This window comes from Curtobacterium sp. RM9 (genome assembly GCF_054956955.1).
In genome coordinates, this window is sequence record NZ_CM143271.1 from 619341 (window position 1) to 674861 (window position 55521).

Sequence of the window (55521 nt, forward strand, 5' to 3'; positions counted from 1 at the left end):
GGCGCAACGTGCCGAAGCACGGGCCCGTCATCCTCGCGAGCAACCACCGGTCCTTCATCGACTCGCCCGCGATCACGCTCATGGCGCCGCGGAAGGTGTCGTTCCTGGCGAAGCAGGAGTACTTCACCGGGACCGGAGTCAAGGGTGCGCTGTCGCGGGCGTTCTTCGGCGGCATCGGCGCGATCGGCGTCGAGCGTGGTGCCGGCTCCGCTGCACAACACGCCCTCGACCTCGGACTCGAGCGGCTCGAGGCCGGCGAGGCGTTCGCGATCTACCCCGAGGGCACCCGCTCCCTCGACGGCCGCCTGTACAAGGGCCGGACCGGGGTGGCCTGGCTGGCGCTGACGAGCGGCGCTCCCGTGGTGCCCGTCGCGCTCATCGGGACCGAGGACGTGCAGCCCGTCGGCTCACGCGTCCCGAAGCTCGCGAAGGTGACGATCGAGTTCGGCGAGCCGATGGACCTCTCCTCGTTCGGCGAGGCGTCCTCCGGCCGTGCGCGACGGCACGCCACCGATGCCGTGATGGCCGCGATCCAGCAGCTCAGCGGGCAGGAACCCGCGAACGCGTACAACAACCCGCCGTCGAGCATCGTCGAGCGGGTGCGGCAGGTGCTGCACCGGGACGACCCGACCGAGGCCGTCGAGCCCGACTGAGTCCCACTCGGGGGAACTATTGCACATATGGAATATCAGTGGTTGAATGAAGTCGTTCCTACGGGGACACGACCAGAACGACGGGCAGCCCGGAAGCGTCCGTCCCGCCACTGACCGGAAGGCAAGCAGCATGTCCTCCACGCCGCTCTTCGACTCCATCGCCTGCCGCGCCGAACAGCCCGCGGCACAGCCCTGCTCGCAGGTGCGACGGTCCGCTCCCGTGCAGCGCCCCGCGGCTGCTCGCATCCCGGTCGCCCCCGCGCCGACCTCCCCGCTCGCCGGAGCGGTCGCCGCCCACGACGCGGCGCTCGTGCCGGCCGCCCTCGTGGCCGCGATCGACGAGATCCCAGCCCGCATCGGTGGTGCGCTCGCGACGGAACACGCCGTGTGTGCCGAACAGCTCGTCCTGGTCGAAGCGGTGGCCGATGCCCTGACCCGCGCGGTCGTCGATGCCGTCGTGCACGAGCTCGACCGCATCGCCCGCGACGGCGTGGTCCGCGCCTGACCGGCGTCGCCGGCCGCTCCCCGTCTCCACGATGGCCACGACGCCCGAAGCGCTGCTGAAGCGCCCACGCGGGTCCGCCCGGCGTGCAGCACCGTCCGTGCCGACGCCCGTCCCGGGTGTGCGGTTCCGCACCACCTGGCGGTCACAAGCCACCGGGGCGGCAGTGTCTCCTCCTGCCGTCCCGGTCTCCACCTGCGTCGCAGCCGATGCTCGACCTCCGCTCCGTCGACCGCGTCCCGCTCGCTCCCGTCGGACCGGACGCTCGGCGATGCACACCCGCCACCCGGGTCGTCTGGACCTCCGCGGTCTCTCCGGCCTCCTCGACCTCCGCCGAGCGACCGCCGTCGGTCAGCGGCTCCCGGCGACGGCTGCAGCGGTCGTGATGTGCCTCGTCGTGACCGTCGCGACGCCCCAGTCGGCCGTCGCTGCCCCGACCGCGACGTCACGGGTCACCGGCATCGGGCAGCACTACACGGCCGCTGACGGCGTCGTCGTGTCCGTCGAACGGGACGGCTTCGGCATCGGCTCGATCGTGCCGCCGGGCGTCGTCGTGGGTGCTGCTCCGTCGGGCGCGCGGTCCGCCGGCGCCGTCCGACCCGTGGCGGGGACGATCCCGACCGCGGGCGGCTTCGGCGGTCGATCGGTGAGCGGGTGCTCCGCATGCTCGACCAGCCACCTGGGCCTCGACTTCGCGGCCGGCTACGGGTCGCCCGTCCTGGCAGCGCTCCCCGGACGTGTCGTCTCCGCCGGGGTGTTCGGCGGGTACGGCAACCAGGTCCTGCTGCAGCACCCGGACGGGACGCAGACCCGGTACGGGCACCTGTCCCGGATCGGTGCCGCCGTCGGGCAGACCGTCGTGGCCGGGCAGGTCATCGGGGCGGTCGGCAGCACCGGCGTGTCGACCGGACCGCACCTGCACTTCGAGGTGATCCTCGGCGGCACGCCCGTCGATCCCGCTCCGTGGTTGGCGGCCCGCGGCCTGCTCTGACCGCCGTTCGCGCAGGTCCCGCCCCGCTGGCGCCGCCCCGAGTCTCGCCCCCAGCGACCGTTCACGGGCTCGGTGCCGCGTGCCGTGTCGCTCAGGCCGAGACTCGCGCGTGCAGGAGCCGCGCGGGCCGCGCAGGCCGGGCCGTGCGGCACGTGAGAGCGTCAGGATGCGGGCGCGTACCGTCGGCGTCGCGGCGGCACCGTGCCCCCGCGGGAACGGAGACGCACGTGCGCGTGACGGTGCTGGGGACGGGGACGATGGGAGCAGGGGTCGCTCGGTCACTCCTGCGCGAGGGACACGAGGTGACGGTGTGGAACCGGAGCGCCGACAGGGCAGCGCCGCTCGCTGACGCAGGCGCCACGGTCGCCCGGGACGCAGGCGCCGCGGTCGCCGAGGCAGAGGTCGTGCTGCTGACGCTGTTCGACACGGACGCGGTCGTCGACGTGCTCGAGGACGCAGCCGGCGAGGCTCCCGAGGGCGCCGTGTGGGTGCAGGCGTCGACGGTCGGTGTCGACGGCACCGAGACGGTCGTGCAGCTCGCGGGGAAGTACGGCATCACCCTCGTCGAGGCGATGATGCTCGGCACGAAGGGCCCCGCCGAGCAGGGCACGCTCACGATGCTCGCCGCGGGGCCGGCGGACGTGCTCGACCGCGTCGACCCGGTCCTCGACGCGATCGGGGCGAAGACCGTCCGCGCGGGCGAGTCGGTCGGCGCCGGCACCGCGCTGAAGCTCGCGGCGAACGCCTGGATCGCGTCGATCACGGCGGCGACCGCGCAGTCGCTCGCGATCGCCCGGTCGCAGGGCCTCGACCCGTCGCTCTTCCTCGACGCGATCGACGGCACCGCCAGTGACTCGCCGTACGCCCACACCAAGGGCGAGGCCATGATCGCGGGGGAGTTCCCCGCACAGTTCGCGCTCGACGGGCTCCGGAAGGACATCGGCTTGATCACCGACGCGGCGAAGGCAGCCGGGGTGTCCACGGTGCTGCTCGAGGCACTCGGGCGGGTCTACGCCGATGCGAGTGCGGCCGGCCACGGCGGGGACGACATCGCGGCGGTGACCACCGCGTTCTGACGGCGGCGGCGCGGGCAGACGGCGCAGGCGCGAACCGAGTCTCGCGCTCAGCGACGGTTCTCGGGCAGATCGGCACGAGCGATGTCGCGCAGGCCGAGACTCGGCCCGCGGGAGCGCCGCGCGGCCCGCGGGAGCGCCGAGCAGCCCGCGGGAGCGCCGGCCGCCGGGCTACCCGCGGCGGAAGAACCGCCGGAGTGCGCCGGACAACCGCCCGACGGCCTCGTCGTTCATCGTGTTCGCGAGGTCGAACGCCTCGCGCGCGGGATCCGCGCCCGCCCGGATCCGCCGCAGTGCCGCATCCGCTCGGGCCCGTGCGTCGAGCTCCGCGAGTGGCATGTCGTCCTCGGGGTCCCGCGGGAACGCAGCCGGCTCCACGCCGCCGTCCGGCGACGGCACGGTCGCGCGCACGTCATCGGTCCCGGGGTCGTCCATGCGAGCAGGCTACGCGCTGCGCTCGACGCTGACCTCGGCGTCGGCGTCGGCGTCGTCCACCACCCGGGCCATCTGCTCGAGGAACGCCACGACGGTCGACATGTCGTCCGGTGCGAGGTGTTCGACGGCCTCGATCGCGCGGTTGTCGAGCTGGTCGAGCACCTGCAGTACCTGGCGCATCGACCGCCCGGACGCGGTGAGGATCACGCCGCGCCGGTCGGACGGGTCGGCGTGCCGTTCGACGTGACCGCTGCGGACGAGTCGGTCGACGAGGGCGGAGGTCGACGCCGCGGTGATGCCGAGTTCTTCGGCGAGGAACTTCGCGTTCATCGACCGGCCGGACTCCTCGGCGTCGATGAGCAGCCGGAGTGCCTGGAGGGCGTTCTCGCCCATGCCCAGGGCCTCGCGGGTTCGTCGCTGTGCGGCGCTCTCGGCCGTGCGGTATCGACGGAGCGCGTTCAGCACGTCCACCGCGTCGACCCTGGATGCATCGTCGTACCAGAATCCCGCGGTGGTGGTCACCTCGGAAGTCATGGTCCAATGCTAGACGCTCTAGTTAGATTGTCTAGCGACGTGCGGTGATCGACCTGCCGCAACACCCGTGACGCGGCTCGGAAACACCCCGGCAACGACGGGTCAGTAGGTTCGGCGCATGCAGGAGCCGACGTGTTGAGCCGACTCGCGGGGAGCGTGTTCCACGTCGGCAACGCCGTCGAACGCACGGACGTGGTCGCCCGCATGCTCGACGTCTACGTCGCTCGCGGGGAACCCGCCGACCGGGCTCGGGACCGGACGGTCGCCGCCGAACTCCGGGCGGTCGTCGGCGCAGCGGGCCCCGCGCACGACCCGGACCGGGCCGCGACCATCGAGTCGATCGCGCTGGACCGACACGAGCCGGCGTCGATCGCCACGGCCGTCGCCTCCGCGCGCGACGACGCCCGCCGTGCCCGCGAGGTCGTGCCGACCGAGCTCTGGGAGTGCCTCAACACCACCCGGTCGCGCATGCCGCGCAAGGTCGCCGCGGACCGTGCACACGAGTTCCTCGGCTGGGTGCGGGAGCGCAGTGCCCTGGCGGTCGGGATCGTCGAGGGCGATGCGAGCCGCGACGAGGTGTGGGAGTTCTTCACCCTCGGCCGGTCGCTGCAACGGTGCGCCGCGACCGCTCGACTCCTCGCCTCCGACCTGCTCGACCCGACGTCCGGGTCCTCGTGGGCGACGGCGCTCCGGGCGTGCGGTGCGGCCGAGGCGTTCCAGCGGGGCCGCGACCACCACGGGCCCGGGCCGGAGGACGCCGCGGCCTTCCTGCTGCTCGACGCGCACAGTCCGCGGTCGATGCGGTTCCTCGCGCGGCGGGCGGAGGAGTGCCTCCGCGATGTCGCCCCCTCGTGTGTCGCGGAGGAGGTGGAGGCCTTCGGCGCGACCGTCGCCGAGCTCGAGTCGGTCCCGGCAGACGCGGTGGTGCTCGCCGCGCGGGAGGCCGGCCGCCGGCTCGCCGCCGCGGCGGACCGGGTGGCGACGGCGCTCGACGAGCGCGTCTTCGTCGCGAGCGCGCCGGTCGCCTGACGGCGCCCCGCCCGACGGCTCCGCCGGAGCGACAGATCGCGCCGGACGGTCGGGACCGATCTGTCGCTTCCGCGGGAGGAGGCAGCCGGGAGGCGCGTGGCGGGGCTGCCCCGCGCCTCCAGACGGCGGGTGGTCGCGTCAGACCGCGCTGGAGCGGTCTGCGACCACCTCGTCGTGTTCCAGGTCGCGCCGCAGCGCGCTGCGCGCTGCCCGCGAGCCGACCACCGGCACGGCGTGTGTGATCGCGAGGTGGAGGCGGGAGTCCGCGTCGTAGCGGAGCCGGAAGCGCTCCCATCGGAGCAGCCACACGAGGGCGATCGCGAGCGCGACGAAACCGGAGGCGGCGCCGACGACGATCGCCCACCGTGGACCCCATGCGTCCGCGACGGCGCCGACGACGGGCGCGCCGATCGGGGTGCCACCGGCGAAGATCGCCATGTAGAGCGCCATCACGCGGCCGCGCATCGCGGGCTTCGTGGTGGTCTGCACGAGGGCGTTCGCGGTCGTCATGAACGTCAGCGATGCGAGGCCGACGAAGACCAGGACGATCGCGAACGTCCAGTAGGTCGGGGCGACGGCCGCGGCGGTGCAGGCGATCCCGAAGCCGGCCGAGGCGATGACGAGCGTCCGCATCCGCGGGCGGTCCCGGCGGGCGGAGAGCAGTGCACCCGCCACCGACCCGATCGCCATCACGGAGTTGAGCAGTCCGAACTCGCCGGCGCCCTTGCCGAACTCGACACGCGCCATGGTCGAGGTGAAGATCGGGAAGTTCACCCCGAAGGTGCCGACGACGAAGATCATGCAGAGCACCACGACGATGTCCGGGCGGGTCCGGACGTACTGGAAGCCGGCGATGATCTGACCCTTGCCGCGTTTCGGTCGGATGCGCTCGGCGAGCTGCGCGGGGTCGACGAACCGCAGCGCGACGAGGACGGCGAGGAACGACCCGGCGTTGATGACGAACACCCAGCCGGAGCCGATCGCCGCGATGAGCACGCCGGCGACCGCGGGGCCGATGAGCCGCGCGGCGTTGAACGACGCGGAGTTCAACGCGACGGCGTTCGCCACGTGCTCGCCCTGCACGACGTCGGAGACGAAGGCCTGGCGGATCGGGGTGTCGAACGCGGCGACGATGCCGAGTGCGAGGGCGAACCCGTAGAGCGACCAGAGTGTTGCCGTTTCGGTGAGGACCATGATCCCGAGGCCGAGCCCGAGTGCGCCCATGAGGCCCTGCGTGAGCATGAGCATCTTCCGCCGGTCGAAGCGGTCCGCGGCGAGGCCGGTCAACGGCAGCAGGAGCAGCTGCGGACCGAACTGCAGGGCCATCGTGATGCCGACGGCGATCGCGTCGTTGTCGGACAGCTTGGTGAGGACGATCCAGTCCTGGGCGGTGCGCTGCATCCAGGTGCCGACGTTCGACACGAGGGCCCCGGCGAACCAGATGCGGTAGTTGCGGGCGGACAGGGAGCGGAACATGGCGGTCACTGCTGGGCCAGCCTCCTCATGATCTCGGTGGCCTCGGCCAGGGTGGCGCGCTCGGCCGGGGTGAGCTCGGCGAGGCGCGGGGTGAGCCAGTCGTCCCGACGCTGCCGGGTCTCCTCGACGAAGGCGGAGCCGGCGGGGGTGGCGCAGAGGAGGACCTTGCGCCGGTCGTCTCCGTGGTCGTCCTTCGAGACGAGGCCGCGGCCGACGAGCACCGCGATCGTCTTCGTCATGCTCGGTGGGGTGACACCGTCCTGACGGCTGAGGTCGGCGAGCGACATGGCGCCGTCGCGGTGCAGTCGGGCGAGGGCGGAGAACTGCGCGTCGGTGACGGACGTGTCGGCCTTCTGGGCGCGGAGCGTCCGGGACAGCCGGTTCACGGCGATGCGGAGGTCGGTTGCGTCGGTCACGGGTCGTTAGCCTAGCTCATTAGTTCAGTGAACGAACTGGTTGTCCGGGTGTACGCTGACACGTAGACAACAGGTGTTGCCGAGAGAGAAGGAGAACATGTCCGAGTTCGAGGGCAAGGTGGCCGTCGTCACCGGTGGCGGCAGCGGCATCGGTGAGGCGATCGCGAAGGAACTGGCCGCGGCCGGGGCGAAGGTCGTCGTCACCGACATCAAGGCCGACGCAGCGCAGCGGGTCGCGTCGGAGATCGAGGGTGCGGGCGGCACGGCCAGCGCGTTCGAGGCGAACTCCGCCGTCGCGGCCGACAACGAGCGCATGGTGCAGCACGCGGTCGACACGTACGGCGCACTGCACCTCGCCGTGAACAACGCCGGCATCGGTGCCGCGCCGAAGCCGATCGGCGAGTACGACGTCGAGGCGTGGGACCGCGTCCGTGCGGTCGACCTCGACGGCGTCTTCTACGGGCTGCGCTACGAGATCCCGGCGATGCTCCAGGCCGGCGGCGGTGCGATCGTGAACATGGCCTCGGTGCTCGGCTCGGTCGGCATCGCGCAGAACGCCGCGTACGTCGCGTCGAAGCACGCGCTCGTCGGGCTCACCAAGGTCGCAGCGCTCGAGTACACGGCGCAGGGTGTCCGCACGAACGCGGTCGGCCCGGGCTTCATCGACACCCCGCTCGTGCGTGCGTCGCTGTCGGCGGACGAGCTGGCGGCGCTCGAGGGCGAGCACGCGGCGAAGCGCCTCGGCACCGACGCCGAGGTCGCGGCGCTCGTGCTGTTCCTGCTCAGCGACAAGGCGTCCTTCATCAGCGGCAGCTACCACCTGGTCGACGGCGGCTACAGCGCCCACTGACCCGGGTGCCCGGCGCCGGGTGTGCCTGGCGTGCCCGGCGGGACCGGGCGTACTCAGCGGATCCGGGCGTACCTGGTCGGAACTCCCGACCAGGTACGCCCGATCTCGCTCTCCATCGCGGGTGTTCTGGGGAGGAACGTGCCGCTCAGTGGAACTGGGGGATCGTCAACCAGACGCCGAACAGGACCGCGGCGACGCAGAACGCGAAGCACACGACGGCCCCGGCCACGGCGACCGGCGGCGTCTTCCCCGACCGGGCGGTCTCCTGGGCGTACTGGGTGTGGTCGCCGCCGGCGTCGACAGGCTGCCCGAGGCCGAGCAGCCGCAGACCGAGCGTGTAGACGAGGACCACGGTGACGGCGGCCACGAAGCCCACCCCGGCGACCGTCCCGATGGCGGTGAAGTCGATGTCCATGCGCTGCCCTCCTAGGCCGACACCGACGCGGCGGCCGGCTGCTCGTCGTTGACGTCGTCCTGGGTGATGGGCTTGCGGCGGGCCAGGACGAAGAAGGTGCCGCCGGCGACGACGGCGAGGACCGCCACCACCACGAGGCCGATCGTCGACGTTGCGGCGATGGCCGTCGCGATCGCCCCGACCACGGCGGCCGCGGGCAGCGTGATCACCCACGCGACGACGATCCGGCCGACGACCGACCAGTGCACGTCCGCGAGCTTCTTGCCGAGGCCGGAGCCGATCACCGAGCCGCTCGTGACGTGGGTCGTCGACAGCGCGAACCCGAGGTGCGAGGACACCAGGATCGTCGCGGCCGAGCTGGTCTCCGCCGCGAACCCCTGCGGCGACTGCACGTCGGAGATCTTCTTGCCGACCGTCCGCATGATGCGCCATCCGCCCATGTACGTGCCGAGGCCGATCGCGAGCCCGCAGGCCAGGATCACCCAGAGCGCGGGACCACTGCCGGACGGCTGGTAGTTCGCCGCGATGAGCGTCAGCGTGATGACCCCCATCGTCTTCTGCGCGTCGTTCGTGCCGTGCGCGAGCGACACCAGGGACGCCGAGATCGTCTGCCCGTGCCGGAAGCCGGTCGCCGCACCGTGCGTCGTCGCGTTCTTCGTGAGCGTGTAGGCGAGGTACGTCGCGACGAGGGCGATCACCCCCGCGATCACGGGGGAGAGCAGCGCGGGGAGCACGACCTTCGACACGACGGTGGCCCAGTCGACCGACTGCAGGCCGGCACCGATGATCGACGCGCCGATGAGACCGCCGAACAGCGCGTGCGTGGACGACGACGGCAGGCCGAAGTACCACGTGGCGAGGTTCCAGAGCACGGCGCCGACGAGTCCCGCGAAGATCATCGTCGGACTGATGTGGATGCCGTCCTGACCCTCGCGGATGATGCCCTGCGAGACGGTCTTGGCGACCTCGGTGGAGAGGAAGGCGCCGACCACGTTGAGGACGGCGGAGATGAGCACGGCGGTGCGGGGCTTGAGGGCACCCGTGGCGACCGAGGTGGCCATGGCGTTCGCGGTGTCGTGGAAGCCGTTCGTGAAGTCGAACACGAGGGCCACCACGATCACCAGCACGACGGTGACGAGGACGTCCATGCGCGTGACGCTAGGCCTGCTCCGAGCCCGCTGCGTGAACGCCGGATGAACACGCCCGGGCGCTGTGCGTCTGTCAGGATGCAGAGGTGCCGACCTTCTCCGCAGCCCGAGGGGACTCCTCGTTCACCGACGCGCACGGCGTCGAGATCGTCTACTCCACCTGGCGTGCCGCGCGGCCGAAGGGGATCGTGCAGATCGCGCACGGCGTCGGGGAGCACGGGCTCCGGTACGAGCCGCTCGCCCAGGACCTCGTCCGCGCCGGCTACACCGTGCACGCCAACGACCACCGCGGGCACGGTCGCACCGGGCTCGCGCAGTGGCACGGCGACCACGAGCAGCTCGGGCGTCTCGGACCCGGCGGCTTGCGGGCCGCGATCGCGGCCGTCGAACAGATGACGGCGGTGGCGCGCGAGGACACCCCCGGCGTCCCGCTCGTGCTGCTCGGGCACTCCTGGGGCTCGCTGATGGCGCAGCGGATCGTGAACACCTCGTCCGAGGCGTACGACGGCGTCGTCCTGTCCGCCACGGCCTACCGGCTGCCCGGCTGGATGAACAGCGGCGACCTCAACGCCCGGCACGCCGGCTCCGGTCCGACCAGGTACGAGTGGATCAGCCGCGACCGGGCGATCATCGACGCGATGGTCGCCGACCCGCTCGCGGTCGAGGCGGACGTGCTGAAGCTCTTCGGGTTCCGGGACACGCTGCGGCTGCTCGGGGTCCCGCGGCGGGGGATCCCGCACGACCTGCCGATGCTGCTGCAGGTCGGGTCCGACGACACCCTCGGCGGACCCCGGTCGATCGAGCGGCTCGCGCAGGCGTACCGCCGTCGCGGCGGCCTCTCCGACGTGCAGGTGCACGTCTACGAGGGGGCGCGGCACGAGGTCTACAACGAGACGAACCGCGACGAGGTGGTCGCCGACCTGGTCGCGTGGCTCGACCGCCACGTGGCTCGCTGACGCGACCGACCACCGGACTGGAGGCGCGGGGCGGGCCGGCACCGCGCCTCCCGTCCGGAATAGGGTTGCGGCATGCACGGTGAGTACAAGGTCCCCGGAGGCAAGCTGGTCGTCGTCGACCTGGAGGTCGTCGACGGGAGCATCGAGCAGTTCCGGCTGGCCGGTGACTTCTTCCTCGAACCCGACGACGCGCTGCCGCTCATCGACCAGGCGGTGAACGGCCTGCCCGCGACCACGGACGCCGCAGGCATCGCCGCCGCCGTCCGCGCAGCGCTGCCGACCGACGCCGTCCTGCTCGGCTTCACGCCCGAGGCCGTCGGCGTGGCCGTCCGCCGTGCACTCTCCCGGGCGTCGACGTGGCAGGAGTACGACTGGGAGATCATCCACGAGGGGCCGATCAGCCCGAACGAGCACCTCGCGCTCGACCAGGTCCTCACCGAGGAGGTCGGAGCCGGCCGCCGCGGTCCGACCCTCCGCATCTGGGAGTGGGACCAGCCCGCCGTCGTGATCGGGTCGTTCCAGTCCCTCAAGAACGAGGTCGACCCCGAGGGCGCCGCGAAGTACGGCGTCGAGGTGGTCCGACGGATCTCCGGCGGCGGCGCGATGTTCATGGACGCCGGCGCGATCATCTCGTACTCGCTGTACGTGCCCACCGACCTCGTGCAGGGCATGACCTTCGCCGACTCGTACGCGTACCTGGACGAGTGGGTGATCGAGGCGCTCAAGTCCCTCGGCATCGAGGCGTACTACCAGCCGCTCAACGACATCACGTCGACCAAGGGCAAGATCGGTGGCGCCGCCCAGAAGCGCCTCGGCACCGGGTCGCTGCTCCACCACGCCACCATGAGCTACGACATGGACGGCGAGAAGATGGTGCAGGTGCTCCGCATCGGCCGCGAGAAGATGAGCGACAAGGGCACCACCTCGGCGGCGAAGCGTGTCGACCCGCTCCGCTCGCAGACCGGGCTCACCCGGGCCGAGATCATCGACCGGCTCATCGGCACGTTCACGAAGCTGTACGGGGCGCACGAGGGGCACGTGACTGAGGCCGAGCAGGCCCGGGCGCAGGAGCTCGTGCGGACGAAGTTCGCGACGCGGGAGTGGCTCGAGCGGGTGCCCTGAGTGCTGGTGCCGGGAGCGCGCCCGGCGAGGGGGCGGGCTCAGAGCGGACGAGGCCCTGACCGGGCGAGCGCCTGGATCGGTCGCCTGGCACGTCGCACTGTCCGGATCGACGGAATCCACCGCGCGGCTGATGTCGCCCATCCGGAGGCCACGTAGCCTCGGACGCGTGAACTGGTTGATCCTCCTGGGGGCGGTGGCCGCAGCGGCCGTCGTGATGTGGGTCGCCGATCGCGCGGGGTGGATCGACCTGTCGAACAAGGCCACGCGCAGCGGCGGATCCGGTGGTGTCGTCTCGATGATGGACGAGGTGTTCGCGCCGACCCGTCACGAGACGCAGGCCGAGTACGAACGGCAGTCGCGTCTCCCGAGGGAGGCCCCGACGCCGGCGGACGACGACCACGACCTGCTCAGCGGCAGCGTGCTCATCCGGGTGCCGGCGGTGCGCGGTGCCGGCCGGCACGAGGCGCGGCCCGGCACGCTCGACCGGTCGTACTGAGGCGACGCCCGCTGAGATGCGATGCCCGCTGCGACGCGACGCCTGCCGCGACGCAGCCTGTTCAGCGCGTCGTGAGCTCCTGGTAGTCCGGGTGCCGCTCGATCCAGGCGTGCACGTACGAGCACTGCGGCACGACGCGCAGCGAGCCCTCGCGCACGTCGTCGAGCGCATGCTGGACGAGGATCGAGGCGTGGCCGCCGCCGCGGTGGGCGGGATCGACCTCGGTGTGCACGAAGCGGATCTCTTCGCCGTCGACCTCGTACGCCGCGAACCCGATCACCTCCCCGTCCTCGACGAGGGAGTACTGCTGCTTGTCGGTGTCGTTGCGGACCTCGGGTGCTGCCATGCGCCCGACGCTACGCCGGCCCTCCCGAAGAAGGGCCTGTGCGTCCGCTCTGTGGCTCGCTAGGGTCGCACCGTGCAGCACGAGCCCACTCCGCCCTTCCGCTTCCGGACCCCGCGGGGCTGGCCGGCTCCGTCCGACGAGTGGACGGAGCTGTACCAGGGCGCCGAACCGGCTCCCGGGTGGACGCCCGGCCCGGGCGTCGCTCCGGCTCCGCCCAGCTGGGCGTTCTGGCGGTCGGAGGCGCGGTCGTTCTGGTCGTACATGCCCGCCACCTCGCGCCGGCTCCGACTCGCGCAGCGGATCGCGTTCCCGGTGGTGGTCGCGGCGTTCATCGGTGTCGTCCTGACGTCGGCCCTCGGCGCGGAGGTGGCGGCGGTGCTCCTGCTGGCACCGCTCGTCGCCGCGATCGCGGTCCTGCTCGTCACCGGGGCCCGGCACGCCGACCTCGCCGGGCGGACCGCCACCTCGATCCGCGAGGACGCTGCGGCGTGGCGCCGGACCGAACTGCCCGCTCGTGCCCGCGCCGCCCGTCCGGACCTGGGCGAGGACGATGCCGTGGCAGCCTGGACCGCTGCGGCGTGGGGGCTGCCCGTCGCGCACCCGTTCGTCGAGGTGAAAGCCGCGCAGGTGGGGGAGTCCTCCCGCCGCAACACCCGGAGGGCCTTCACGTTCGTGTCCGTCGTCTCGGCGTTCGCGCTCGTCGTCGCGGCGGCCGCGGTCGTCGCCCCGGTGGTCGACCACGTGCAGCACGACGGGTCGACGCTGGCGTACGGACTGCAGGACATCGACCCGGACTCCGGCGAGCCCTACCCGGACGACCCCGGCGACGACTGGAGCGAGAGCGAGGGCGACACCTCGCCGTGGACCTCGGACGACGGCACCATCTCGGCCGCGCTGCTGCAGGACGACGACTCGTACGAGACGGCCTGCGGCACGGTCGAGAGCGACAGCGGCTGCTGGGCGTGGGCGGTCACGGGCGAGTGCAGCGGCCCCGCCGAGGTCACCATCGGCTTCGCCGACGAACAGGACGGCGACGACGTCCGCACCGACGCCCGGACGGTGACGCTGACCGCCGGACGGCCGCTCGTGCTCGTCGAGACCGGCGACGAGGAGTGGGCGGGTGTCGACGACGTCACCTGCCACGCACACCCGGAGTCGGCGGCGAAGCTCCGGACCACGGCACTCGACTCCGACGACGAGGATGAGGACGGCGCGTGGCCGGACGGCTGCGCCGACCTTGGGTGCGCCGGTTGGGAGCTCGCGCCGCTGACCGACTGCGAGTCCGCCACGGTGCAGATGGCCGTCGACGAGCCGATCGGCGACCTCGGTCGGCACGACGTCGTGGTCGAGGCACCCCTGTACCGCGGCTCCACCGTGCGGGTCTGGGCCGGCGGTGCCTGGTCGAGCGACCACGACGCCCGGCTGACGAGCGTCACCTGCCGCTGACCGGCCCCGCCGTCGGGCCGGAGGACCCCGCAGCGCGGGCCGGAGCGGTGCCGGCATCCCCGGTGCGGTCCGGCGCGGACCGCCCGTCCCCGGTGCGCGAGGATGGTCCCGTGCACATCGGCGAGGACCGCGGCCCCGACCGGGTGGTGCTCGGTGACAACGCCGACGTGCTGCCGACCCTGGCCGACGGCTCCTTCACCCTCGTCTACCTCGACCCGCCGTTCAACACCGGCCGCTACCAGCGCCGGCACGCGAGCTCCGCGGTCCGGAGCGACGCGGGCACGGAGCCGAGCCGGGCGGGCCGCCGGGAGACCGTCACCGGCTTCCGCGGCGGCACCTACGAGCGTGTCCGCGGCGACCTCGTGCGGTTCGACGACCGGTTCGAGGACTACTGGTCGTTCCTCGAACCCCGACTGCTCGAGGCATGGCGGCTGCTCGCGGACGACGGCACGCTCTACCTGCACCTCGACTACCGCGAGTCGCACTACGCCAAGGTGCTGCTCGACGCACTGTTCGGCCGCGAATGCTTCCTCAACGAGATCGTCTGGGCGTACGACTTCGGCGCGAAGTCGCGGTCACGCTGGCCGACGAAGCACGACACGATCCTCGTCTACGTGAAGGACCCGGCCCGGTACTGGTTCGACTCGGCGGCCGTCGACCGTGAGCCCTACATGGCACCCGGCCTCGTCACGCCCGAGAAGCGCGAGCGCGGCAAGCTGCCGACCGACGTCTGGTGGCACACGATCGTGTCGCCGACCGGGCGTGAGAAGACCGGCTACCCGACGCAGAAGCCCGAGGGGGTGCTGCGGCGCATCGTGCAGGCCTCCAGTCGGGAGGGCGACTGGGTCCTCGACGCCTTCGCCGGCAGCGGTACCACGGGTGCGGTCGCCGCGGCGCTGGGCCGTCGGTACGTGCTCGTCGACGACAACCCCGCCGCCGTGGACGTCATGCGTCGACGCCTGCCCGGGGCGTCGTTCGAGGTCGTCGGCCCGCCGACCGCGTCCGCCGGCTGACGACGGACGCGGGCCGGCTACTCGGCCGAGTGGCGGCCGTGCGGGTGGTCGTCGGCCGGACGGGAGGCGCGGCCCCCGTCCGCAGCATCCACGTCGGCTGCGTGGGTGGGTGCGTCCACCGCCCCCGTCGACCCGGCCGTGTCGGTCGCGTCGGGCGTCGGTGCCACGTGCGCGGCCCGCGTGCGGATGGCGCCGGTCGTGGTCGGCGGCTCGTCCACCGGCGCTGCGGCGGAGTGGGCGCCGTGCGTCGTCGCTCCGGGGAGCGGCGCGCGCGTGTCGGACGACGGAGCCGACGCTCGGGGTCCGGGCGAGGCCGCTGCCGGGGCCGACCCGGTGGGGGAGGCGACCGTCGTGGCGGAGGAGGCCGCGCCTCCCGACCGGGCACCGACCAGTGCGGGGCGGGGCTGTGCCGCCACGTCGGGCGAGGTCGGCACGACCGCCATCGATCCGGTGTCGGGCGACACCAGTGCGCCGCTGCCGGCGGCCGCCTGCTGCGCGTCCACGGCGAGCCGGTCCGACTCGCCCTTCTGCGCGTTCGCCTGCTCCTGGAGTGCCGAGACCTTGCGGAGCGGCGGCACCCGGAAGAACCACGTCAGGACGAAGGCGAGCAGGATCACGCCGAGGCCGACGTAGTAGACGACGACGGCCGAGTTGCTGAAGCCGACGAGGAACGGTCGGGTGAGGCGGTGGTCGGCGCCGTTGAGGAACGACGTGTCGCTCGTGGTGGCGCTGGACGACGAGTTCGCCGACGAGTCGCCGCTCTTGAGCTGCTTCACGATGGCGGGAGCGACCTCGCGGACGACGTTCGAGCGCTGCTCGGCGTTCGAGTAGTCGACCTGGAGCGTGCCGTCGACGACCTCGGCCTTCGCCTGGCTCGCGGCCTGCTCGAGGGCCTGCCGCTCGGCGGCGGGCTTCGCGGCGGCGACCTGCTCGTCGATGACGGACTGCGCCTGCGCGGCGGGCAGCTGGCCGGCGTCGACGCGCTGCTGCACGGCGGCCGAGACCTGCTTCGTGACCGCGGCGTCGGCAGCCTGCTTCGCCTTGACCGCGCCCTGGTTCAGGCCGTCCTGCACCTGCTGCTTGACCGGGTCGACGACCTTCCCCCAGATCTGGTCCATCACGCCCTTGTTGTCGGCGGCGTTCGCGACGGAGGGGGTGAGGGCGGCGTTCAGGGCGCTGCGGAGCGTGTTCTCGTTCTGCATCGCGCCCGTGATGTTCGTCGGCATCAGGGAGAACAGGACGGACAGGAGCACGGCGGTGCCCATCGTGCCGCCGATCTGGCGGAAGAACGTGGCCGCGCTCGTCGCGACGCCGATGTCCCGCGGGCTGACCGAGTTCTGCGCCGCGAGGGTGAGGGTCTGCATGAGCTGCCCGAGCCCGAGGCCGATGCCGAACATGCCGAGCATGAGGAACCAGAGCGGGCTGTCGGCCGTCAGGAACGTGAGGACGGTGAAGCCGATCGCGGTGAACGCGGTGCCCGTGATCGGGAAGACCTGGTACCTGCCGGTCCGCGAGATGATCTGGCCGGACGCGATCGAGGCGATCATCAGGCCGAGGACCATCGGCAGCATCGAGAAGCCGGACTCCGTCGGGGTGACGCCCTTCACGATCTGCAGGTACAGCGGGATCGTCAGCATGGCGCCGAACATGCCGAAGCCGACGAGCACGGACAGCACGGCGGCCATCGAGAACACCCGCGAGCCGAACAGCTTGAGCGGCAGGATCGCGTCGTCGCCCATCGCGCGCTCGACGATCACGAACGCGACGAGGCCGACGGCACCGATGCCGTAGCAGGCGAAGGCGCCCGGGGAGCTCCAGCCCCACTCGCGTCCCTGCTCGGCGATGAGGAGCAGCGGCACGAGGGTCACGATGACGAGGCTCGCGCCCCACCAGTCGATGCGCGGCTTGCCGCGGTCGCCGAACTTCGGCAGGTGCAGGAAGGTCAGCACCATCACGAGCGCACCGATGCCGATCGGGACGTTGATCAGGAAGACCCAGCGCCAGCCGGAGATGAAGAGGATCTCGCTCGCGCCGGCGAAGAGCCCGCCGACGAGCGGGCCGATGACGCTCGAGATGCCGAACACCGCGAGGAAGTACCCCTGGTACTTGGCGCGCTCACGCGGGGCGAGCATGTCGCCCATGATCGCCAGCGGCAGGGACATCAGGCCGCCCGCGCCGAGGCCCTGCAGCGCGCGGAACCCGGCGAGCATGAGCATGGACGTCGAGAAGGACGCGAAGAGCGAGCCGACGATGAAGATGCCGATCGCGGTGAGGAACAGCGGGCGCCGACCGAAGATGTCGGAGAGCTTGCCGTAGATCGGGGTCGTGACCGTGCTCGCGATGAGGTAGCCGGTCGTCACCCAGGCCTGCTGGTCGAGGCCGTGCAGGTCGTCGCCGATCGTCCGGATCGCGGTGCCGACGATGGTCTGGTCGAGGGCACCGAGGAACATGCCGGCCATCAGCCCGTAGATGACGAGCAGGATCTGCCGGTGGTTCATCACGGCGTTCGAGGCCGTGGTGGGGGCCGCGGGTGCGGTCGCCGTCTGGGTCATGTGATTCCGTCTCCCGGTACCGGTGGGCGCGTCGAACTTTGCGCTGGCTGCAAAGTTACAACTGCCGCAAGGTGAGCTGCCCCGGAGTGGCCTGTTCCTGTGGAGATCGGCAGGAGCAGGGGGACGGGACGTCGGGTGCCGTCCGGGCTGGACGGGCCGACGGCATCACGGTACGCCGCGCGCGCCCGACGGGGATGTCAGGTGCGCGCGGCGGTCACGGCGACGAGCGGGCTCGCGCGGGGTGCGGGAGTCAGGCGCCGAGTGCGGCGTCGACGATCTCCTTCGCCTCGCGCTGCACCTGCTCGAGGTGCTCCTGCGAGACGAAGCTCTCGGCGTAGATCTTGTAGACGTCCTCGGTGCCGGACGGCCGGGCCGCGAACCACGCCTTGTCGGTCACGACCTTCACGCCGCCGACCGCGGCGTCGTTGCCCGGCGCCTTCGACAGCTTCGCGGTGATCGGGTCGCCGGCCAGGGTCTGGGCGGTGATCGCGTCACCGTCGAGCTTCGACAGGCGGGCCTTCTGCTCCTTGCTCGCCGCGGCGTCGACGCGCTGGTACACCGGGGCGCCGAACCGCTCGGTCAGCTCGTCGTAGAGCTGCGAGGGGGTCTTGCCCGTCACGGCGATGATCTCGGACGCCAGGAGCGCGAGGATGATGCCGTCCTTGTCGGTCGTCCACGCGGTGCCGTCCATCCGGAGGAACGAGGCGCCGGCGGACTCCTCGCCACCGAAGGCAACCGACCCGTCGATCAGGCCGGGCACGAACCACTTGAAGCCGACCGGGACCTCCCACAGGCGACGCCCGAGCGAGTCCGCCACCTCGTCGATGATGCTCGACGACACGAGGGTCTTGCCGATCGCGGCGTCCTCGCGCCAGTCCGGACGGTGTGCGTACAGGTACTCGATCGCGACGGCGAGGTAGTGGTTCGGGTTCATCAGCCCGCCGTCCGGCGTGACGATGCCGTGCCGGTCGGAGTCGGCGTCGTTGCCGGTCAGGACGTCGTAGTCGTCCTTCCTCGCGACGACGGAGGCCATCGCGCTGGCGCTCGACGGGTCCATCCGGATCTTGCCGTCCCAGTCGAGCGTCATGAACGCCCAGGCCGGGTCGATCTCCGGGTTCACGACGGTGAGGTCGAGGCCGTAGTGGTCGCGGATGCGCTCCCAGTACGGCAGCGACGCACCGCCGAGCGGGTCGGCGCCGATCCGGACGCCGGCACGCTTGATCGCCGCGATGTCGATGATGTTCTCGAGGTCGGCGACGTACGAGCCGAGGAAGTCGTAGCGGTCCGGCGAGGCCTGCTCGGTGCGCTGCACCTCGGTGTTCCCGCCGGCGATGATCGCGTTCGCGCGCTGGGCGATCCAGCTCGTGGCGTCGCTGTCCGCGGGACCGCCGTGCGGGGGGTTGTACTTGAAGCCGCCGTCGCGGGGCGGGTTGTGGCTCGGGGTGATGACGATGCCGTCGGCGGTGTCGTCGTGACCGGCCTTGTTGTAGGCGATGATCGCGTGGCTGAGGGCCGGGGTCGGGACGTAGCCGTCCTCGGCGTCGGCGAGGACGTGGACGCCGTTCGCCGCGAGGACCTCGAGCGCGGTGCGCTCGGCCGGGGCGGACAGCGCATGGGTGTCGCGACCGATGAACAGCGGGCCGTCGGTGCCCTGTGCCGTGCGGTACTCGACGATCGCCTGCGTGATCGCGGCGATGTGGGTGTCGTTGAACGCCGAGTCGAGGGAGGACCCGCGGTGACCCGAGGTGCCGAAGACGACCTGCTGCTCGGGCTTCGACACGTCCGGCACACGCTCGTGGTACGCGGCGATGAGGGCGTCGAGGTCGACGAGGTCGTCTGCGGTCGCTGGGGTGCCGGCTCGGTCGTTCATGTCCCCATCCTGGCATCGGCCGCGTGCGAGCGTTCAGCTCGACGCGGCCGGTGTCGCGTCAGGCGGTGCGGAACGAACCGGTCGTCGTCCGGAGCGATCCGGTGACGGTGCGCGTCGAGCTCGTCGCGGTGCCGGGGCGGCGGAACTGCGTGTCCACGAACCGGCCGATCGCGCGGCCGACGCCGGTGCCGGTGTAGGTGCCGAGCGGTCGCCATGCTGCGTCGACCGCGTAGGCGCCGCGCTCGTCGCGCTGCTCGAGGCCGGAGACGTACGCTCCGCCGAGGGGGTGGTGACGGTTCTGCATCGGGAGCTCCTCGTCGTCGTGCCGAGGCTCGCCGACCGCCGACCGGCGGCCACGACGCCGTCGACTGGTGGGCCCTAGCCTACCCCTTGTGTTGCATGATGCAAGACAACCGCGTCAGGCGACCAGCTCGCAGAACGTCCGGCCCTCGGCGGTCCAGCTCTGCCGCGCGGTGAGGCCCGCGGCCGCCGCATGGTCGAGCAGAGCGTCGATCCCGACCTCGGCCCACGGGAACGCGCCGCTCCGGTGGCCGTCCGCATCCACCACGCGAGCGGTGAACGCGCGGTCGGCGGAGCGGTCGACGTGCGTCTCGACCACCACGCGGCCGCCGACGCGGACGATCTCGCCGCAGCGGCGCAGCAGTGCCTCGGGGTCGCCGCCGATGCCGATGTTGCCGTCGATCACGAGCGCGGTGTCCCAGTGGCCCTCGTCGGGCACCGGGTCGAAGACCGAGCCCTGCATCGCGGTGCCGCCGGTCTCCCGGGCGATCGCGACCGCCTCGGCCGAGACGTCCACGCCGAGCGACGGGATCCCCAGGGTCCGCGCGGCGACGAGCATCCGCCCGGGGCCGCAACCGATGTCGATCACGGGGCCGTCGGCGACCTCGAGCAGGGAACGGTCGACGCTGTCGGCCGCGGCGCTCCAGCGGCCGACGTCGAAGGTGATCGCGGCGTCCGGGCGGTCCGGGTCGGTGAGGCGGATCCGGCCGTCGGTGCGCAGGGCACGGGCGTACGGCTCGCCGCCGCCGGCGCCGAACGCGACGGGTGCGTGCATGGTCATCGGGTGCTCCCCACGGTCTCGGCGCGCAGCGCCTCGGTGAAGCGCGCTCCCGGGACGAGCGCGGCGACGCGGTCCGCGTCGGCGATGGTGTCGACGTCGAGCAGCGTGCCGAGGCGACCGACGTCGAGTCCGGCGTCGACGAGTCGGGCGAACTGCACCGCGCCGGTGTCGTCCTGCGACATCGGGACGCCGCGCAGGTGGGCGCCGTCGGGCTCGCGGAGGTAGAGCGCCCAGAAGCCGCCGTCCTCCGCCGGGCCGAACCAGGCGTCGCGGTCCGGGCCGTCGAACACGGGGGCGAGGTCGGTGGTGCTGACCTGCGGGGTGTCCATGCCGACGAGGAGCAGCGGACCGTCCACGGCGTCGAAGAGCTCGCCGAGGCGCTCGTCGAGGCCGCCTCCGGGCTGGTGCAGGACGTCGAAGCCCTCGGCGCCGTCGGGCAGCACCTGGCCGTCGAAGAACAGGAGGCGTCGGGCGGCCGGCAGGGCCTGCACGGTCGCGAGGGTGTCGGCGAGGCTGGCGGCGGCGACCCGCGCGGCACCCTCGGGGGAGAGGGCGGGCGTCAGTCGGGTCTTCACCCGGCCGGGCAGACACTCCTTCGCGACGACGGCGACGGTGATCCCGCGGGCGTCGTCGGCGTGGCGGCCCGTCACGAGCGGACCTCCGAGGGGGCTGCGGTGGCGGCCGGCACGGTCGAGGCGGGCGCGACCGGAGCGACCCCGGCGGTGGAGCCGGCCGTCTGCGGAGCCGACGGCTGCCCGGCGGCGGTGGGGCGTGCCTCCCGGCCGTACTGCCGGAGGAGTCGGGACATGTCCTTGACCGCGTTCACGGTGCCGCGGAGCGTGCCGGTGACCTTGCTGTCGCCGATCCGCTGCGCGTAGCCGATGTCGGACTCGTCGACGCGCCAGCCGCGCGCATGTGCGGCGAGGACCATCTCGAGCGGGTAGCCGCTGCGGCGGTCCTGCAGGTCGAGGGCGACGAGGTCTGCTCGGCGCATCACCCGCATCGGGCCGAGGTCGCGGAGCCGGTACCCCGTGGCGCGGTGCATCAGGACCGCGAGGACGCGGTTCGCGAAGCGTGCGTGCGGTGCCCAGGCGCCGCGCGACGTCGGGACGCGTCGGCCGAGCGCGAGGTCGGTGTGACCGGAGGCGACGCGCTCGACCAGGGCGGGGAGCTCTGCCGGGTCCATCGACGCGTCGGCGTCGCAGAACGCGACGTACTCGGCGGTGGCCGCGGCGACCCCGGCGGCGCATGCCGAACCGAACCCCTTACGCGGTTCCGTCACGACGGTCGCGCCGTGGGCGCGGGCGACGTCGGCCGAACCGTCGGTCGATCCGTTGTCGACGACGATCGCGCGGAAGCCGCGGGGCAGGCGCCCGAGGACCTCGGGGAGCGCGTCGGCCTCGTCGAGACAGGGGAGGATCACGTCGACGTTCATGTCGACCATTCGGTGCGGCGCGTCGGATCGACGGGTCCGGGGCTGCTCCGCGCGCGTCGTGCGGGCGGGGTCGTCGGTCGGCTCGTCCGGTCGTCGGTGCATGCGTCCACGTAACACGACGTCACGACGCGGGGTACAGGAAGCGCGTCACCCACTGACCGATCCGCGCACTGACGGCGGCGCGTCGCCCCGAACGGGGGACAGGTCGGTGCGCCGCGGACGCTGCGGCGCGCGTGGGGCGTCCGCGACGGGCCGCGCGCGGGCGCGCGGGCTGCGAGCGGTCGGTCGTGACTTCACGCGCTGAGCGACATCTCACGTTCCGGCGGCCGCGCGAGGTGTCGCTCAGCACGTGGGGTCGTCGCAGGTCCGGCCGGGAGGCGCGGTGCGCGTCGGTCGCGCACCGCGCCTCACGCGGGGGTGCGGTCCAGGGCGCGTGGCCGGGTCGGCCCCGCGGCTAGCGCTGCACGGCGGCGCGCAGCGGGGCGGTCGCGAACTCGCGCATGCCGCGCTCGAAGTCGACCTCGGCGCGCCAGCCGAGCTCGGCGGCGATGCGCTCCGACGAGGCCGTCACGTGCCGCACGTCGCCGAGCCGGTACTGCCCGGTGACGACCGGCTGCGGACCCTCCGGCCCGGCGATCGCCGCGGCCATCTCGCCGATGGTGTGCACGACACCCGAGCCGACGTTGTAGGCGCGGAACGCCTCGTCCGGCAGGTCCGCGGTCGCGGCGATCGACGCGGCGTTCGCTCCGGCGACGTCGTCGACGTGCACGAAGTCACGACGCTGGCGGCCGTCCTCGTAGACCCGCGGCGCCTCACCACGGGCGAGTGCGGAGCGGAACAGGCTCGCGACGCCGGCGTACGGCGTGTTCGCGGGCATGCCTGGGCCGTACACGTTGTGGTAGCGGAGTGCGATCGCCCGACCGCCGGTCGCACGGGCCCAGCTCGACGCCAGGTGCTCCTGCGCCACTTTCGTCTGCGCGTACACGTTGCGGGGGTCGAGCGCGGCGGACTCGTCGATGAGACCGGGCAGCAGGGCGTTGCCGTCCGGGCCGATCGGGTCGAACCGACCGGCGTCGAGGTCCTCGCGCCGGCGGGCCGGCGGACGGACGGGGGTACGGTCCGCGGTCGTGTACGCGCCCTCGCCGTAGACGACCATCGAGCTCGCGACGACCAGGCGACCGATGCCGTGGCGGTCCATGCCGGCGAGGACGTGCGCGGTGCCGGCGTCGTTCGAGGACACGTAGTCCGGGGCGTCCTGGAAGTCCACGCCGAGGCCGACCTTGGCGGCCTGGTGGCAGACGACGTCGACCCCCTCGAGGGCGGCGTCGAGCGAGACGCGGTCGCGCACGTCACCGTGCACGAAGGCGATGCCCTGCTGCTGGTGGGCGGTGACGACCGCGGCTGGGTCGCCGTGCACGTCGTCGCGGAGCGAGTCGAGCACGACGACCTCGTGACCTTCGGCGCGCGCGAGGCGGACGATCGCGGAACCGATGAAGCCGGCGCCGCCGGTGACGAGCAGGCGGGTCACGCGGTGGCCCCGGTGCTGGTCCGGCCGGTGGTTGCCTCGCCGGTGGTGACGATGCTGTCGCTGGCCGCGGTCGGGACGAGCTCGCGCGGCGTGTAGTCGTCGGGCACGGCGGCGACGATCGACCCGATGGCGCGGACGATGACCTCGTTCGCCCGGGCGAGGCGCTCCATCACCATGCCGTGCGTGACCGGGGCCTCGCCGGACTCCTCGCCCTCGGCGGGTGCCAGGCCGGCGTCCGCGTCGGTGACGAACGACAGGTTCACGGTGCCGATGCCGAGCTCCGCGGCGAGCGGGACCTCGGGCGTCATCGTCATGTTGATGGTGTGGCCGCCGGCCTCGCGCAGCCAGACCGACTCGGCGCGGGTGGAGAAGCGGGGCCCCTGGATCACCACACAGGTGCCCGTCGGGCGGAACGGCACGTCGAGCGCGCCGAGGGCCTCGACCGCGACGCCGCGGAGCACGGGGTCGAACGGGTCCGCGAACGAGAGGTGCTGCACGGCGTCCTCGAAGAACGTGTCGGCGCGACCCCAGGTCCGGTCGATGAGCTGGTCCGTCACGACGAAGGTGCCCGGCGCGTAGTCGGGGTGGAGGCCACCGACCGCGCTCGAGGACACCAGGGCGCGGACACCGAGCGAGCGCAGGGCCCACAGGTTCGCGCGGTGGTTGATGCGGTGCGGCGCGACCGAGTGCTCACGGCCGTGGCGGGTGAGGAACGCGACCCGCTTGCCGGCCATCATGCCGATACTGATCGGGCTCGAGGTCGGGCCGAACGGGGTGTCGACGTCGATCTCGTCGGCGCTGCCGTCCTCGAAGAGCCGGTACAGGCCGGAGCCGCCGATCACCCCGATGCGTGCACGTTCGCCGTCCACAGGTCCCGTCATCGTCACGTCGTCCTCCACAGGTCCTCCGGATGCTCGTGGGCGCGTCCTGCGCCCTCGTTACGCTACTGACGCCACCCCCGGACGGACCGGGAGGGCATCCACCACTGTTCGGAGGCGCACGTGCGAACGATCGGTCAGCACCGGGACGACATCGCGTCCCTCGTCGCCGGCGCGCTCGTCCGTCGGGGCGCGGACACACCCGAGCGGCGCTCCCTCGACGACCTGGCGGCCACCGCGGGCGGCGCGTCCGGCCGGCGGGTCCTCGCCGGTCCGGTCGTCGCGTCCGTGCCGCTGCCGCCGTTCGACAACGCGCAGATGGACGGGTTCGCCGTCCGCGCCGTCGACGCCGGCCGGTCCGTGCGGGTCGTCGCGCCCGTGCCCGCCGGGGTCGTCCCCGCGCCGCTCGACCCGGACACCGCGGCGCCGATCATGACGGGGGCGCGCATCCCGTCCGGTGCCGACGCGGTGTTCCCGGTCGAGGCCACCGAGCCCGGGGCCTTCCCTGCTGCGCTCCACCTCGACGCCGTCACGGTGCCGGACGACCTCGCCGCCGGCACCTTCGTCCGGACCACCGGCAGCGACCTGCCGCAGGGCGGCGACCTCGCGGCCGCGGGGGCACCCGTGACGCCGGCGCTGCTCGGCACGCTCGCGTCCGCCGGGGTGACCGAGGTCGACCTGCTCCGGCCCCTGCGGGTGCTCGTCGTGTCCACCGGCTCCGAGCTGCAGGGCGCCGGTGCGGCCACCATCGGCGACGCCAACGGCATCGCGCTGCGTGCGGCGCTCGCCGAGGTCGGTGCCGAGTCGCGCGCCGTCCGCCTGCCCGACGACCCGGACGCCTTCGTCGCGTCGGTCACCGAGGCCGCGGGTGATTGGGCGGACCTCGTGCTCACCACCGGCGGCATCAGCGCCGGCGCGTACGAGGTCGTGCGCCAGGCCCTCGAGCCGCTCGGGCTCCGTGTGACCCCGGTCGCGATGCAGCCCGGCGGCCCGCAGGCCTCCGGTACCGTCGCGCTCGGCGGCCGTCCGGTGCCGGTCGTCTCGTTCCCGGGCAACCCCGTCTCCGCGCTCGTCTCGTTCGAGGTGTTCCTCCGGCCCGCGCTCGCCGCGGCCGTGGGGCTCCCCGCGTCGCGCCCCGAGGCCCGGCTCCCCGCGGCCGACGCGGCGTCGTCGCCCGCAGGCAAGCACCAGGTCCGTCGTGGCCGCGTCGCCGACGGTCGGGTGCACTTCGTCGGCGGCCCGAGCTCGCACCTGCTCGCGCACTACGCCGCCGCCACCCACCTCGTCCACGTCCCGGTCGGCACCGACACCGTCGGACCGGGCGACCCGCTGACCGTCTGGAGCCTCCGATGACCGATGCCGACCTCCCGGTGACCGACGACCTCTCGCACGTCCGGAGCGACGGCACGGCGCACATGGTGGACGTCTCCGACAAGGCCGTCACCGCCCGTTCGGCGACCGCCACGGCCACGCTCGTCACCCGGACGGACGTCGTGGAACGCATCCTCGACGGGTCGCTGCCGAAGGGCGAGGTCATCGGCACCGCACGCATCGCGGCGATCATGGCGGTCAAGAAGACGTCCGACCTCGTGCCGCTCTGCCACCCGCTGCCCATCGCCGGGGTCGAGGTGGACATCGTCGGTCGCGGCGACCGTGTGGTCGTCGAGGTCTCCGTCCGCACGACCTCGCGCACGGGTGTCGAGATGGAGGCCCTGACCGGGGCGAGCGTCGCGGCCCTGACCGTGTACGACATGGTGAAGGCCGTCGACCGCACGGCCTCGATCACGGACGTCCGGGTGCTCGAGAAGCACGGCGGACGCTCCGGTGACTGGAGCAACCGATGAGCAACGAACCCACCCGTGGCCGGGCCTCCGTCGTCGTCGTGTCGACGCAGGCGGCGGCCGACCCGACGCTCGACCGGACCGGACCGGTCATCGCCGCGTGGCTGCGTGATCGGTCGTTCGTCGTGGCGGAGCCTGTGATCGTGCCGGACGGTGGACCGATCGCCGACACCGTCGGGGCCGAGCTCCTCGCCGGGGCCCGGGTCGTGCTCACCACGGGCGGCACCGGCGTGACCCCGACCGACCGCACGCCCGAGGCCGTCGCGCCGTTGCTCGACCTCGAACTGCCCGGGCTCGTCGAGGAGATACGACGTCGCGGGCTCGCCGGCGCCGGACCGACCGCGTTGCTCAGCCGCGGGGTGGCCGGCATCGCGACCGCCGGAGCCCCGGCCGGCACCGGGGTGGGCGGCGCACTCGTCGTCACGCTGCCCGGCTCGCGTGGCGGGGTGGCGGACGGGCTCGACGTCGTCGGCGGGGTGCTCGACCACGTGCTCGCCCAGCTGCACGGCGAGGGACACGCAGCACGGAGCGCCTCGTGACCGCCGCCGCGCGGGTGCTGCTCGCCGACGTCGTCGACCGGGTCGTCACGGTCGACGAGGTCTCGCTGGCCGTCGCCACCGACCAGGACGGCGCCGTCGTGACCTTCGCCGGTGTCGTCCGCGACCACGACGACGGCAAGGGCGTGACCGCGCTCGACTACGAACGGCACCCGAGCGCCGGGGACGTCATCGCCGAGGTCGCCCGGACGATCGCGGCGGACCACCCCGGCGTCCGCATCGCCGTGCTGCACCGCGTGGGCGCGCTCGGCATCGGGGACGTCGCGCTCGCCGCGGCCGTCGCCTCGCCGCACCGTGCCGAGGCGTTCGCGGCGTGCGGGGCGCTCGTCGACCTCGTCAAGGAGCGTGTGCCGATCTGGAAGCACCAGCGCTTCGCCGACGGTTCCGACGAATGGGTCGCCGCGCTCTGACCGACCCCTGCGACGAGGGCTGTACGGAACCGCAGGAGACCGTGGCCGGATCGCAACACCGCCACGCGTTCGGGGCGTAGCGGCGGCTCCGAGCGGATCCATAGACTCCGGAGCCATGGGAGTGTTGCTGTACGGGTTCTCGATCGTCCTGACGATCTTCGCGCTCATCGACATCCTCACCAAGGGGGACGACCAGGTGCGGGGGCTGCCGAAGATCGCGTGGGTGTTCCTCGTGATCCTCGTCCCCGTCGTCGGCACCATCGTGTGGTTCGCCGTCGGGCACGACTGGAGCCAGGGCTCCCGGAACCACGGCCGGTACATCGAGCCGACCCGTCACGAGGACGGCTACGCCAGCCTCGGACACGCCCGCGCCGCCCACGGCGACAAGCGCGTGACGGGGACCGAGCAGGAGCTCGCCGAGCTCGAGCGGGAGATCGAGTACTGGGAGGCCCAGGCGCGACTGCGCCGTGCCAAGGAGGCAGCCGGAGAAGGCGAGCCGACGCCGGGGAGCTGACCCGCGCCTCCAGGCTGGGTCGCCGACCTGCACCCGCCCGACCCGAGCACCCCGCCGCGCCGCCTACCCTTGACGGGTGGCTCATCTCCTCGGCGCCGAGAACCTGCATCTCGCGTTCCCCACCAAGGTCGTCTTCGACAGCGTCACCCTCGGCCTCGACGAGGGGGACCGCATCGGCGTCGTCGGACGGAACGGCGACGGCAAGTCGACCCTCCTCGCCCTGCTGTCCCAGCGGATCGAACCGGACTCCGGGCGCGTGACGCACCGTCGCGGTCTGACCGTCGGGTACCTCGACCAGCGTGACGTCCTGCCCGAGGGTGCGACGGTCGGCGCGACCGTCGTGGGCGACCTCGCCGAGCACGAGTGGGCGGGCGACGCGAAGATCCGCGACGTCATCGGCGGCCTGGTGTCGGACATCCCGTGGGACGCCGTGGTCGATGACCTCTCCGGTGGTCAGCGTCGACGGATCGCCCTCGCGAAGCTGCTCGTCGGCGACTGGGACGTGCTGTTCCTCGACGAGCCCACGAACCACCTCGACGTCGAGGGCATCCAGTGGCTCGCCGACCACATCAACCGCCGCTGGTCCGCGAACCAGGGCAGCATGGTCGTCGTGACCCACGACCGCTGGTTCCTCGACGCGGTGTCGACCGACACGTGGGAGGTGCACGACGGCATCGTCGACCCGTTCGAGGGCGGCTACGCGGCGTACATCCTGCAGCGCGTCGAGCGTGACCGGCAGGCCGCGGCGAGCGAGCAGCGCCGGCAGAACCTCGCCCGCAAGGAACTCGCGTGGCTCCGCCGCGGTGCACCCGCCCGGACGAGCAAGCCGAAGTTCCGGATCGACGCGGCGAACGCGCTCATCGACGACGTCCCGCCGATCCGCGACACCGTCGCCCTGTCGCAGACGGCGACCGCTCGCCTCGGCAAGGACGTCGTCGACCTGCTCGACGTCGGCGTGACCTTCGGTGACGACGTGATCCTGCGCGACATCGAGTGGCGGATCGCACCGGGGGAGCGGACCGGCATCCTCGGTCCGAACGGCGCCGGCAAGTCGACACTCCTGAACCTCGTGTCCGGCAAGCTGCAGCCGACCTCGGGCCGGGTGAAGACGGGCAAGACCGTGCAGGTCGCCGTGCTCGACCAGCAGCTCGCCGACCTCGCGCAGTTCGCGGACGACCGGGTGCGCGAGGTCGTCGCCCGCAAGAAGACGAGTTACGTCGCGGACGGCAAGGAGATGACGCCGTCCCAGCTGCTCGAGCGGCTCGGCTTCACCTCGGAGCAGCTCTCGACGCCGGTCAAGGACCTGAGCGGTGGACAGAAGCGACGGCTGCAGCTCATGCTCATCCTGCTCGACGAGCCGAACGTGCTGATCCTCGACGAGCCCACGAACGACCTCGACACCGACATGCTCGCCGCGATGGAGGACCTCCTCGACACCTGGCCGGGCACCCTGCTCGTCGTCTCGCACGACCGGTACCTGCTCGAGCGCGTCACCGACCAGCAGTACGCCGTGCTCGGCGGGCACCTGCGGCACCTGCCCGGCGGGGTCGACGAGTACATGCGGTTGCGGGCCTCGGGCTCCGTCCCGCAGACGGCATCTGCGGCTGCCGCCGCGACGGCCGGGAGGCCCGACACGGCTCCGGCAGGTGGCTCCGGTGCGGGTGGGGCCGGGTCCACCGCCCCTGCCGCGCCCGGCCTGTCCGGTGCGGACCGCCGTGCCGCCGAGAAGGAGATGTCGGCGCTCGACCGCCGGATCGCGAAGGTCGGCGCGGACCGGCAGAAGCTGCTCGATGCGTTCGCGGCGCACGACCAGTCGGACTACGCGGGGCTCGGGGCATTGCAGACGCAGCTCGCCGGGCTCGAGGCCGAGGTCGAGGAACTCGAGGAGCGGTGGCTCGAGGTCGCGGAGGCGCTGGGGGTGTAGCGGAGCCGCGCGGGCTGGCCGGGCGGGGTGTCGGGCGCGCGGCGTTGGGCGTGCCTGGTGGTCCCGGGCGTGCCTTGTGGTTTCGGGTGACGCGTGTGCCTGGTGGTCCCGGGTGGCGCGCGTGCCTGGTGGTTCCGGGCGTGCTGTGTCCGTTCGGGCGTACCCGGTCCTTCCTTTCCACCAGGTCTGCCCGATCACGCCTTGCATCGCGGGCGTCCTGGGAAAGAACGCGCGGGGCTCCGAGGTCGCTACGGCAGGATCGACGTCGCGTCCCCGCTCAGGTGCCGGGGCAGTCGATCGTGTCGGGCTCCGGCTCCTGCCCCTGGTCGATGCCGACGCCGAACGCGCTCGGCAGCGACACGGTGTGGATCCGGCCGAGGCGGTCCTGCGTGGTGACCGTGATGCCGCGCGCGTACCCCTCGCTCCGGTCCGACTCGAGCACGATGCGGCCGACCACGTCGAGCTCGCCGTGTGCTCGGACGACGACGCCGCTGTCGACCGGCACCGTCGACCCGTACTCGGCGGGGCGCGCAGCCGTCTCGGTCGCGACCAGCCCCGGCGCTCCCCTGTCCGGACTCGGAGCGATCGCGAGGTGCTCGAGCCGCACACCCTCGACGGTGTCGACCCCGACGCTGCGGACGCGGATGTTGTGGTCGGTGTCGTTGTCGAACTCGCCCATGAACCACGCTGCCGCGTCGGTCGAACCCTCCGGGAAGGTGCCGCACACGCCACCGCCGGTGATGTTCGTCGTCAGGCTCGCCGTGGGAAGCGTCTCGACGACGAGTCCTGCCGCGAGGACGAGTGCCCCGATGATGCTCGCTCCGATGACGACCCGCCCCGTGTCCATGTCGCAACCGTAGGGCAGCGGGCGGCCCATGCGCCGCAACTCGTCCGGGTCCGGACCGGCGTGCGCCCGCGACGTGCGGTCGGCTACTCGACCGACTCGGGGTCCACGTCGCCCTGGTCCGGGGTCGCCTCGGCCGGGTCGCCGCCGCCGGGGTTCACCACGACCTCCCACAGGTGCCCGTCCGGGTCCTGGAAGAAGCCGGACCACATGCCCCACGGTCGCATGTACGGCGCTGCGAGCATCGTCGCGCCGGCCGCTGCCGCTCGGTCGAGGAATGCCTGTGCCTCTGCCTGCGACGCCGTGAGGTGCCCGATCGTGCTGCTCGGGGCGGTCGCGAGTTCCACGCCCGAGTCCTTCCGCATTTCCTCGCGGCCGTAGACGCTGACGATCAGACCGTCGTCGAGGGTGAACATCGCGGTCGTCCCGCCCGCCGAGGTCTCGGTCGGCGGGTACTCGGTGCCGATCACGCCGCTGCCGTCGATGCCGAGCAGGGCGCGGTAGAACGCTGCCGACCGTGCGACGTCGGCGACGGCGAGGGTGATCGCGTGCATGCGCCGCAGGCTACCCGCGGGCAGGCGACGGCGCCGTCACCGCTCGTCCGGACAGGTGACGGCCCCGTCACCGTTCCTTCGGCCGGGTGACCGGTGCCGCGTCGCCGCCGCACCGCCACAGCGCTGCCGCCAGCGCGTCGATCTCCTGCCGCGCGGCCGGGTCCGCGGTGCCCTCCGCGAAGACGGTGAACGCGATGCGGTCGCCACCCACCTCGTCGGTCACGCCGGTCAGGCCGAACATGTCGTCGAGCGTCCCCGTCTTCCCACGCACGTGTCCTCGCGCGTCGGCAGCCGCGCCTCCGAAGCGTCCGTGCTCGGCCAGGGTGCCCGTCTTCCCGGCGACCGCGAGGCCCGCGTCGACGGGCGCGAGTCCGTGCTCGTGCTCGGCGACGACCCGCATGAGCGCCGTCATCGTCGACGCGGGCACCCGGTTCTCGGGACTGAGGCCGGAGCCGTCCACCAGCCGCAGACCGGTCGTCGGGACGTCGACGTGCCGGAGCGCCTTCGTGGTGCCGGCCTGGATCGCGTCGAACGACCGACCGGCGCCCTCCGCGACGGCGACGTGGCGGGCGAGCACCTCGGCGAGGGTGTCGTCGGAGTGCGTCAGGAGCGTCCCGACCAGCTGCGACACCGGCGCGGAACGCACGGACCCGAGCGTCTCTGCGCCTGACGCGACCGACACCGAGGTCGTGTCGCTCCGGACGTCCGGGCCGAGCAGGGCAGCGAACGCCGACGCGGCCCGGGCGACGGCCGCGGACCCGCGGAGCGAGTACGCCTCGGTGGGGTCGTCGCGGTCCCCGTCGACCATGAGGGCGGTGATGTTCGAGACGCTGCCGCTCGTCCGCGCGCTCGTCGTCCAGGTCGGGTGCCACGCTGGTCCTCCGAACAGGTCCGTGTCGACCTGCACGAAATCGATCGGACCCGGGTGCGCGGCCCGGACCTGACGGGCCAGGTCGTCGAGGTGCGCAGCGCCCGGGTACACCCCGTCCTGCCCGGTCGGCAACCGGCTCAGGGTCGGGTCGCCGCCGCCGACGAGGACGACCGTCCCCGCGTCGGGACCCTGGACGACCCGCGTCGTGAACCGGCGGTCCGGACCGAGCGCGCTGATCGCCGCCGACGCCGTGATCAGCTTCATGGTGCTGCCCGTCTGCGTCGCTTCGTCCCCGCGCACGATCAGGACCGCCTTCCCGGTCCGGACCGACCGGGCGTCGACGAAGAGCTGCCCCGACGACCAGCGTCCGGCGAGGGTATCGGCGGTGCAGCGCTCGTCGGCGCTTGCCGTGGTGCCGTTCGGCTTCCCGATCGCGGCCGTCGCCACTGCGATGCCACCGAGCACGAGGGTCAGGACCGTCGCGAGTGCGATGGTGTGCGGGTACCGGCGGAGGAATCGGCGAGGCGAGGTCACCCCTGCATCGTCTCGATCGTGGTGCGTGGCCGGCATCGGCCGCTCAGGGTGAAGGCCCCTCAGTTGTTTCGCCCGGGAGGACGAACGTCGCGACGACGCCGGGTCAGTCGCCCAGTCCGAGGATGAGCCGACGCAGCAGGCTCGCCAACTGGTCCTGCTCGCCGGCGGGTACGCCAGCGAGGATGTCTCGCTCGGCCCCGAGGAGGTCCGCGATCGCGGCGTCCACGGCCGTGCGCCCGGCCGCCGTCAGGGACACGAGGATGCCCCGGCCGTCGCGGGGGTCCGTCCGTCGTGCGACGAGCCCGCGGGCCGTCAGCCGGTCCACCCGGTTCGTCATCGTGCCGCTCGACACCAGGGTCTGCTGCAAGAGGGACTTCGGGCTGAGCTCGTACGGCTCGCCCGCCCGCCGGAGCGCCGACAGCACGTCGAACTCCCACGGTTCGACGCCGCTCGCCTCGAACGCCGCCCGCCGCGCGCGGTCGAGGTGCCGTGCGAGTCGGTCCACGCGTGACAGCACCTCGAGCGGGCCGAAGTCGAGGTCGGCGCGTTCACGTCCCCACGCGGCGACGATCCGGTCGACCTCGTCCTCCTGCGGCATCCCTCCATCTTGGCGGAAGGTGCGGTGTCGTGGGTGGAACGGGCGCGCGCGGTCCGCCGGGTCGGTCGTGGGAAGATGGTGTCGCATCCACGAACGGGTGCGTTCCGCCTTGGTGTAACGGCAGCACGACGGCCTTTGGTGCCGTTAGGTCCGGGTTCGAATCCTGGAGGCGGAGCGAGACACGGAGGACGCAACCGGGCCGATCGTGTCGAGTGCCCTCATCCGCGCGGCGCCGGTGCCCAGCCGAGCGCCGGCCCCAGCCGCTCCGCGATGTCCGTCACGATCTGCGCGTAGTCGTCCGGCTCGAACGAGAACGGCAGCGCGAAGGCGACCTCCGTGGCCACCTGGTACCCGGCGTCGGCCCGCAGCCGGTCGGCGATCTCGTCGGCCGTCCCCACGAGGTCCGCGGCGAACAGCAGGCCCGCGGGACCCATCGGGACGCCGACGCGACCGGACCGGCTCGCGGCGTAGGCGCGGTAGCGGTCCTCCTGCTCGCGGGTGGCCGTGTCGGTCGGGATGACCACGAGTCCCTGCGAGACCCTCGCCGTCGCCGGGTCCGCGTGGGCGTCGAGGTACGCCTCGACCTGCGCCCGCTGGTTCGTCGCGAAGTCCGTGCCGACCTCGCTCCGGGTGACGCTCGACGTCAGCAGGTGGAACCCGTTCTGCGCTGCCCAGATGGCCGACCGCGTGCTGCCCGTGCCGTACCAGAGTCGGTCGGCGAGCCCGGGGCTGAGGGGCTGCACGGTGGTGGCGAACTCCTCGATGCCGCGGCGTTCGGCTGCGTCGACGACCGGCTCGCCGCGCACGAGGTCCCGGAAGCGCAGCAGTCGGTCGTTGCCGAGGTCCTCCTGGTCGGCGGTGTCGGGGTAGATGGCCTCGCGGTAGAGGTCGAAGTTCATCGGGGTGCCGACGGAGAACCCGGGCTGCAGACGACCGCCGAGGAGCACGTCGACCGTGCCGAGGTCCTCGGCGAGGCGGAACGGGTTCTCGGCTCCGATCGGCGTGACGGCCGTGCCGAGGTGGATGCGCGCGGTGCGCTGGGATGCCGCGGCCATGATCGCGACGGGTGAGGAGATGCCGTGCTGCAGGTGCCGGTGCCGCAACCAGGCGCTGTCCATGCCGAGGGACTCGGCGCGCTCGATCACGCGCAGGGTGCCTTCGTGCCCGTCGGCCGGACGGTCGGGGTCGAAGGACCCGATGGTCAGGAAGCCGAGGCGGTCGAGGGACTGTCCGTCGTGCGGCACGTCACGCTCCTTCCGTGCTCAGCGCCACGGACCTGGCTGCCGTCGCGAGGGTGATGTCGAGCCGGACGGCGTCTGAGCGTCGGGAGTACACGTCCTCAGACTAGGTCGCGCGACCTAGCGCGCTCGGGAGGCCGCCGACAGAACGGCCGACAGCGGGGTGCCGAGACAGGTGTCGCTCGCGCCGAGTTCGCGGATTCTGGACAGACGACGGCAGACCGCAACCACTCTGATCCGCGGCCTATCGTGAGGATCGATCGTGGATTAGCGTGACCGGCGTCATGGACACCGCCGCCCGCCGCAGGAACAACTTCGACGTCCTCCGTCTGGTGTTCGCGGCGTGCGTGATCTTCTCCCACTCGTACGCACTCCTCGGGTCAGGGGAACCCGTCGTGTGGGGCAGGACGCTCGGCAACTTCGGCGTGCTCGGGTTCTTCGTCGTGAGCGGCGCGCTCATCGCGCAGAGCTTCCAGCGCCGCACCTCCGTGCCGCAGTACCTCGGCAACCGGTTCCTCCGCATCGTGCCTGGTCTCGTCGTCGCACTCCTGGTCGCGTACGGCCTCGGTGCGCTCTTCGACCGGTTCCGGGGCAACCCGGTGCCGTACATCGTCGACGGTCCGGTCTGGACCCTGACGTGGGAGGTCGTCTGCTACCTCGCGGTCGTCGCGCTGGGCATCGCCGGGGCACTGACCGAACGCGGGTTCCCGGTCTTCTTCGCGGTCGCCTGGCTCGTCTACCTGTCGAACCTCGGCAACGGGTCCGACTTCTTCCTCGCGATCGTCCCGATGTTCCTGCTGTTCGGTGCGGGGACGTTCTCCGCCCTGCGACGGACGCCGCTGCACTGGGGATGGGCCGTCGCGGCCGGCGTCGGCCTGATCGCCTCCTTGGAGACCGCCTGGATCGAGTTCCTCACCCGGGCCGTCGGGCACGTCGTGCCGTTCCTGTTCGGCCCGGAGATCACGCCGGAGGTCGTGCAGCGCGTGGTGTTCATGATCTGCTTCCCGGTGGTCGTGCTCTGGCTGGGGAACGCGCCGAAGCCGGGGTGGCGGCTCCGCGACGACCTGTCGTTCGGGGCGTACATCTACGGCTGGCCGGTCGCGCAGGTCGTCGTGGCCGTCGCCGGTCGGTGGGGAGCGGACCTCACACCTGTGGTGCTGTTCCTCGCCACGGCGGTGCTGACGGCGCCGATCGCCTTCCTGTCGTGGCGGTTCGTCGAGCGTCCGGCCGTGTCGCTGAAGCGGTACCTCCGGATGCCGACGAGGCGGTCCGGGCGGCACCGGGACCGCGTCGAAGAGGTGCGGGCCGACCGGCTCGACCTCGTGCCGGGGACGACGGCCACCCGAGCGCCGAACTGATCGGCCATCCGGGCAGCGTCAACCGATCGCGTTCTCGAGACCCGAGGACTGACGGACGGGAGGCGCGGTGCCAGCCGGCACCGCGCCTCCCGTCCGTCAGCCGGTCTGCTTCACCGCCCCAGGTGCGTCCGCAGCGCCTCGACCACCAGGTCGTGCTCCACCTCGTCGCTCACACCCGACGCGACGACGACGCCGACCTGCGTCGCACCGATGCGGATCGGCACGGCACCACCGTTGAACGCGTACAGCATGGGATCGACCATCCTGGCGGTGGCGGGGTCGTCGATGCCGTGTGCGGCCATCTGCTCGGCGACGAGCAGGGACGCCTTGTCGAACCGGCGGACGACGGCGGCCTTGCGGCGCATCCACCCGTCGTTGTCCGCGGTGGTGCCGGCGAGCGCGGCCTGGAAGACGAGCTGCTCGCCGAGCCAGACGGCGGTCGAGATCGTCAGGTCGCGCTGCCGGGCGAGCTCGATCACCCGCTGCCCGACGGCGATGGCGTCGTCGTGCACGAACGCGGTGAAGCGGAGCTCGGTGTCCTCGGCGGTCAAGTCGGAGAGTCGGTCGGTCATGGCGTCCGTCCTGGTCGGTGCGGTGGTCCGGCGCGAGAGCCGGCCGGTCCCTCCAGCGTGGCACGACCACGCGCTGTGTCGCCGGACGGGTCGGCGGCGCAGGGCAGACCGGACCGGCGCCGCGCTCAGCCGCGCGTGAGGAGCCGGCGTGCGAGCTCGAGCCGCGCGGCGGACCGTCCGGCGGGCAGCCGGTGCCCGATCTCGAGCGTCGCGAGGCCGTGCACCGTCGCCCAGGCGACCTCGGCCTCCGTGCCGTCCGCGCCGGGGAAGGCGGCCTCGATGCCCGCGAACGCGCGACGCAGCGCCTCGGGTCCGTTGCCGGTGCCGAACTCGAGGCCGGACGGCATCGAGAACATCGCCTCGTAGACGCGCGGGTGGTCGACGGCGAAGTCGAGGTAGGCCTGCATCCGCGCCAGCGGCTCCGCGGGCACCGCCTCGAGCGCCGACGCGATCGCGTCGAACCCGTCGACCGCGACGGCGTCGAGGAGCTGCTGGCGACCGCCGGCGAAGGCGGAGTAGATGACGGGCTGCGTCACGCCCAGTTCGGTCGCGAGTCGCCGCATCGTGACGGCGTCCCACCCGGCGGCAGCGGCCACGCGTCGGGCGGCGTCGGTGATCTGACTGCGACGTCGAGCGAGGTCGGGGGCCGGTCGGGGACTCATGTGCCCACCGTACCAGCGGTGCGTTACGTAACAGCACTAGACAACGCTGCAGACCTGCCGTAGTGTCTGTTGCATAACATCGCTAGCCAACCGGGAGTCCCTCCTCATGACCATCGCCGCACTCGTCGTCGCCGTCCTCGGCTGCCTCTTCATCCTGTTCATCGGCGGGCGCTTCCTGATCGCCCCCGGCATCGCGACCGCGGGCTTCGGCGTCGCTGCCGATCGTCGCCGCGCGTTCACGAGCATCAAGGGCATCCGCGACATCACCTCGGGCATCGTGCCGCTCGTCGTCCTGCTCGTCGCCGGCCCGCAGGTGTTCGGCTGTGTGCTGCTCGCCGCGGCGATCACGCCCATCGGGGACGCGGTCGTCGTCGTCACCAACGGGGGCTCGCTCCGACACGCCCTCACCGTGCACGGCGCGACCGCGGTGTTGCTGATCGCCGCGGGCCTCGTGCTCGCCCTCGCCTGACCGCCTGCGAGCCCGCGCAGCCTCGCGGCTGCGCCGCCACCGTCCCTGGAACCGACCCTGCCCCATCCTGAGAGGAACACGACCATGACCACCACGAACCACACCACCGACGCCGCCGCTGCCGACGACACCGCCGCGATCGTCCGGGCGTTCTACGAACCCTTCCGCACCGGCGACACCTCGACCTACCGCGAGCTCCTCGCCGACGACTGGGTCGACATGCCGCTCGCGCCCGGTCAGCAGCAGGGCCCCGCCGGCATGGCCGCGCAGATCGCCCTGTTCCGGCACGCCATGCCCGACTACGCTGTGGAGCACCAGGACGTCATCGTCCAGGGGGACCGGGTCGCCGTCCGGAACACCGTCTCCGGGACGCACCAGGGCGCCTTCATGGGGCACGGACCGACGGGCAAGCGGATCGAGATGCGGACCATGGACGTGCACCAGGTCCGCGCCGGGAGGATCGTGGCGACCTGGCATCTCGAGGACTTCGCCGGCCTGATGGCGCAGCTCGCTGCCCCGGTGGACGCGCCGACGCCGCCCGCCTGGGGCTGACCGCTGTTCGGGGGGAGCGAGCGCCGTCCGCGCTCGCCCCGCCCGATCTCGACGCCCGGTCCTGTCTGCGCCGGGCCTCGTCCTCGCTCAGCCGACGACGGCCGCCGCCGCTGCCGCCGTCGCGGCGGCCAGCTCCTCGGCCGGCCGTGCCAGCATCTGCTTCACGGTGCGCGAGTCCTCGTCCGCCAGGACCTCGAACGCGCCGGTGACCACTCCGTCGTACGCCTGCTCGACGACCTGCGCAGGCGTCGACTTCGGGACGTCGAAGCGGGCGCCCATCGCGGTGTCGACCATCCCGACGATCAGCCCCGTGACACCCGTGCCCTGCGCCGCGAGTTCGGTGCGCAGGCCGTTCGTGGCGGCCCACGCAGCGGCCTTGGATGCGGCGTACACCGTCGGCAGCGGAGTCCACGCGGCGAGCGACAGGACGTTCAGCACCGTGCCGCCGCCGTTCGCCGCGAGCACCGGCGCGAAGGCCGCGGACGTCCGGACGAGCCCGAAGGTGTTCGTGGCGAAGACGGCCTCGAGCGTGTCCGCCGCCGGGTCGGCGATGCTGACGTCCGACGCGGGGGCGATGCCGGCGTTGTTGACGAGCAGGTCGACGTCGCTCGCCTCGGCCGCGGCAGCGTCCACGGACTCCGGGTCGGTGACGTCGAGCCGGATCGGCACGACGCGCTCGTCAGACCAGTCCCTCGGGGTGCGAGCGGCGGCGTAGACGCGACGAGCTCCGCGCTCGAGGGCCTGTCGGACGAACTCGGTCCCGAGTCCGCCGTTGGCGCCGGTGACGAGGATCGTGCGGTCGGCGAGGTCGTGGTCCATGAGTGCTCCTGCGGTAGTCTCGGTGAAGCGGGGAACGTCCCCGGTACGAGTATGTGGGGAGTGTCCCCACTTTGTCGAGGAGGAGACGTGATGCGTGCGGACGCACGACGGAACCGCGACGCCATCCTCGGCGCCGCACGAGGGGTGTTCGAGGCCGAGGGCATCGAGGCCCCGCTCGACGGCATCGCGGCGCGGGCCGGGGTCGGCAACGCGACGCTCTACCGGAACTTCCCGACGCGGGACGACCTGCTGGCCGCCGTCGTCGAGGACAGCGTGCAGGAGCTCGAGTCCGAGTCCGAGGCACTCGCGGAGATCGACCCGGTCGAGGCTCTGCGTGAGTGGATGTTCCGGCTGACGTGGCGCCTGCGCATCTGGCAGGACCTGCCGACCTGCATCGCCCGGACGATGGACGACGACGGTTCGCCGGTGCAGCCGGTGAGCACGCGGCTCGTCGCCCGGACCGCCACGTTCCTCCAGCGCGCGCAGCGCAGTCCAGGGTCCGATGCGCCGAGCGCCGCCCAGGTGTTCGAGCTCCTGACCGCGGTGTCGTGGGGCATCGACCGCTTCGGCGACGACGAGAAGGCTGCCCGAGCGCGCGTCGAGCTGGCGACCGCGGGCGTCCTCGCCCGCCTCTGAGGAACACCGACACACCGTTGTCGCCCCACGACGTGATCGTGGACGCATGAGCACCCAGGACACCGAGACCACCACCGCCCGCCACCCGCTCGACCGCTGGTTGGTCATGTGGAACGGCGACGCCGACCTCGCCAGGACGATCTGCGCCGACGACTTCCGCATCCGCTTCGCCGTCACCGAGCCCGACGGCTCCACGCCCGCCGACGACATTCGCTCCGCCGAGGACTTCGCCACGTACCTGCACTGGTGGCACGGCGAACACCCGGACGCCGAGTTCACGACCGTCGCCGACGCGATCGACGCCGAGCACGGCCGACTGATCTGGGACATGACCGCGGGGGAGGTGCACGTCGGCGGCGTCGACGTGTTCGACTTCGACGCCGACGGTCGTGTCCGCCGTGTGTGGTCTGCTGGCGGGCAGCGGAGCATACGCGACTGAGCGCGACGGGCGAGGGGAGCGGGACGTGCGCCGAGCGGAACGACACCACGCAATGGTCGACCTGCTGCGCGGGGCCCGGCGCCCGTGGTCCGCGACACGGCTGGCGCGCGAGTTCGGCGTCTCCACGCGGACCGTCGAGCGGGACGTGCTCGCGCTCCAGCACGCGGGCGTCCCGATCTACGCCGACCACGGTGCGGCGGGCGGGTACTCGATCCTCCGGGAGTACTCGCTCCCGCCGCTGAACCTCACCGCGAACGAGTCGCTCGCAGTGCTCGCCGGGCTCGCCCTCCTCGGATCGTCGCCGTTCCGCGCGGCGTCCGCCCGGGCCGCCGACAAGGTCCGCGCCGTGATGCGCGAGGAACACCGCGGTCCGGTCGCGGACCTGCTCGGCACGATCCGGGTCATCGACGCCGTCCCACCCGAGGGCACCGCCGCCGTCGAGCTCGGGATGCTGTCGGACGTCCTCGCCTCCCGTCGCGTGGTCCGGATCACCTACCTCGGCGACGACACCGGCGACGGCGAGCCGGTCGTCACGGTCCGCGAGGTCGAGACGATCGGCCTCCTGCGCGCGGGCGACGCCTGGCTCCTCGCCGGGTGGTGCCGACTCCGCGGCGCCGTCCGAGGCTTCCGCATCGAGCGGATCACGAGCCTCGAGGTCCTCGACGAGGTCCCCGCACCGCGTCCCGATGCGGTGTGGGACGCGGACCTGGCGCGGTGGCCGACCCGTCGACTGGGCTGATCCGCGGGCCGGCCCGCGGCCCTGGTGGCGACCGGCCGCCGGACGGGAGGCGCGGTGCCGGCCCGCACCGCGCCTAGCGTCCGGCAGTCCTCCGGTTGCACTCCTCGGCCGCGACCACGCTCAGGACGTGAGTATCGTCGAGTTCGGAGAGCCCAGTACACCCCGCGAGGGAGCGAGCCAAGTTGCCCGAGCCCAGAGCCGGACGAATCTCGTGAGATGTGCTCATTCCTAGTAGAGTCCGGACATGGCGCAACGCACCCTTACTGCTGGAACCGCAGAGGAGCTCCTAGAGAAGCTTGCATGGCTCCCGACAGACTCGAAGCGGCCTATTGCTTTCATGTTCGGCGCCGGTGTCAGTGCGTCCGTTCTCCCGTCGACGGCAGAAATGGCGGAGTTGTTCCTTCAAGCCCTGCGTCCCGTTGCCCGGGACAGAACGCGCCTTGAAGCAGACAAGCGTGGAGGGGCGGCGGCAGTATATCAAGCCGCAGCACGCGCAGTTACTCTTCAGAGAGACGACGAGACACTTCACGGGATAATCAAAGAGTCCGTTCTTGGAGCATTCAGTGGCATCGCCAGTCAGCAAGACATCACCTTGCAACTGGATGATTGGCGGATCCCAGAGGCTTACCGACAATTTGCCCAGTATTATCGTAAGCTGCCGGGAGCTTTGCGCGGTCCGATTGTAACGACGAACTTCGATCCTTTCATTGAGATTGCACTCCGACGAGAGGGAATCCAAGCCGCACCCCGGTCGGTCGTTAACGAAGTACCGCCGGCGATCGATGACCTCCGGCTTGCCGCGCAAGTCCCTGTTGTACACCTACACGGCTATTTTGACTCGAAAACTTCGATCAACACGGTCGGGCAGCTCCAAAAGGAGCGTGCTTCGGTCCAGGCGTTCTTGCAGCAGCTCCTGCAATCCACCACCATCATAGTACTTGGATACGGAGGGTGGAACGACGAATTCACGCGAACCCTTCGGGACGTGGGCGGCTACGCGGCATTAACAAACGCACAAATTGTATGGTGTGCGCATGAAAAGAACGAGGAGCACGTTCTTCTCAACGACACGCTTGCATCTCTGGATGGGCGGCCAGGATTTCAGCTTTTCGTTGGCATCGAAAGCGAGGGGCTATTCAATGTAGCCATTGAAGCGCAACAAACTCCGTCTTTCACTGTGCCCCGTGGTCACACTGCCCTTCCGGCTGTTTCTACGTCAAGGAGCCCTGAGCACTTTGTGAACGGCGAACAGCCGGAGTGGCAAGACGCAGAGGACGGTCGTTGGCCCAGACTAGGCTCGACGCGGGAACTGTTGCACTATGCGCGGCAAATGGTTCAAGGTACGGCTCCAGGTGCCATCGCAGCCGTTGGCCCGACGGGCGAGGGTAAGTCTCTCGGGTTACGGCAGGTCGCAGCCGCAATCGCTGGTGAATTCCCAAGTCTGAAGGTGATTTGGCGGGAACCAGGTGCACCGTTGCTTGATCGGGCCTCACTCAGAGCGCTTAGTGACAACGCAGACGTTTTGCTGGTGATCGACGACGCAGATACTGCGATGACTCAATTCCAGCTCATTCGCGAATTGCAGTCGCAAAACGTGATGATTCACCTTCTCGTCGGCTGTCATGAACGTTTCTGGGGGCCGGTATATGGGGCACTTGGTTCTCAGGCTCGGCAGATTACGTTCTCTGGCCTCAATATGGAGGATTCGCTCGCGATAGCGCGCCGGTGGCGGGACTTCGACCTTTTGCCTACATCGCATTCGCACGGGCCGGAGGCCGTGGAGGGCCTTAGTAATAGGCTGCTGGCTGCCGCGAATCGTAGCCGTGCCATCGACGGTTCCTCCTTGTTTGGGGCTGTCCTCGAGGTCCGTCAGGGTAACGCTCTCAAAGGCCGAGTGGCTTCCTTGATGACCGAACTGGATCGGACGTTGCTCAAGGACTCTCGATCGCTGACTCTCGCTGATGCTCTAGCGGTCATTTGTGTTCAGCAGGAATACCTTGACTCGAACCGTGACAATACACACGGAGCGACCCAGGATTTCCTAGCAGAGTTTTGCGGCAGTAGTAACGGAAACCTGCATGACGCAGTACTAACCTCGCTTGGTCGGGAAGCCGCGATCTCTCTGGTCGGCCAATTCATCTTTGCGCGGCATCCGATGATTGCTCGAGCGGTTGTCAATTGGCTGATCGGGCAGGATCGTCTCTCTTCGACTATGGAGATGATTGGAGAGATCGGAGGTCGACTCCGCGTTCTTGAAAAGATTACAGTCAACGACCGAGACTCGTACATGCTGGGCCGTGAGGTCGATCAGTTCGATCTCGCGAAAGCAGCATTCAGGGGCACCCTGCGGGGTGCGCCCTATCTCCTAGAGCCGAGGATTACCTTCATCGCGGCCGCTCGAAGGGCGGGCCAGGTGGAATTGGCGTTGCGGTTCGGTGAAGGCAGCGTGTCAAATATGCACATCTACACTGACAGGGCGAAGAATATCGGAGTATTTTGTACTGAATTGTCTAGAGTTCTGGCTAGCGAGAAGCAATATCGCGCTGCCACCGGATTGGCGGCGCTTGCGCTACACACGGGTGCGGCCAGACTTCAGGGGGGCATGAAGCTGCGGAAAGCTTTTATTCCGTTGTTGGATGCGCTTCGTGGGTCGCGGCAGCAGGGTGACGTTATGGCCGAATCGGCTCTTGAGACTGCGGCGCGACTATCTCAGTCGCTCCTCGGAGCCGACTTTGTGCGAGCGGGCGACATGCCCTCAGTCGTGCAGACGCCTAAACAGTCGCTCGAGAAACAAGCCGCAGCTGCCGCATCGGCGCTCACGCCGTATGCCGCGGAGGCAATTCGTCGATTCGGACTGCCATTTGGCGCCGAAGCGGCGAGAGACTGGCTGGTTCCCTACCAGAATGGTTTGCGGTATCTGGTGAAGGACTTCGTGAATCGTTGATGGTGTCGCGCTGGCGAGAGCGGCCTTGCACGAAAGGGAACAATTCACTGATAACCCGAGGAAGCCGGGGTGATGTGCTTGTAGAGTCGCGGCGAATGGCGCCGCGCTGACTCGTGCAGCCCGTCGCGTAGCAGTGATTCTCAGTGCGCCCTCCGTACGCCCTCCGTTCTCTTTCTCCGACTCGTACGGCACCACGGATTCTCCGCGCTTCATGCCGCCGGGGTCGATCACTCTGTGTCGACATACGTGCGCGGTGTCTGCTCGTACCTGTGATGCTCGTAGCGCCCCGCCGTCGCAGGCGATGGCCACGAGGTGCGCGGCCAGCCGCCGAGCTTCAGGTGTATGCCGTCGTGAACGACGTGGAACGCCCAGCCCCTCACAAATATCCGGTCGATCATGCACTCGAGCAGCGCGAGGCATCGACCACCACCTGACCGAGACATGACCATCAAATCTGTCGGTCCGTCGTTGGTTGGCGAGGTCGCCCGGCGGGGCATCGTCCCCGATCCGGTAGGTCTCGCCGTCGACCAGGGTCAAGCGCGGTTCGAAGCCCTCGGCGGCGAGGTCGGCAACGTCAACCTTCGGGGCGCGGCGCGTAGCCTCGTAGGTGCGGATAGCCTCGTAGGAAGGCGCCCCTTGTGGTGGGTCGGCGATCCGGAGCGGGGATGGGCGATCGCGATGAGCGGCGGCACGGCTTACTTCTAGGATCGGCCGATGGAACGCAACTCAACGCACGACCTGTGCACGTCGGCGCCGAGCCGCCGCGACCGTCTGCAGGGCCGGCCCGCGGCCCTGGTGGCGACCGGCCGCCGGACGGGAGGCGCGGAGCCGGCCCGCCCCGCGCCTCCCGTCCGGCGCCTGGCCCTGCCCAGAAGGTGGGGTTGTCCCGGAGCCGCGGTGCGGGTTGACTCCACGAGGAGGACGGACCTCCCGATCCGAGGAGGAGTCTCATGCGATCGCTCGTCTACACCAGCACCCAGACCCGTCCGATCACGGACTCGGAGCTCGCGCAGATCCTCGCCGTCGGACGCGAGAAGAACACCCGCCTGGGCGTGACCGGGATGCTCGCCCACAAGGGTGACAACTGCATCGGCATCCTGGAGGGCGAGGACGGGGTCGTCCACGCCCGGTTCGAGCAGGTGCAGGCCGATCCGCGGCACACCAACGTCCGCGTCCTGCTCGACGAGCCGGTCGCAGAGCGCTCCTTCCCCGACTGGTCGATGGCGTTCCAGTCCCTTGACCCCCTCATGCAGCAGGTCCCCGGCTTCAGCGACCTCTTCGCAGCCGGGCGCCCCACCGACCCGAACTTCGGCGCATCGCGCGCACGCGGGCTGCTCGAGTGGTTCCGCAAGCACCCGCTGGCCCCGCTGACGTCCCAGCAGACGCGCGACGAGGAGGCCCCGCGGACGCGCGCGATCAACGGCGCGATCGCCGCCATCCACGACGGCGGGGTGTCCCGGTTCTCGGTCGACGCGGTCGCCGGACGGAGCGGCATGACCGTCGAGCAGATCACCGAGCTCTTCCCGTCGCGGCACGCACTGCTCGCGGCGACGGTGATGCGGTGGACCCGAGCGGTGTCGGCGCCGCTCCAGCCGCTCGCCGCCGAGAAGGGCACGGTCGCCTACCTGCACGCCCTGCTCGTGGCACACGCCGAGGAACCTGCGCTCATGCGCCTCATCGCGTCGAGCCTCGTCGTGGCCACCGACCCGACCACGGACGGTGCAGACTACTACCGGTCGGCGTACCGCGAGTTCCGCGAGGTCGTCCGTGCGGCACTCGCCGCGGACGTCCGCGACGGCCGCGAGCCCGCGACGATGGACCCCGTCCGCGGCGCGCAGCAGCTCGTCGCCCTCTACGACGGGCTCCGGCTCCAGTCGCTCCTGACTGACGACACCGACGTGGTGGACGCGTTCGACCGGGCAGCGGCCCGCATGCGACGCGGCTGGTCGGAGCAGTACGAGCGGCCGACGTACTGGGACATCCCGGTCGCCTGAGCGACCCCCGTCCCACCGGGCCACGCACGATCCGTGCGTGGCGCCGTCGATCGGTTGCGCGCGGATCCATGAGACGCCGCAGGACGGCCGCAGGAAGCACCCTTCCGTCCCGCGACCCTCAATAGGCTTCCCGTCAACGACCCGCCACCCGGTGCGCGGTCCGCCCGACGACGGGAGGTTCGACATGTCGCAGTACGTCCAGGCCCACGCACAGGACGCCATCGTCGGTGAGCCCGAGGTCGTCGAGGACCACGTCGAGCACGTCGTCGCCGAGCACCCGGTCCGCGCGCTCGCGTCGCACCCGTCGTGGCTGCGGCTCAAGGACGCCGCCACCGCCCTGCAGCAGCTCCAGGTGCAGGACGGCTCCGTCGCGGACGCGGCCGACCACGAGCGCGCCGCGGCCCTCGTCCGGACGATCGCCGCGGCGGTGGCGGATCTCGCACCGTCCTTCCCGCACGACGCCGCGTACCTCGCCGCCGTGCAGCGGGACCTGCACCGCTGGGCCGACGAGGGGTTCGGCGTCCCGGACTTCCTGGACGCCCTGAACGCGTTCCAGCCGCAGCGGCACCGAGTCGACGGGCTCGGGCACCTCGTGGTGTTCCCGATGGTGACGCAGAACGGCAGCACCTCCCGCCTGTTCGAGGCCGTCCTGGTCGAGGTGATCTGGCCGGACTTCGTCGCCGCGCTCGAGGCCGACCGCTACGGCAACGCGCTGTTCGTCGCGCTGCGCTTCATCGACTTCACGCCCGGCTACGACACGAACTCGGCGGTGCTCTTCCCGGAGACGGTGTCGATGCGCGAGGTCCCGGCGTTCACCTGGGGCGCGATCTTCCAGGACCGCGAGGCCGCCCGCTACCGACGGGTCGTCCGCGCGGCGGCGACGATCACGAAGCTCGACCTGCCCGAGGACGCCGCCGCGATGCTCGACGACCAGCGGCTCACCGAGGAGGTCTTCGTGATGTGGGACATCATCCACGACCGCTCGCACATGCGCGGCGACCTGCCGTTCGACCCCTTCATGATCAAGCAGCGCATGCCGTTCTTCCTCTACTCGCTCGAGGAACTGCGCTGCGACCTGACGGCCTTCCGCGAGTCCGTCCGCCTCGAACGGGAGCTCTCGGCCCGCCCGGACGCCGAGCTCGACGACGCCGAACGCGCCATCCGCGACCATGCGGCACTCGTGCAGTACGCGGTGGTGTTCGACCGGATCTTCCGCTTCGCGATCACCGGCAGCCGCGTCCGCAACTACGACGGCCTCGGCGGGCAGCTGCTCTTCGCGTGGCTGCACCAGCACGACGTCCTGCACTGGACGGACACGCAGCTCACCATCGACTGGGACGCCGTGCCGGACGTCGTGGTCGCGCTGAGCGACGAGATCAACGAGCTGTACCGGCGGTCGATCGACCGGCCGAAGACGGCGCACTGGCTCGCCGCCTACGCGCTGCTCACCCGGACGCTCACCCCGCACCCGGCCTCGCGCTGGGCACGAGGCCTGCCCGACGAGACACTCGCCGGGCCGCCGAAGGGCTACACGGACGCGGTGCTCGACGACGAGTTCCCGCTGTCCATGTTCTACGAGGCACTGCACAAGAAGATGGCGCCGGTCATCTCGTCCACGTCGGGCATCACCGGACTGCGGGACGCCGTGATCGCGGACGCCGCCGCCGTCGCGGACGTCGCCGCGTGACCGGCACGGACGCCGCGCTCGCCGGTCGGCTGGTGCTGGTCGCGGGCGCGACCAGCGCCAGCGGCGAGGCCGTCTGTCGGGCGCTCACGCGAGCGGGCGCGACGGTCGTCGCGGTCGGGACCCGCAGTGACGCCCTGGAGGCACTCCACGCGTCCGTCCCGGAGGTCACCACCCATCGGTGCGACCTCGCCGACCGTGGTGCGGTCGACGCGCTGGTGGCGGACGTGCACCGCGACCACGGCCGCGTGGACGGCCTCGTGCACCTGGTCGGCGGCTGGCGGGGCGGGGGCGGGATCGCCGACCAGTCCGACGACGACTGGGACTTCTTCGACCGGGTCTTCCGGACCCTCCGGAACACGACGCGCGCCCTCGTCGGCGACCTCGCCGCGTCGCCGGCCGGACGGCTCGCGATCGTGTCGTCCACCGCGGTCGACGCCCCGACGCCGGGTGCCGCGAACTACGCCGCCGCGAAGGCCGCCGCCGACGCCTGGGTCCGCGCTGTCGCCCGCGGCTTCCGCGGGGACGCACCCGCCGCCGCCGCCGTGGTCTTCGTCGTCGCGACACTCGCGGGACTCGAAGCACGACTCGGCGACGAGGTCGTGCGACTCTGGACCAGCACCCCCGCGGACGTGAACGGCGTCCGCATCCCGCTCGAACCGAGGACTGCGCAGTGACCCTCCGACTCCACGACCTGAACCTCCGCGGCTTCGCGTCCGACAACTACGCCGGTGTGCACCCCGAGGTCCTCGACGCCATCGCCGCCGCGAACCAGGGCCACCAGATCGCCTACGGCGAGGACGTCTACACGGCGCGACTGCACGAGGTCTTCGCCGAGCACTTCGGCGAGCAGGCGCAGGCCTTCCCGGTGTTCAACGGCACCGGCGCGAACGTCGTCGGGCTGCAGTCGATGCTCCCGCGCTGGGGTGCGGTGGTCTGCACGCAGACCGCGCACATCCACACCGACGAGGGCGGTGCTCCGGAGAAGGTCGGGGGCATCAAGCTCCTGCCGGTCGAGACCCCGGACGGCAAGCTCACGCCGGAGCTCATCGACCGCGAGGCCTGGGGCTGGGGCGACGAGCACCGCGCCCAGCCGCTCGTCGTGTCCATCACCCAGACGACCGAGCTCGGCACCGCGTACTCCGTGGACGAGGTCCGGGCGATCGCCGACCACGTGCACGGCCTGGGCATGCGGCTGCACATGGACGGTGCCCGCATCGCGAACGCCGCCGCGACGCTCGGGGTCCCGCTCCGCGCCTTCACCACCGATGCCGGCGTCGACGTGCTGAGCTTCGGCGGCACGAAGAACGGCATGCTCTACGGCGAGGCGATCGTCGTGCTCGACCCGGCGGCGTCGCAGGGGCTGCCGTACCTCCGCAAGACGAACATGCAGCTGTCGTCGAAGATGCGCTTCGTGTCCGCGCAGCTCATCGCCATGCTCACCGACGACCTGTACCTGCGCTCCGCCCGCCAGGCCAACGCGATGGCCGCCCGACTCCGGGCCGCCCTCGAGCAGGCGATCGCGGACGGCACCGTGCAGGGCGTCGCGTTCAGCCAGGCCACCCAGGCGAACGGCGTCTTCGCGACCCTGCCCGCCGGGGTCGCCGACCGCCTCCGCGAGCACTTCCGGTTCTACGACTGGGACGCCGCCCGGAACGAGGTCCGCTGGATGTGCTCGTACGACACGACCGAGCAGGACATCGACGCCTTCGTGGCCGCCCTGACGCGGGAGCTCGTGCCCGCCTGACCCGGACCGCCGCGGGGCCGGATGCGCGAAACCGCTCACCCCTGCGACATGGCGCACGAACCCCGACCGGACTCCCGACGGCGGTCGACCGGGGCGAGGATACGAGCAGTCACGTCACGCTCGGCCCGTCCTGACACCTCGGGTCAGGCGTGACGACTGCTCCGTGCCGCCCACGGAGACCACCTCGCGGTCAGCCGACCGACGCGCCTCCCGAAGGGCTGTCATGGACACCTCGCAACTCCGAGCCCGTCGACGTCGGACGGTGGTCCGCCTCGTCGGCACGGCACTCGCCGCGATGCTCGCGGTCGCGACGGCGGCGTGCAGCGCGACGTCCGCGCCGAAGCCGCCGGACCCGCTCGCCACCTGGAACGCAGCGGTGGCGGACCGGGCCGAGTCCCCGGCGAAGTGGGTCGCGCTGGGCGACTCCATCACCGAGGGGCAGGGCGCGTCCACCCGCGCGGACCGCTGGATGGACCTCACCCGGGACGAGCTCCGGCGACTCCACCCGACGGACGGGACGGGCGGGGGAGTCGGGTACGTCCCCGCGCGCTTCGCCGTCTACGAACCGGACTCGACGTGGGCCGACTGGGCGACCGCCGGCGCCGGCGCCGCCCATCCGATCGACACCGTCCCGGACCTCGGCTACCGTGCCCTGGCCATGGAGGCGGGCGCCACGAGGACCTACCCCTTCACCGGGACCGGGATCGACGTCTGGTGGGCCCGGTCTCCCGACTCGGGCGACTTCACCTACAGCATCGACGGCGGCGAGCCGAAGACGGTGCAGACGACCGGCAGCGACGACACCGGGATGACCACGCGCGTCGACGGTCTGACGAGCGGGGAGCACACCGTCACCGTCACCGCCCTCGGGACGTTCGCGCTCGAGGGGTTCACGATCTACGACGGTGACCGGGACTCGGGGATCCACCTGTACGACTCCGCTCGCTCGGGCGCGACGATCGGGACGTTCACGAAGGACCAGGCCGGGTTCCTCCGGGCCATGCGCCGAGTGGGCCCCGACCTCATCACGATCACGCTGGGCGGGAACGACGCCGGACACCTCACCCCCGAGGAACTGGGGACGCAGTACCGGGCGTTCCTGCGCGCGCTCGCGACGCTCCCGTCGAAGCCGTCCGTCCTCGTCATCGGGGAGTTCACGCCGGCCCCGGCGATGACCGACGGGATGTCCGCCAGCTGGTCGACGTACCTCGACACCATCGAACGCGCCGCGAAGTCGTCCGGAGCAGCGTGGGTCAGCATGGCGGACACCTTCCCGACGGCCACGTACTCGGGCACGGGCATCTACTCGACCGACGGACTCCACCCGAACGACCGGGGACAGCGGAAGGTGGCGAAGCTCGTGCTCGCCGCGCTCGCCGAGCACGACCGCTGACCGCGAGGTCTACGAGCGGTACAGGGTGTCGCGCGCGAGGACCGCGAAGTCGCGCAGGAGGTCGAGCTCCACCGTGTCCTCCCGCCGAGGGGCGGGGTCGAAGACGCAGACCGCGCCGACGCGTGTCCCGTCGAGGTCCTCGAGCGGATGGCCCGCGTAGAACCGGATCCGTCCGCGACGGGCGACCTGTGGACGGTCCGGGTCCCACGCGTCCGGGATCACCATCGGCCCGGAACCCAGCACGGTCGCGCGGCAGAAGGAGTCCTGCAGCGCTCCTGTCCCACGGGGGACCCAGAGGCTGGCGGCCGACCACTGCCGTCCTTCCGGCAGGAACGTGATCGCCGCCCCCTTCGTCCGGAACAGCTCCGTCATGCGCTGGACCAGTCGGTCGAGGGCTGCGTCGGCCGGTGCGTCCACGATGCCCAGTCGACGGACCGCGTCGTAGCGCTGCGCGAACGGTTGCGGCGTCGAGCGGAGCCACTGCGGGCTCCCGGCACGGTCACGCTGCTGCTCGAGCAGCAGGTGCGTGACGTCCAGGAGCAGCGGAGGAACGCCGGTGACCGTGTCGCTGTCCAGGCCGAGCACGATCAGGTCCCGCCGTGCGCGCTGCAGAGCGGCCACGAGGGCGGTCTGGTCGTCCTGTTGTGCGAGTCCGAGGACGACGACGATCTCCGTGGTCGGCGCGAGCCGCGGTCGGAGCTGATCGATCAGGACGAGTGCCTCCTCCGCGGCGCCGACGACGGCGGTGCTCGTCGTGCGGCTGTGCACGACGCTGCCGGACAGGCAGACCACCACGACGTCGTAGTTCGCGACGTGGAGCCCGCTCCCGGCCGAGGTCAGCGTCTGGCCGGACCAGCTCGACCAGGGCGTCGCGGTGACGTCGGCGCCGCGGCCCGACCGTGCTCCGAGTGCCTGCGCCATCAGGCGGGCGGCGTCCTGCAGCGGCTGGTCGGGCGCGAAGACCGCGTCGCCGAAGACGAGGATCCGGTCGGGGTCGGGCCCGCTCGCCGAGGCGGTCACGACGCGTGACGTGAGCGGACGGGTCGGCAGGTGGGGGGCTTCCAGCATGGTCATCGTCGACATCCCTGGGTGTGGTGGTGCTGCTCCTGGATCCGCTCGGTCCCCGGAGCACTTCGGGTGGGTGCCTCCAGATTGTTCCCCTCGGGTTCCCAGACTGTTCGTCCCCAACGTTGGGGGTTGACGGTGGGGTGGACGTCGTTGCGGAGGAGTGGTCGGTCCCGCTCGGAGGTGCTCAGTGCTGGTGCACGTGGACCGCGGGGGTGACGGTGAACTCGTCGACGTTGCCCATCGCGTCGTGCACGTGCTCCGCGGCGTGCTCCGCGATGTGCTCGGCGTCGTGCAGTGAGGTCGCGGCGACCTCGACGGTGGCGGAGCCGGTCAGGCGGTGGCCGACCCAGCGGAGTCGGAGGTCCCGGACGGCCTCGACACCGGTGGTGTGTCCGAGGGCGTGTTCCGCCTTGCTGACGAGGACGGGGTCGATGGCGTCCATGAGGCGGGCGCCGATCGACTTCACCGTCCCCCAGAGCAGGACCATGATCGAGACGGAGATGAGCAGGCCGATGATCGGGTCCGCGATCGGGAACCCGAGGAGCACCCCGATCGCACCGAGCACGACCGACAGGGACGTGAAGCCGTCCAGACGAGCGTGCACGCCGTCCGCCACGAGCGCGGCGGAGCCGATCTTCTGGCCGACGCGGATGCGGTAGATCGCGACCGCTTCGTTGCCGGCGAACCCGATGAGGCCTGCGAGCACGAGCAGCCACGGGTTCTCGACGGGGCGGGGGTCGATGAACCGATCGATGGCCTGCCAGCCGGCGACGACCGCCGAGAGGGCGACGACGAACACGATGAACATGCCCGCGAGGTCTTCGGCGCGGCCGTACCCGTACGTGTAGCGGCGATCGGCGATCCGGCGGCCGAGGACGAACGCGATCCACAGCGGGACGGCGGTCAGCGCGTCGGCGAAGTTGTGGATCGTGTCCGCGAGCAGCGCGATCGACCCGGTGAACGCGACGATCACCGCTTGGAGGACGGTCGTTGCGAGCAGGATGAAGAGACTGGTCTTCAGTGCGCGGACGCCGGCCGTGCTGGCCTCCATCGCGTCGTCGATCGAGTCCGCGGAATCATGGGTGTGCGGCACGAACAGGTCGTACAGGAACCCCTTCACCCCGCCGTGCGGGTGCGCGTGCCCGTGCTCACCGTGCCCGTGCTCACCGTGCCCGTGCCCGTGCTCGTGCTCGTGCTCGTGGTCGTGGTCGTGCGGATGACCGTGCTCGGTGTGGCCGTGCGGGTGTCCGTGGCCGGTCACGCGCGCTCCCGATCGCCTCGGTGGTGGGGTGCGGCGCCGACGACGTGCTCGGCCTGCTTCACGGCGTCGACGACCAACTCGGACGCATGCTCGTCGGTCAGCCGGTAGTACACGGTCGTGCCCTCGCGACGGGTCGACACCATCCGTGCCAGGCGGAGCTTCGCGAGGTGCTGCGACACTCCGGCGGCGCTCTTGTCGACGACCTCCGCCAACCGGTTCACCGACAGTTCGCCGCTGTCGCGGAGCGCCAGGATGATCTTGACGCGGGTCGCGTCCGCGAGCATCGCGAAGACCTCGACCGCGAGCTCGACGTACTCGGACTCCGGGCTGAGTCCGCAGGGTTGCTTGTCTACGTGCACACGCAGATACTACACAAGCGGGCGTCGTCGGCCGAGGCCGGGGCGGCGCGCGGTGATCCGTCGAACCTGGGAACATCCGGGACCCGCTCGCGTTGCATCTGGTGATACCCCCAGGGGGTACTACTCGACCATCGGCGGCAGCCGCGGAGATCGGAGCAGCATGGACACCCACGAGCACCACCAGACGAACGGCCACGACCACGCCGGGCACGGGCACACGACGACCTCGTGGTCGATGGCCGCGCAGGCGACGCTGCACTGCCTCACCGGCTGCGCCATCGGCGAGGTCCTCGGCATGGTCATCGGCACCGCGGCCGGCTTCCACAACGCCGGCACGATCGTGCTGTCGATCGTCCTCGCGTTCGTCTTCGGCTACGCCCTCACGATGCGCGGGGTCATGAAGACGGGCCTGACGCTCGCGGCGGCGTTCACGGTCGCGCTCGCCGCGGACACCGTCTCGATCGCCGTCATGGAGGTCATCGACAACAGCGTCGTGGTCGCGATCCCCGGCGCGATGGACGCGCAGCTCGACCAGTGGCTGTTCTGGGGCTCCCTCGCGCTGTCCCTGGCACTCGCGTTCGTGGTGACCACCCCGGTGAACCGGTGGATGATCAGCCGCGGTCTCGGCCACGCCGTCGTGCACGGCCACCACTGACCGCTCCCGCACGGTGCGACGCCCGTCCGCCTGGTCCGCGACCGTCGCACGCGCGTGCGAGGATCTTCCGGTGCAGCCCGAAGGAACCCCCGTCGCCGTCGTCATCGCCGCGATGACCGAGGAACTCTCCGCCGTCGCCGACCTGCTCGGCGGCGTCGTGATCGACGACGGTCCGGTGGGCGGCCACGACGAGCACCACCTGCTCGACGTCGAGGGTTCCCTCGTCGCGCTGCGGCGCAGCGGCATCGGCTTCACCAACGCGACGGCCGCCGCCGCCCACTGCTTCCACGACTTCGGGACCGTCCCGTTGATCAGTGTCGGGACCGCCGGCGGACTCATGCGCGGGATCGAGATCGGCGACGTGGTCGTGGGCGAGCACTACGTGAACATCAACGCGGACGCCACGGCGTTCGGGTACGCCTTGGGCCAGGTGCCCGGGATGCCGCCGACGTACGCCCCCGACGACCGGATGCTCGCCAGGGCCTCGGTCGCCGAGGCACCGTTCCGGGTGCGTCCGGCGACGATCGGGTCGAGCGAGGTGTTCGTGACCGAGGACCGTGCGCGCACCCTGCGCGTTGCGTTCCCCGCGGTCGCGGCGGTCGACATGGAGTCCGCGGCGATCGCACAGTTCGCGCACGTGCACGACATGCCGTTCCTGTCGATCCGCGGGATCAGCGACCTGTGCGCGCCGGACGGCGACGAGTTCCGCGAGCACCTCGACGACGCGTCGGCGCGCGCCGCGCGCGTGGCGCACGACGTGCTCCTCGACCTGGCGGCCTGACCGCGGGGGTGCGGCGTCCGCACCTGACGGACTGGAGGTGCGGTGCCAGCGGGCCCCGCGCCTCCAGTCCGTCGTCCGGTCGCGTCAGCGGTGCCGTCGGCTGGACAGCAGTCCGCCGAACACCAGGGCCACCGCGACCACGAACACGATCAGCTGGGCCGGATCGAACCCGTCGAGGTCCATGCTCGTCTCCTTCCGCGCGCACGGCCGTCCGTGCGCTCCGTCGAGGCGAACGGTAGGACGTCGTTCCTGTACGCGTGGAGGAGGTGGGGTACGCGCCCGATCAGCCCACGACCCGCACCGACGTCGTCCCGATACCGACGTTGCCGTGTCCGTCGAGCGCGTACACCGCGATCTTCCACACCCCCGGCGTGGTCGGAGCCGCGGTCTGCAGCATGTCGGGGCCGGTGACCGTGACGGCGACGGGGCGCATGCTGCCGTTCCCGTCGACGTACCGGCTGGTCGTCGCGACGCGGTAGGTGATCTGGTCGCCGTCCGGGTCGGTCGCCGGAGCGCTGATCGTCACGGCAGCACCGGGTGCGACCCCGCTCGACGGCGCGGCCGTGACGCTGCTGACCACCGGCGGACGGTTGCCCACCACGGCACCGCGGTAGGCGTCGCGCACGGCGTACCAGGCGAGCCGCTTCTGGCCGCCGGTGCGCAGGTTCAACCAGACCCCCGCCTCGTCGTCCTCGACCCCGTAGTTGAACATCGTGGCACCGAGCGCGACCCCGGGGGCCGCCGTCACCGCTCGCCACGCGTCCGTGTACGCCTGGGCCGCCGCGGTGTCGCTCGGCTGTCGGGGGATGCCGTTCGCGTCCGCGGGGACCTCCCACGAGCCGGCCGGTCCGGTCTCGGTGACCAGGTACGGCTTCGTGTACCCACCATCGCGCCACGCGCGCTGCACGTCGCCGACGCCGCCGTAGGTGTTCACCGCGTAGAGGTCGAGGCTCGGCGTGTACCGCTGGTAGTAGCTCCACGCGCCGGTCCACGCGTCCGTCGAGGTCACCGGGTGGTCGGGGTCGGCGGCGTGGACCGCGCGGACGACCTGTTCGACGTACTGGGCGTACGCGACTCGTTGCGCTTCGCCCTGCCCGAGCATCACCTCGTTGCCGACGTCCCACATGAGCAGGCCGCGGTCGCCGCGGAAGGTCGTCACGGTCTTCGTGATCGACGCCAGGGTGTTCGTCTTGTACGCGGTGTCGTGCACGTAGTCGGCGCCCTGGTCGAGCCACAGCCCGGCGACGACGCGGATGCCG

At 71.6% G+C, this 55521-nt stretch carries 58 protein-coding genes and 1 tRNA gene (2 of these 59 running past the window's edge); 32 read left to right on the forward strand and 27 right to left on the reverse strand.

All coding sequences use genetic code 11. The annotated features are described in order from the left end of the window. The 4 genes from ACY3FI_RS03005 to ACY3FI_RS03020 form a co-directional block, all read left to right on the forward strand. On the forward strand, positions 1 to 653 hold the 3' portion of the coding sequence (locus tag ACY3FI_RS03005) for a lysophospholipid acyltransferase family protein (RefSeq protein WP_462549260.1). 91 nt of this gene lie to the left of the window's left edge; the window shows 653 of its 744 coding nt (coding positions 92–744); its start codon lies off the left edge, out of view; its stop codon occupies positions 651 to 653. A 130-nt stretch (positions 654 to 783) separates the two neighbouring features. Next, positions 784 to 1158: a hypothetical protein gene (locus tag ACY3FI_RS03010; protein ID WP_462549261.1), complete on the forward strand. Its 375-nt coding sequence runs from the start codon at positions 784 to 786 to the stop codon at positions 1156 to 1158. A 268-nt stretch (positions 1159 to 1426) separates the two neighbouring features. Then, positions 1427 to 2146 (forward strand): M23 family metallopeptidase, encoded by a 720-nt coding sequence (locus ACY3FI_RS03015; RefSeq protein ID WP_462549263.1) that lies wholly within the window; start codon positions 1427 to 1429, stop codon positions 2144 to 2146. Positions 2147 to 2379: 233 nt separating this feature from the next. Beyond that, a complete protein-coding gene (locus tag ACY3FI_RS03020; RefSeq protein WP_462549264.1) occupies positions 2380 to 3222 on the forward strand; it encodes an NAD(P)-dependent oxidoreductase in 843 nt (280 codons plus the stop codon). A gap of 168 nt (positions 3223 to 3390) precedes the next feature. Here the strand turns inward: ACY3FI_RS03020 and ACY3FI_RS03025 are convergent, their stop codons facing one another. Both ACY3FI_RS03025 and ACY3FI_RS03030 read right to left on the reverse strand, forming a co-directional pair. Beyond that, entirely contained in the window at positions 3391 to 3654 is a 264-nt protein-coding gene (locus ACY3FI_RS03025) for a hypothetical protein (RefSeq protein WP_462549265.1), read from the reverse strand. A 9-nt stretch (positions 3655 to 3663) separates the two neighbouring features. Beyond that, positions 3664 to 4188: a MarR family winged helix-turn-helix transcriptional regulator gene (locus ACY3FI_RS03030; protein WP_462549266.1), complete on the reverse strand. Its 525-nt coding sequence runs from the start codon at positions 4186 to 4188 to the stop codon at positions 3664 to 3666. Positions 4189 to 4323: 135 nt separating this feature from the next. On the opposite strand from ACY3FI_RS03030, the gene ACY3FI_RS03035 reads away from it, so the two are divergent. Then, positions 4324 to 5217: an alpha-E domain-containing protein gene (locus tag ACY3FI_RS03035; protein WP_462549267.1), complete on the forward strand. Its 894-nt coding sequence runs from the start codon at positions 4324 to 4326 to the stop codon at positions 5215 to 5217. Positions 5218 to 5355: 138 nt separating this feature from the next. Here the strand turns inward: ACY3FI_RS03035 and ACY3FI_RS03040 are convergent, their stop codons facing one another. Both ACY3FI_RS03040 and ACY3FI_RS03045 read right to left on the reverse strand, forming a co-directional pair. Continuing rightward, positions 5356 to 6693 (reverse strand): MFS transporter, encoded by a 1338-nt coding sequence (locus ACY3FI_RS03040; protein ID WP_462550396.1) that lies wholly within the window; start codon positions 6691 to 6693, stop codon positions 5356 to 5358. Between the two features lie 5 nt (positions 6694 to 6698). Then, complete coding sequence (locus ACY3FI_RS03045; RefSeq protein ID WP_462549268.1) at positions 6699 to 7109, reverse strand: MarR family winged helix-turn-helix transcriptional regulator; 411 nt, start codon at positions 7107 to 7109, stop codon at positions 6699 to 6701. Positions 7110 to 7206: 97 nt separating this feature from the next. Here ACY3FI_RS03045 and ACY3FI_RS03050 point away from each other — a divergent pair, with 97 nt between their 5' ends. Next, entirely contained in the window at positions 7207 to 7959 is a 753-nt protein-coding gene (locus ACY3FI_RS03050) for an SDR family NAD(P)-dependent oxidoreductase (protein ID WP_462549269.1), read from the forward strand. Between the two features lie 145 nt (positions 7960 to 8104). On the opposite strand, the gene ACY3FI_RS03055 is transcribed toward ACY3FI_RS03050, so the two are convergent. Further along, positions 8105 to 8374 carry a hypothetical protein gene (locus ACY3FI_RS03055; RefSeq protein WP_462549270.1) on the reverse strand — a complete coding sequence of 90 codons (270 nt, stop codon included), beginning with the start codon at positions 8372 to 8374 and terminating at the stop codon, positions 8105 to 8107. Positions 8375 to 8385: 11 nt separating this feature from the next. Continuing rightward, positions 8386 to 9522 carry an inorganic phosphate transporter gene (locus ACY3FI_RS03060; RefSeq protein ID WP_462549271.1) on the reverse strand — a complete coding sequence of 379 codons (1137 nt, stop codon included), beginning with the start codon at positions 9520 to 9522 and terminating at the stop codon, positions 8386 to 8388. Positions 9523 to 9608: 86 nt separating this feature from the next. Here ACY3FI_RS03060 and ACY3FI_RS03065 point away from each other — a divergent pair, with 86 nt between their 5' ends. The 3 genes from ACY3FI_RS03065 to ACY3FI_RS03075 all read left to right on the forward strand — a co-directional run bounded on the left by ACY3FI_RS03065 (position 9609) and on the right by ACY3FI_RS03075 (position 12096). Then, complete coding sequence (locus ACY3FI_RS03065) at positions 9609 to 10478, forward strand: alpha/beta hydrolase (RefSeq protein ID WP_462549272.1); 870 nt, start codon at positions 9609 to 9611, stop codon at positions 10476 to 10478. 72 nt (positions 10479 to 10550) lie between these two features. Beyond that, a complete protein-coding gene (gene lplAB, locus ACY3FI_RS03070; protein WP_462549273.1) occupies positions 10551 to 11600 on the forward strand; it encodes a lipoate-protein ligase LplAB in 1050 nt (349 codons plus the stop codon). A 166-nt stretch (positions 11601 to 11766) separates the two neighbouring features. After that, positions 11767 to 12096 carry a hypothetical protein gene (locus ACY3FI_RS03075; RefSeq protein WP_462549274.1) on the forward strand — a complete coding sequence of 110 codons (330 nt, stop codon included), beginning with the start codon at positions 11767 to 11769 and terminating at the stop codon, positions 12094 to 12096. A gap of 61 nt (positions 12097 to 12157) precedes the next feature. On the opposite strand, the gene ACY3FI_RS03080 is transcribed toward ACY3FI_RS03075, so the two are convergent. After that, a complete protein-coding gene (locus tag ACY3FI_RS03080; protein ID WP_462549275.1) occupies positions 12158 to 12442 on the reverse strand; it encodes a GNAT family N-acetyltransferase in 285 nt (94 codons plus the stop codon). 72 nt (positions 12443 to 12514) lie between these two features. Between ACY3FI_RS03080 and ACY3FI_RS03085 the strand changes: the two genes are divergently transcribed. Together ACY3FI_RS03085 and ACY3FI_RS03090 are read left to right on the forward strand one after the other, a co-directional pair. Next, positions 12515 to 13888 carry a hypothetical protein gene (locus ACY3FI_RS03085; RefSeq protein WP_462549276.1) on the forward strand — a complete coding sequence of 458 codons (1374 nt, stop codon included), beginning with the start codon at positions 12515 to 12517 and terminating at the stop codon, positions 13886 to 13888. 110 nt (positions 13889 to 13998) lie between these two features. Then, a complete protein-coding gene (locus ACY3FI_RS03090) occupies positions 13999 to 14901 on the forward strand; it encodes a DNA-methyltransferase (protein WP_462549277.1) in 903 nt (300 codons plus the stop codon). A 17-nt stretch (positions 14902 to 14918) separates the two neighbouring features. Here the strand turns inward: ACY3FI_RS03090 and ACY3FI_RS03095 are convergent, their stop codons facing one another. From ACY3FI_RS03095 to ACY3FI_RS03130, 8 genes are all read right to left on the reverse strand, one after another. Beyond that, complete coding sequence (locus tag ACY3FI_RS03095) at positions 14919 to 17453, reverse strand: DHA2 family efflux MFS transporter permease subunit (protein WP_462549278.1); 2535 nt, start codon at positions 17451 to 17453, stop codon at positions 14919 to 14921. A gap of 250 nt (positions 17454 to 17703) precedes the next feature. After that, a complete protein-coding gene (gene pgm, locus ACY3FI_RS03100; RefSeq protein ID WP_462549279.1) occupies positions 17704 to 19323 on the reverse strand; it encodes a phosphoglucomutase (alpha-D-glucose-1,6-bisphosphate-dependent) in 1620 nt (539 codons plus the stop codon). 58 nt (positions 19324 to 19381) lie between these two features. Beyond that, positions 19382 to 19627 carry a hypothetical protein gene (locus ACY3FI_RS03105; protein WP_462549280.1) on the reverse strand — a complete coding sequence of 82 codons (246 nt, stop codon included), beginning with the start codon at positions 19625 to 19627 and terminating at the stop codon, positions 19382 to 19384. A gap of 114 nt (positions 19628 to 19741) precedes the next feature. Then, positions 19742 to 20404, reverse strand: coding sequence for a methyltransferase domain-containing protein (locus ACY3FI_RS03110; RefSeq protein ID WP_462549281.1), 663 nt, complete (start codon positions 20402 to 20404; stop codon positions 19742 to 19744). After that, entirely contained in the window at positions 20401 to 21054 is a 654-nt protein-coding gene (locus tag ACY3FI_RS03115) for a TIGR04282 family arsenosugar biosynthesis glycosyltransferase (RefSeq protein WP_462549282.1), read from the reverse strand. The genes ACY3FI_RS03110 and ACY3FI_RS03115 overlap by 4 nt, the downstream gene beginning before the upstream one ends. Then, positions 21051 to 21941, reverse strand: a complete 891-nt coding sequence (locus tag ACY3FI_RS03120) for a glycosyltransferase family 2 protein (protein ID WP_462549283.1) — start codon at positions 21939 to 21941, stop codon at positions 21051 to 21053. Before ACY3FI_RS03120 ends, ACY3FI_RS03115 begins: the two co-directional genes overlap by 4 nt. Positions 21942 to 22293: 352 nt before the next feature. Continuing rightward, positions 22294 to 23367: an NAD-dependent epimerase/dehydratase family protein gene (locus ACY3FI_RS03125; protein WP_462549284.1), complete on the reverse strand. Its 1074-nt coding sequence runs from the start codon at positions 23365 to 23367 to the stop codon at positions 22294 to 22296. Then, on the reverse strand, positions 23364 to 24248 hold the full coding sequence (locus tag ACY3FI_RS03130) for an MTAP family purine nucleoside phosphorylase (protein WP_462549285.1): 885 nt from the start codon (positions 24246 to 24248) through the stop codon (positions 23364 to 23366). The genes ACY3FI_RS03125 and ACY3FI_RS03130 overlap by 4 nt, the downstream gene beginning before the upstream one ends. 120 nt (positions 24249 to 24368) lie before the next feature. Between ACY3FI_RS03130 and ACY3FI_RS03135 the strand changes: the two genes are divergently transcribed. The 6 genes from ACY3FI_RS03135 (at position 24369) to ACY3FI_RS03160 (ending at position 29491) form a co-directional block, all read left to right on the forward strand. Continuing rightward, on the forward strand, positions 24369 to 25598 hold the full coding sequence (locus tag ACY3FI_RS03135) for a molybdopterin molybdotransferase MoeA (RefSeq protein WP_462549286.1): 1230 nt from the start codon (positions 24369 to 24371) through the stop codon (positions 25596 to 25598). Next, positions 25595 to 26089, forward strand: a complete 495-nt coding sequence (gene moaC, locus ACY3FI_RS03140; protein ID WP_462549287.1) for a cyclic pyranopterin monophosphate synthase MoaC — start codon at positions 25595 to 25597, stop codon at positions 26087 to 26089. Before ACY3FI_RS03135 ends, moaC begins: the two co-directional genes overlap by 4 nt. Next, complete coding sequence (locus tag ACY3FI_RS03145; protein WP_462549288.1) at positions 26086 to 26625, forward strand: MogA/MoaB family molybdenum cofactor biosynthesis protein; 540 nt, start codon at positions 26086 to 26088, stop codon at positions 26623 to 26625. Before moaC ends, ACY3FI_RS03145 begins: the two co-directional genes overlap by 4 nt. Then, entirely contained in the window at positions 26622 to 27053 is a 432-nt protein-coding gene (locus ACY3FI_RS03150) for a molybdenum cofactor biosynthesis protein MoaE (RefSeq protein WP_462549289.1), read from the forward strand. The genes ACY3FI_RS03145 and ACY3FI_RS03150 overlap by 4 nt, the downstream gene beginning before the upstream one ends. Before the next feature lie 115 nt (positions 27054 to 27168). Further along, a complete protein-coding gene (locus ACY3FI_RS03155; RefSeq protein ID WP_462549290.1) occupies positions 27169 to 27567 on the forward strand; it encodes a PLD nuclease N-terminal domain-containing protein in 399 nt (132 codons plus the stop codon). A 76-nt stretch (positions 27568 to 27643) separates the two neighbouring features. After that, positions 27644 to 29491 (forward strand): ABC-F family ATP-binding cassette domain-containing protein, encoded by a 1848-nt coding sequence (locus ACY3FI_RS03160; RefSeq protein WP_462549291.1) that lies wholly within the window; start codon positions 27644 to 27646, stop codon positions 29489 to 29491. A gap of 277 nt (positions 29492 to 29768) precedes the next feature. On the opposite strand, the gene ACY3FI_RS03165 is transcribed toward ACY3FI_RS03160, so the two are convergent. The 4 genes from ACY3FI_RS03165 to ACY3FI_RS03180 form a co-directional block, all read right to left on the reverse strand. Further along, the gene (locus tag ACY3FI_RS03165) at positions 29769 to 30338 is read right to left on the reverse strand and encodes a hypothetical protein (protein ID WP_462549292.1); all 570 of its coding nucleotides are present in this window, start codon (positions 30336 to 30338) and stop codon (positions 29769 to 29771) included. A gap of 83 nt (positions 30339 to 30421) precedes the next feature. Then, positions 30422 to 30889, reverse strand: coding sequence for a VOC family protein (locus ACY3FI_RS03170; RefSeq protein ID WP_462549293.1), 468 nt, complete (start codon positions 30887 to 30889; stop codon positions 30422 to 30424). A gap of 67 nt (positions 30890 to 30956) precedes the next feature. Next, on the reverse strand, positions 30957 to 32294 hold the full coding sequence (dacB, locus tag ACY3FI_RS03175; RefSeq protein ID WP_462549294.1) for a D-alanyl-D-alanine carboxypeptidase/D-alanyl-D-alanine endopeptidase: 1338 nt from the start codon (positions 32292 to 32294) through the stop codon (positions 30957 to 30959). A 103-nt stretch (positions 32295 to 32397) separates the two neighbouring features. Beyond that, complete coding sequence (locus tag ACY3FI_RS03180) at positions 32398 to 32892, reverse strand: MarR family winged helix-turn-helix transcriptional regulator (RefSeq protein WP_462549295.1); 495 nt, start codon at positions 32890 to 32892, stop codon at positions 32398 to 32400. 103 nt (positions 32893 to 32995) lie between these two features. On the opposite strand from ACY3FI_RS03180, the gene ACY3FI_RS03185 reads away from it, so the two are divergent. After that, positions 32996 to 33067: transfer RNA gene (locus tag ACY3FI_RS03185), tRNA-Gln, on the forward strand. Positions 33068 to 33110: 43 nt separating this feature from the next. Here ACY3FI_RS03185 and ACY3FI_RS03190 read toward each other — a convergent pair. Further along, positions 33111 to 34136 (reverse strand): LLM class flavin-dependent oxidoreductase, encoded by a 1026-nt coding sequence (locus ACY3FI_RS03190; protein WP_462549296.1) that lies wholly within the window; start codon positions 34134 to 34136, stop codon positions 33111 to 33113. Positions 34137 to 34414: 278 nt separating this feature from the next. On the opposite strand from ACY3FI_RS03190, the gene ACY3FI_RS03195 reads away from it, so the two are divergent. Further along, positions 34415 to 35488 carry an acyltransferase family protein gene (locus ACY3FI_RS03195; RefSeq protein WP_462549297.1) on the forward strand — a complete coding sequence of 358 codons (1074 nt, stop codon included), beginning with the start codon at positions 34415 to 34417 and terminating at the stop codon, positions 35486 to 35488. Positions 35489 to 35598: 110 nt separating this feature from the next. On the opposite strand, the gene ACY3FI_RS03200 is transcribed toward ACY3FI_RS03195, so the two are convergent. Further along, positions 35599 to 36060, reverse strand: a complete 462-nt coding sequence (locus ACY3FI_RS03200; RefSeq protein WP_462549298.1) for a heme-binding protein — start codon at positions 36058 to 36060, stop codon at positions 35599 to 35601. Between the two features lie 125 nt (positions 36061 to 36185). Then, positions 36186 to 36722: a TetR/AcrR family transcriptional regulator gene (locus tag ACY3FI_RS03205; protein ID WP_462549299.1), complete on the reverse strand. Its 537-nt coding sequence runs from the start codon at positions 36720 to 36722 to the stop codon at positions 36186 to 36188. Positions 36723 to 36828: 106 nt separating this feature from the next. On the opposite strand from ACY3FI_RS03205, the gene ACY3FI_RS03210 reads away from it, so the two are divergent. Both ACY3FI_RS03210 and ACY3FI_RS03215 read left to right on the forward strand, forming a co-directional pair. After that, positions 36829 to 37191, forward strand: coding sequence for a DUF4267 domain-containing protein (locus tag ACY3FI_RS03210; RefSeq protein WP_462549301.1), 363 nt, complete (start codon positions 36829 to 36831; stop codon positions 37189 to 37191). Positions 37192 to 37275: 84 nt separating this feature from the next. Further along, a complete protein-coding gene (locus tag ACY3FI_RS03215; RefSeq protein ID WP_462549302.1) occupies positions 37276 to 37743 on the forward strand; it encodes an ester cyclase in 468 nt (155 codons plus the stop codon). Between the two features lie 87 nt (positions 37744 to 37830). On the opposite strand, the gene ACY3FI_RS03220 is transcribed toward ACY3FI_RS03215, so the two are convergent. After that, positions 37831 to 38562 (reverse strand): SDR family oxidoreductase, encoded by a 732-nt coding sequence (locus ACY3FI_RS03220; RefSeq protein ID WP_462549303.1) that lies wholly within the window; start codon positions 38560 to 38562, stop codon positions 37831 to 37833. Positions 38563 to 38652: 90 nt separating this feature from the next. On the opposite strand from ACY3FI_RS03220, the gene ACY3FI_RS03225 reads away from it, so the two are divergent. From ACY3FI_RS03225 to ACY3FI_RS03265, 9 genes are all read left to right on the forward strand, one after another. Beyond that, the gene (locus ACY3FI_RS03225; protein ID WP_462549304.1) at positions 38653 to 39198 is read left to right on the forward strand and encodes a TetR/AcrR family transcriptional regulator; all 546 of its coding nucleotides are present in this window, start codon (positions 38653 to 38655) and stop codon (positions 39196 to 39198) included. 46 nt (positions 39199 to 39244) lie between these two features. Further along, the gene (locus ACY3FI_RS03230; RefSeq protein ID WP_462549305.1) at positions 39245 to 39637 is read left to right on the forward strand and encodes a nuclear transport factor 2 family protein; all 393 of its coding nucleotides are present in this window, start codon (positions 39245 to 39247) and stop codon (positions 39635 to 39637) included. 52 nt (positions 39638 to 39689) lie between these two features. Beyond that, on the forward strand, positions 39690 to 40376 hold the full coding sequence (locus tag ACY3FI_RS03235; RefSeq protein ID WP_462549306.1) for a helix-turn-helix transcriptional regulator: 687 nt from the start codon (positions 39690 to 39692) through the stop codon (positions 40374 to 40376). 244 nt (positions 40377 to 40620) lie between these two features. Further along, positions 40621 to 43320, forward strand: a complete 2700-nt coding sequence (locus tag ACY3FI_RS03240) for a P-loop NTPase (RefSeq protein ID WP_462549308.1) — start codon at positions 40621 to 40623, stop codon at positions 43318 to 43320. 950 nt (positions 43321 to 44270) lie between these two features. Next, positions 44271 to 45314, forward strand: coding sequence for a BLUF domain-containing protein (locus ACY3FI_RS03245; protein ID WP_462549310.1), 1044 nt, complete (start codon positions 44271 to 44273; stop codon positions 45312 to 45314). Between the two features lie 184 nt (positions 45315 to 45498). Beyond that, a complete protein-coding gene (locus tag ACY3FI_RS03250) occupies positions 45499 to 47001 on the forward strand; it encodes a DUF6421 family protein (protein ID WP_462549311.1) in 1503 nt (500 codons plus the stop codon). Next, complete coding sequence (locus tag ACY3FI_RS03255; RefSeq protein ID WP_462549312.1) at positions 46998 to 47675, forward strand: SDR family oxidoreductase; 678 nt, start codon at positions 46998 to 47000, stop codon at positions 47673 to 47675. The genes ACY3FI_RS03250 and ACY3FI_RS03255 overlap by 4 nt, the downstream gene beginning before the upstream one ends. Then, complete coding sequence (locus tag ACY3FI_RS03260) at positions 47672 to 48745, forward strand: threonine aldolase family protein (protein ID WP_462549313.1); 1074 nt, start codon at positions 47672 to 47674, stop codon at positions 48743 to 48745. The genes ACY3FI_RS03255 and ACY3FI_RS03260 overlap by 4 nt, the downstream gene beginning before the upstream one ends. Positions 48746 to 48968: 223 nt before the next feature. After that, positions 48969 to 50138 carry a GDSL-type esterase/lipase family protein gene (locus ACY3FI_RS03265; RefSeq protein ID WP_462549314.1) on the forward strand — a complete coding sequence of 390 codons (1170 nt, stop codon included), beginning with the start codon at positions 48969 to 48971 and terminating at the stop codon, positions 50136 to 50138. 9 nt (positions 50139 to 50147) lie between these two features. Here the strand turns inward: ACY3FI_RS03265 and ACY3FI_RS03270 are convergent, their stop codons facing one another. The 3 genes from ACY3FI_RS03270 to ACY3FI_RS03280 all read right to left on the reverse strand — a co-directional run bounded on the left by ACY3FI_RS03270 (position 50148) and on the right by ACY3FI_RS03280 (position 52826). Further along, positions 50148 to 51212 (reverse strand): hypothetical protein, encoded by a 1065-nt coding sequence (locus tag ACY3FI_RS03270; protein ID WP_462549315.1) that lies wholly within the window; start codon positions 51210 to 51212, stop codon positions 50148 to 50150. 178 nt (positions 51213 to 51390) lie between these two features. Further along, positions 51391 to 52467, reverse strand: coding sequence for a cation diffusion facilitator family transporter (locus ACY3FI_RS03275; protein ID WP_462549316.1), 1077 nt, complete (start codon positions 52465 to 52467; stop codon positions 51391 to 51393). After that, positions 52464 to 52826, reverse strand: a complete 363-nt coding sequence (locus ACY3FI_RS03280) for an ArsR/SmtB family transcription factor (protein ID WP_462549317.1) — start codon at positions 52824 to 52826, stop codon at positions 52464 to 52466. The genes ACY3FI_RS03275 and ACY3FI_RS03280 overlap by 4 nt, the downstream gene beginning before the upstream one ends. A gap of 160 nt (positions 52827 to 52986) precedes the next feature. On the opposite strand from ACY3FI_RS03280, the gene ACY3FI_RS03285 reads away from it, so the two are divergent. Next, a complete protein-coding gene (locus ACY3FI_RS03285; protein ID WP_462549318.1) occupies positions 52987 to 53481 on the forward strand; it encodes a DUF4396 domain-containing protein in 495 nt (164 codons plus the stop codon). Between the two features lie 70 nt (positions 53482 to 53551). Then, positions 53552 to 54262 (forward strand): 5'-methylthioadenosine/S-adenosylhomocysteine nucleosidase, encoded by a 711-nt coding sequence (mtnN, locus tag ACY3FI_RS03290; RefSeq protein WP_462549319.1) that lies wholly within the window; start codon positions 53552 to 53554, stop codon positions 54260 to 54262. 283 nt (positions 54263 to 54545) lie between these two features. On the opposite strand, the gene ACY3FI_RS03295 is transcribed toward mtnN, so the two are convergent. Beyond that, positions 54546 to 55521, reverse strand: the 3' portion of a protein-coding gene (locus ACY3FI_RS03295; protein WP_462549320.1) for a discoidin domain-containing protein. Its footprint extends 797 nt past the window's final position; the window shows 976 of its 1773 coding nt (coding positions 798–1773); its start codon lies off the right edge, out of view — the gene reads right to left on this strand; it ends in the stop codon at positions 54546 to 54548.

Coding starts and splice junctions, on each gene's coding strand:
- ACY3FI_RS03010 (WP_462549261.1), top strand. CDS start 784: ATGTCCTCCACGCCGCTCTTCGACTCCATCGCCTGCCGCGCCGAACAG.
- ACY3FI_RS03015 (WP_462549263.1), top strand. CDS start 1,427: ATGCACACCCGCCACCCGGGTCGTCTGGACCTCCGCGGTCTCTCCGGC.
- ACY3FI_RS03025 (WP_462549265.1), bottom strand. CDS start 3,654: ATGGACGACCCCGGGACCGATGACGTGCGCGCGACCGTGCCGTCGCCG.
- ACY3FI_RS03030 (WP_462549266.1), bottom strand. CDS start 4,188: ATGACTTCCGAGGTGACCACCACCGCGGGATTCTGGTACGACGATGCA.
- ACY3FI_RS03040 (WP_462550396.1), bottom strand. CDS start 6,693: ATGTTCCGCTCCCTGTCCGCCCGCAACTACCGCATCTGGTTCGCCGGG.
- ACY3FI_RS03050 (WP_462549269.1), top strand. CDS start 7,207: ATGTCCGAGTTCGAGGGCAAGGTGGCCGTCGTCACCGGTGGCGGCAGC.
- ACY3FI_RS03055 (WP_462549270.1), bottom strand. CDS start 8,374: ATGGACATCGACTTCACCGCCATCGGGACGGTCGCCGGGGTGGGCTTC.
- ACY3FI_RS03060 (WP_462549271.1), bottom strand. CDS start 9,522: ATGGACGTCCTCGTCACCGTCGTGCTGGTGATCGTGGTGGCCCTCGTG.
- lplAB (WP_462549273.1), top strand. CDS start 10,551: ATGCACGGTGAGTACAAGGTCCCCGGAGGCAAGCTGGTCGTCGTCGAC.
- ACY3FI_RS03080 (WP_462549275.1), bottom strand. CDS start 12,442: ATGGCAGCACCCGAGGTCCGCAACGACACCGACAAGCAGCAGTACTCC.
- ACY3FI_RS03095 (WP_462549278.1), bottom strand. CDS start 17,453: ATGACCCAGACGGCGACCGCACCCGCGGCCCCCACCACGGCCTCGAAC.
- pgm (WP_462549279.1), bottom strand. CDS start 19,323: ATGAACGACCGAGCCGGCACCCCAGCGACCGCAGACGACCTCGTCGAC.
- ACY3FI_RS03105 (WP_462549280.1), bottom strand. CDS start 19,627: ATGCAGAACCGTCACCACCCCCTCGGCGGAGCGTACGTCTCCGGCCTC.
- ACY3FI_RS03110 (WP_462549281.1), bottom strand. CDS start 20,404: ATGACCATGCACGCACCCGTCGCGTTCGGCGCCGGCGGCGGCGAGCCG.
- ACY3FI_RS03120 (WP_462549283.1), bottom strand. CDS start 21,941: ATGCACCGACGACCGGACGAGCCGACCGACGACCCCGCCCGCACGACG.
- ACY3FI_RS03130 (WP_462549285.1), bottom strand. CDS start 24,248: ATGACGGGACCTGTGGACGGCGAACGTGCACGCATCGGGGTGATCGGC.
- moaC (WP_462549287.1), top strand. CDS start 25,595: ATGACCGATGCCGACCTCCCGGTGACCGACGACCTCTCGCACGTCCGG.
- ACY3FI_RS03145 (WP_462549288.1), top strand. CDS start 26,086: ATGAGCAACGAACCCACCCGTGGCCGGGCCTCCGTCGTCGTCGTGTCG.
- ACY3FI_RS03155 (WP_462549290.1), top strand. CDS start 27,169: ATGGGAGTGTTGCTGTACGGGTTCTCGATCGTCCTGACGATCTTCGCG.
- ACY3FI_RS03165 (WP_462549292.1), bottom strand. CDS start 30,338: ATGGACACGGGGCGGGTCGTCATCGGAGCGAGCATCATCGGGGCACTC.
- ACY3FI_RS03170 (WP_462549293.1), bottom strand. CDS start 30,889: ATGCACGCGATCACCCTCGCCGTCGCCGACGTCGCACGGTCGGCAGCG.
- ACY3FI_RS03180 (WP_462549295.1), bottom strand. CDS start 32,892: ATGCCGCAGGAGGACGAGGTCGACCGGATCGTCGCCGCGTGGGGACGT.
- ACY3FI_RS03195 (WP_462549297.1), top strand. CDS start 34,415: ATGGACACCGCCGCCCGCCGCAGGAACAACTTCGACGTCCTCCGTCTG.
- ACY3FI_RS03200 (WP_462549298.1), bottom strand. CDS start 36,060: ATGACCGACCGACTCTCCGACTTGACCGCCGAGGACACCGAGCTCCGC.
- ACY3FI_RS03205 (WP_462549299.1), bottom strand. CDS start 36,722: ATGAGTCCCCGACCGGCCCCCGACCTCGCTCGACGTCGCAGTCAGATC.
- ACY3FI_RS03210 (WP_462549301.1), top strand. CDS start 36,829: ATGACCATCGCCGCACTCGTCGTCGCCGTCCTCGGCTGCCTCTTCATC.
- ACY3FI_RS03215 (WP_462549302.1), top strand. CDS start 37,276: ATGACCACCACGAACCACACCACCGACGCCGCCGCTGCCGACGACACC.
- ACY3FI_RS03220 (WP_462549303.1), bottom strand. CDS start 38,562: ATGGACCACGACCTCGCCGACCGCACGATCCTCGTCACCGGCGCCAAC.
- ACY3FI_RS03225 (WP_462549304.1), top strand. CDS start 38,653: ATGCGTGCGGACGCACGACGGAACCGCGACGCCATCCTCGGCGCCGCA.
- ACY3FI_RS03230 (WP_462549305.1), top strand. CDS start 39,245: ATGAGCACCCAGGACACCGAGACCACCACCGCCCGCCACCCGCTCGAC.
- ACY3FI_RS03235 (WP_462549306.1), top strand. CDS start 39,690: ATGGTCGACCTGCTGCGCGGGGCCCGGCGCCCGTGGTCCGCGACACGG.
- ACY3FI_RS03240 (WP_462549308.1), top strand. CDS start 40,621: ATGGCGCAACGCACCCTTACTGCTGGAACCGCAGAGGAGCTCCTAGAG.
- ACY3FI_RS03245 (WP_462549310.1), top strand. CDS start 44,271: ATGCGATCGCTCGTCTACACCAGCACCCAGACCCGTCCGATCACGGAC.
- ACY3FI_RS03250 (WP_462549311.1), top strand. CDS start 45,499: ATGTCGCAGTACGTCCAGGCCCACGCACAGGACGCCATCGTCGGTGAG.
- ACY3FI_RS03265 (WP_462549314.1), top strand. CDS start 48,969: ATGGACACCTCGCAACTCCGAGCCCGTCGACGTCGGACGGTGGTCCGC.
- ACY3FI_RS03270 (WP_462549315.1), bottom strand. CDS start 51,212: ATGACCATGCTGGAAGCCCCCCACCTGCCGACCCGTCCGCTCACGTCA.
- ACY3FI_RS03285 (WP_462549318.1), top strand. CDS start 52,987: ATGGACACCCACGAGCACCACCAGACGAACGGCCACGACCACGCCGGG.